The following is a 57,671-nucleotide window of genomic DNA, read 5'->3' on the forward strand; positions in this document are numbered from 1 at the left end:
CTCCTGTGGGGTCTCGTCTTTCTCGCTTTTCCCGCAGGAGTCTACGTGTATTCAGGCTGCTCAGTACTTCAACCATGTTTATTATTTTATTCAAAACAACAAACTTTTAGAAAACAGCCAAAATAAATGAAGCAAATTTTTATAAGATGGGTATACATATAGAGAATATTATAGAAAAAGGTGAAGTGTATGGCAGAAGAAGAAAAAGTGGACCTTACTGAACAAACAGCACGTAGATGGCTAAAAGAAAGAGGGGTCCAAATAATTGAAATTGCAAAGCTTGTCCATCTTTTGCAAGAAAAGTATCACCCAAATTTAAATTTAAATCATTGTATAGAAAATGTAGAGCGTGTTATTTCTAAAAGAGAAGTCCAAAATGCAATTCTTACTGGGATACAGCTTGATTTAATGGCTGAAAAAGGAATGCTTGAACAGCCGCTTCAATCCATAATAGAAAAAGATGAGGGCTTATATGGAGTGGATGAAGTATTAGCCTTTTCCATTGTTAATGTATATGGTTCAATCGGATTTACAAACTACGGCTATATTGATAAGTTGAAGCCAGGAATATTAAAGGCTTTAAATGATAAGAACTCTGGAAAGTGTCATACCTTTCTTGATGATATTGTCGGAGCGATAGCGGCAGCGGCATCTAGTCGTTTAGCTCATCGAGCCAATCACGCTGAATAAGGTGAAACTACAATCAGTGGGGTTATTTTCATCCCCCATTGATTGTTAGTCACGCAGAGCCTGATTGACTTTTCTAAGGGCTGAAGCCCAAAGAAAAGTCTTATTTCACCAATCACGCTCATACATGCCACATCCTGTGGCATTCGCCTGACTAGGACTCCTTCCTTCGTCGGGCTTTTACAGGCAATTATCCCCTACCTAGGATTTTTGTTTGCACTTATAACCTTGAGGTGGTGGTCTTACTGCCTGTTAATGCCGGATAAATGAATCATACGTGCCTGGAAATCGATCAGTACTAGATCAATTTCCAGGCACTGTATTTTGCCTATATTTTTCGTGTTAGCATTCTGGATTGCTTTTCAATTTACAAAGCAACCTTATCTGATTTATCTGATGTATGTTTTTTCTCTTTCGGAATAAATAATAGCATCACAAACGCAAACATGAGCATGATACTAAGGAATATTAGACCAGAAAGTGTACTGCCAGTGGCATCTTTTAACCTTCCTACAACATATGGACCAACAAACCCTCCTAAATTTCCAATTGAGTTAATCACAGCTAGCCCCACTGCAACCATTGAAGGAGTCAAAATCATAGATGGTAAAGCCCAAAATGGACCTTTAAAGCAATACATAGAAGATAATGATATCGTGATAAAAATAATAGATAAAATTAAATTACTTGATATTCCCGCCAAGATTAATGATATCGCTGCTAAAAAAAGCGGTGCTGCGGCATGAATCATTCTTTCACCAGTACGATCAGAACGTCGTGACCAATAATTCATCGCAAGAGAAGCGGCAATATAAGGGATAATACTGATGAATCCAATTTGGGTATTAGTCAAATAACCAGAGAGTCCTTTAATAATTTGCGGCATCCAGTACCCAATCCCAAGTGTCCCAGAAATATAAACAAAATAGATTAACGAAAGATACCAAACTTTTGCATTTGCCATAGCTTTTTTATGTCCTAGGTTTGCTGAAGCACCATCTTCCTTCGCTTCTTTTTTTAATTCTTGTATTAACCAATCCTTTTCTTCATTTGTCAACCATTTCGCATCCTCTGGTCGATCTGTTAAATAGTAATAAGTAACAAATCCAAATATAACAGCAGGTAATCCTTCAATGATAAACATCCATCTCCAACCAGGAAATCCCATCCATTGAATATGATCCATTATCAAAGTAGAAAGTGGACCACCGATAATATAAGAGGCAGCAATGGCTGTCATAAACATGGCAATCGTACTCGCCAATTCCTTTACACGGAACCAAGACGTTAGATACAAAATAATTCCAGGGAAAAACCCAGCCTCCGCTACTCCAAGTAAAAATCTAATGACATAAAGATGCATAGCATTTTGCGCAAAAGCTGTTGCAATTGAAATAACTCCCCATGTTATGAGAATCCTAGTGATCCAAACCCTTGCTCCAAACCTTTGCATCAATATATTACTTGGTACCTCAAAAAGAAAATAACCAATAAAGAAAATGCCTGATACAACCCCAAATACCTCACTCGTTAAACCTAATGCTTTGTTCATATCCAATGCGGCATACCCAATATTTGCTCTATCAAGATAAGAAATGATGTACAAAAGAAAGACAAAAGGGACAATTCTTCTTGTTACTTTTCGAATCGTTCTATTTTCAACTGATCCTGTTTCGTCGAACGTTTTTTGCATGTTAATCTCCCCTTAATAGAAATAGTTTCCCTTTGACTACATTCTTTTTAAGCGCTTTCATTTTTTGGTGGATAGAATAGAAATAACCTCTTGTCGGTCTAATGGATCATTATTTAAAATAAAAGGACAAGTACACTGGCGACAACTGTTTTATAACAAAATAAATCCCCATACTAGATATAAACTCTAGTATTATTTCAAGGGTTTAAAAAAATACTTATTTCATTACAAAAGAACTAAAACAGTCATATTTTACATAGATATTTACTATGATAATAATAGAAATATAATCCAATAGAACTATTTTAAAAATTTATCCGTTCATTTTTCTATTATTTTGATAATATTAAGTTACCCCATGCATTTAACAAAAACTATTATATAACAAGCTTGAATATATTTCTATTTTCACCTATTTTTTACATTGATTATTTTCATACTGGTCCATTTTACCGATGCTAATTACTTTTTTTCCTACTTATAACGCTTTCTATTAAATAAGTCTTCTATGATAACGTGTACTTGACATAAAAATAAGTAAGTTGCCTAATATATGTAATCGAATCATTTAAAAAGGAAAAAAACAATGTAAGCGATTTCATACACTTTTGTTAATAGCTTAATTTAGAATGTGTATCACTATGAAACTCAATAATTTGAGAAGGTGAGAATAAAGTGAAGGTATTAACTCCAAGACATGTTGAAAAAATGAAACAAATTGTCAAACACGGAAAAGTACTTACTGATATAAGTGACCGATTTAGTTATTCCTTCGATGCTTCCTTTGGGACCTTTTTGCCCGATGCCGTTATTCAAACAAAAAAGATTGAAGAGCTTGCTGAGCTAGTAAAGCTTGCCAATGAGGAAAAAATCCCTGTCTATCCTCGCGGCCAATCAACGAGCTTAAGTGGAGGACCGTTGCCAGTTAACGGAGGAATGGTATTTGATTTGTCGGTTTTAGACGATGTACTAGAAATTCATGAAGAAGACCTGGTTGCTGTTGTTTCCCCTGGTGTCCTTACTGGAGATATACATAAAGCAGCGGAACAAAAAGGCCTCATGTATCCACCTGATCCAAGCAGCTCTCACGTATCAACCATTGGTGGGAATTTGGCAGAAAACTCTGGTGGACCTAGGGGATTAAAATATGGCGTAACGAAGGATTATGTTATCGGCTTAGAAGTTATCACACCAGAGGGGGAAATTATTCAAACTGGCGGAAGAACGGTTAAAAATGTAACGGGTTATGACCTAACCAAGCTGATTGTTGGATCAGAAGGCACACTTGGAATTATTACAAAAGCAATTCTACGACTCATCCCAAAACCACCAGCCTCTGAAACCATTATGGCTGTTTTTGACAGTCTAGTTGATGCTGGAAGTGCCATTTCCAATATTTTATCCTCTGGTATTTTACCAGCAAAAATGGAATTAATGGACCGAGCTTCAATTGTCGCCGTTGAGAATTACGAGCCATTAGGCTTACCAACCCACGCAGAAGCCATTATACTGATTGAACTTGATGGCCATCCTTTAGCTTTAAAGGATGAATTAAAGCTAGTAGAAAAATTATGTCAATCTGTTGGTGCAACAGAAGTCCGCATCCCTCAAAATGCATTCGAAAAAGCTGAGATTTGGAAAGCTAGAAAATTAGTTTCTCCAGCTATTGTAAGGATTAAACCTACAAAAATATCAGAAGACGCCACTGTACCGAGAAGTAAGATTCCGCAAATGTGTGCAAGGCTGCAGAATATTCGCGATAAATATCACATTCATCTTGTCGTATTTGGACATGCTGGGGATGGTAATCTTCATCCAAACATAATTTGTGACAAAAATGATAGCGAAGAAATGCAACGAGTCGAACAAGCTGTTGCTGAAATTTTCACTACAGCTATAGAGCTAGGAGGAACTCTTTCAGGAGAGCACGGTATTGGGACAATGAAATCGTCCTTTATGGAAATGGAACTAGGAACAGTTGGATTGGAAATGATGAAGCGAATTAAGGAAGCATGGGATCCAAATAACATCATGAATCCTGGGAAGATCTTTCCTGAGCCAGGATATAAATTGGAGTTGAATTAAGATGAAACCCTCTCTAAATGATCTTAAGACGGAATTCCAATACGATAAAACAATGAAATGTGTACAATGCGGCTATTGTTTACCAGTCTGCCCTACGTACGTGACCATGCGTAGAGAGACACATTCTCCTAGAGGTCGAATTAATCTTATCAAAATGGTTGGAGAAGGTAAAATAACCGACTTATCCATACTTGAAGAACCATTAGATTTATGTTTAGGATGCCGAGCTTGTGAAACAGCTTGTCCTACAGGAGTTGAATATGGCTCAATTTTAGAATCAGCCAGAGCTGCCCTTGTAAAACGAAAAAAATTTTCTAAGCCCATTCGCTTATTACGTAATACAATGTTTAAATCAGTCTTCCCAAATAGAAGAATAATGAAGTTTACGGGTAATATGTTTTGGTTCTATGAAAAAAGTGGATTGCAAAATGCCGTTCATTCTACAGGCATCATGAAAAAATTGCCTTATCATCTAGGAGATTTTGAATCCATAGTCCCTCCTGCAGTCTCACCTAAGGTACGTAACCAATCGAATATGAAAGTACAAGCAGAAGGAGAATTAAAGTATTCGATTGTTTTTTTTACTGGCTGTATTATGGATGCTATGTTTCAACGGATTAATCAATTATCGATTCAACTTCTTGCAAAAGCAGGCTGTCAAGTCATAGTCATTCCAAATCAAACATGCTGTGGTGCCCTACATGCACACTCTGGAGAGTTAGATGAAGCAAAACAACTTGCGAAGAGAAATATTGCTGCATTCGAACAAGTAAAAGCGGATTTCATAGTTAATAATGCTGGAGGATGCGGTGCCATGCTAAATGAGTATCATCATCTACTGAAAGATGATAAAGAGTGGGCTGACAGAGCTAAACAATTTACTTCAAAGTCAAAGGACATAAGTCAAGTACTTGTCTTATGTGGAGGCATACCTAATCTTCTTTCTCCTACAGAAGAAAAAGTGACTTATCAGCCATCATGCCATATGACAAATGTGCAAAAAGTGACAAATGAGCCGCTTATGTTATTAAAAAGTGTTATTGGAATTAACTTAGTCGAGATGAAGCAAGCAAATATGTGCTGTGGCTCAGCAGGTATCTATAACGTGGTTCACTATGATGAATCTATGGAGATTCTAGATGAGAAAATGAAGCATACAAAAGAAACAGGAGCTACTGTGATTATTACAACCAACCCTGGATGCCTTTTACAAATGAAATTAGGAATTCAACGTGAGGATCTTCCAAAACCAACGCGTGCTTTACACTTAATAGAATACTTAGCTGAAGCTGCAGAAATTTTATAATGAATCTTTAGAGGGTGTTTTTTGCACCCTCTGCCATAGGTTAAGCATACAATCAAGATATGTAGGGCAGCTCTTAGATTAATAAAATCCCCATTCATTCAAGCTATCAACAACATAGGTTGGTTTTTCTTCGTAACCGGCTAAAAGCTGCTTTGTTGTTACACCAGTATGAACGAGCAGCGTATCCAATCCAGCATTCATGCCGGCTAAAATATCCGTATCATAATTGTCACCAACCATAAGGGTTTCTCCTTTTTTCGTCCCAAGTACCTTTAAAGCTTGTTCCATAATAATCGATTCAGGTTTGCCAATAAAAATCGGATTTGTTTTTGTTGATACAGAGATTACAGATGTTAAAGCGCCATTACCAGGAAGTAGACCACGTTCGGTCGGAATCGCAATATCTCCATTGGTGGAAATAAAGGTTGCTCCATTTCGTACTGCTAGACAGGCAGTGGCTAATTTTTCATAGGTAATTTCTCGATCAATACCAACAACCACAAAATCTACATTCTCCTCTTGGATCCTAAACCCTTTTTCTTCTATGGCCGTTTTAATTCCTTCTTCCCCGATAACATAAACGGAAGCATTATTTTTTTGATCATATATGTAGTTTGCAGTTGCTTGACTTGTCGTAAAAACCTGGGCTTCTTCTGCTGGAATGCGAAAATTTCGAAGTTTCTCCGCTACTTGTGCTGGAGTTCTTGATGAATTATTGGTCACAAATAAATAAGGAATATCCTCGTTCTGCAGCGTTCTAACAAAATCCACCGCTTCTTCAATGAGTTCAGTACCTCTATACATTGTTCCATCCAAATCAATTAAATATCCTTTATATTTTCTCATCAGCCATCTCTCCTATTACTAATTGTTTGTGTAAAATTTCACATAAAAAGCACAAACGCCTTGATTAACCGTGACTTGTATAAAACGAATACGCAGGAAATTCGGATTGTTTTGCGTAATTGCTTTATACAATCGGCTAGGCGCTGCAGCAGCTTTTGTACTCCACCACAAAAATTCACTTACTTAAAAACATAATGACAACTGACATCACCTGAAGCCATACATGCTTTTCGTTTAATAACAGGGACATTAAGCAATGTATGAAAAAAATTCTTTTCAGCTTCACAAAATTGGGGATGCTCCTTCGCTAATTCAATAAGAGGACAATTAAATTCTTGAAAGTGATATTCACCATTCACTTTCGTTATCTCTGGCATAAAGCCTTCTTTATCTTGAATGTTTTTAAGATGCACTAGTCTTTCAATTAAAGACATTACTTCTGGCATTTCATAAAGATCAAGCTTTTTTTTATTTCTTTTATCTAATATATCTTCAATAATATTTGTTTGCCCAATTTCTTTTAATTCTTTAAAAATAGAAAGGCTAAGCTCTTTATACTTTTTCGGGAAAATATCTTCACCACGCTCTGATAGCTGATAGACCTTCGAAGGTCGGCCCATTGTTTGGCGTTGGATAGCTGATTGTATAAGCTTTTCATGTTCAAGCGAATGAATATGTCTTCGTATAGCCATTTTTGTAATACTTAATTGATCTGACAATTCGTTAACAGAAAGTCTTCCATATCGTTTCAATAACTTTAATATTTGATCTTTCGTAGATTTATCCTCAATTTGCATCGCCTCACCATCCTGCTTTCATTCTACTTAAATTCCCCTATTTTTTAAAAGCCGAAACTGGACCTAGTTCGTCCTGTAAATAATGGTTTATTTTTAAGGAGAATTGTTTCAGAAACGGCAATTGCCTTGTAAATTCCTTAATCAAATGATCATGTGGTATATTTAAATAGGATTGAACAAGCACTTTACGGAACTGAATGATCTGTTTTAAAGCTTCACTCATGCTATGTTCAATTACTTTTTCATCCTCTAAAATAACCACAATATCTTCGTAGCTTCCAGGGTCTCGCATAATAAACCCATCAATCATTGAATTGCCAACATCAATAATAGCCTCAATAATCGTTTGCGTAATTCGTTGAAGTGCTGCTTGCTTAATCGGCGTCTCCCATTCCTCCGTTTTTTCAAAAAGAGCAATTTGATTTTCCAAAAACAAAAGGATTTCATTTATTTTATCACGATCAACAAAATACATTACACTCTTCCCCCATTTCCTATTTACCGTTTACTTTTTTTACGACAAAATAGGCACAGCCAAAATTGCAATATTCATATAAGTATTCTGTTAACGTACTAATTTTTGTATCAAAGGTAGATTTTTGATTTTGATCATCAAAAAAACCTCTTAAACGAAGTTGACCGTAACCCCAGTCTCCTACTATATAATCATACTTGGTTAATATATCTGTAAATCTGCCCCGAAAAGCTTCTTCATTAAAGCCGTCTCTTCTTTCTTCTACAAGCTCATAACATATGTTATTGATGTAAACCAACCATTTTCACCTCGAATTCACATTGAATTGAACAACCAAAAAAGCTAACCCAAAACAAAGTGAGGAGCACCCTTTAGGTCAGCTTTAACATATTATGCTTGTTGTACGTGCTGATCACTCATTAATTGTTTATTTTTTGCAGCTGCATTTACTTGCTCGTCTGCATGATAAGAAGAACGGACAAGCGGTCCTGATTCACAATGACTAAAGCCTTTTTGTAAAGCAATTTCCTTTAATTCCTGAAATTCATCAGGATGATAATATTTTATAACCTTCAAATGCGATTTTGTAGGTTGCAGATACTGACCAATTGTCATAATATCCACATGATTTGCCCTTAAGTCATCCATTGTTTGTAAAATTTCTTCTTTTGTTTCACCTAGTCCAACCATTAAGCTCGATTTAGTTGGAATGGTTGGCTGCATTTCCTTTGCTCTTCGTAAAAATTCCAGTGAACGATGGTATTTTGCTCGAGCACGAACTCTTGGTGAAAGTCTTTCAACTGTTTCAATGTTGTGATTTAAAATATCCGGACGAACTTCCATTAATGTCTGTAGATTTTCATAAATTCCGCCCATATCAGAAGGCAGTACTTCGATGCTCGTAAACGGACTCTTTCTTCGAATGGCTCTTACCGTTTCAGCAAAAACAGCTGCCCCTCCATCTTTTAGGTCGTCTCTTGCAACTGCTGTAACAACAACATGCTTTAAGTTCATTGCCACAACTGAATCGGCTACTCTTTCTGGTTCTTTCCAATCAAGCTCATTTGGCAAACCAGTCTTTACAGCACAGAACCGACACGCTCTCGTGCAAACGTCCCCTAAAATCATAAAGGTAGCTGTTCGTCTAACAGCCCAACATTCATGAATGTTCGGGCACCTTGCCTCTTCACAAACGGTGTGCAGGTTTTTTTCCCTCATCATTTTTTTTAATCCAGTATAATTTTCATTCGTATTCAATTTTATCTTTAACCATTCAGGTTTACGCAAATAATCATTTTTATTTTCCATCATTAACGTCCCTTCTCGTTAAACATGATAGAACTACAGGTTATAAGAAAAGCACAAGCGCCTTGATCAGCCCTGAAGAAAAATGTTCTCATGACTCAAAAAGTGTTTTTTACTTTTAGAGGCATGAGGTTATTTTTCACAAGGGCTAGGCGCTGGAGCTAGACAATAAGAAAAGCGCTAACGCCTTGTTCAACCTTAAAGAAAATGTTCATTTAGCTCTTAAATACTTTTTGCTTTTAGAGCTAAATGATTATTTTTCACAAGGGGTAGGCGCTGTATCTAGACACCCGTCTACCTTCAATAACAAAAATATTCATATGTAGTCACTTTATCACAATGAATAAATCACTACAAGCTGTACATTTTGAGTTTACCATTAATTGCACATAATGAATATTTTCTTATCTCACAAACTAAAGATAAAGTGAAACTTCAATCAGTGGGGGGTTCCGACGTACATGAAGTACTAGTACAGACAATGAGACAGGACGTCGTGCTTTTGCCTGCTTTATTCCCCACTGATTGTTAGTTGAATCAATCACGCTCATAGCTACCACATCCTGTAGCATTCGCCTGACTAGGACCTCCTGTCCGTCGTCGGGCTTTTACGGTCAGTTATCCCCTACCTAGGATTTCTCTTATACACTCATAACCTTAAGGTGGAGGTTTTACTGACCGTTAATGCGGGATAAACATTTTACAATGGAGGATTCACATGCGCTTTCTAATTATTTTTCCAATTCTTTTATTACTAGGTACAAATCCTAACTTTCATGTTAAGGCTGCTACTTTAAATAGTGACATTTATACACAACGAATGGCGCTGTACAAAAAAGTTGAAACAGTTACAAGGATCCCATGGTACTATTTAGCTGCTGTCGATCAATATGAACGCAATGTCCGTCAGGCACGAACTGATCTACCAGATGCAGAAGGATTAATTGGAATTTATTTTCGTCCTGAAGAATGGACAGGAATTACAAACCCTAACCTTACAGATGAAAATCCAACCTCCATTCAATTTTTTGATGGAATTGGGTTTGACGGGAACGGAGATCACAAATCCAGTCTAAAAAATGATGAAGACGTCTTGCATGCTTTCGCTAATATTCTTCTTCAATACGGAACTGATCATGAAAATCTTAAAATTGGGTTGTGGAATTATTATCATAGAGACAAAACCGTTGGCATTATTATAGGGAAAGCTATGATTTACAAACATTTTGGAAGAATAAATTTAGAAAATCATGCTTTTCCTTTGCCAATAAGGAGTGAATACAGCTATCGAAATACATGGGGAGATGCTAGAGGATGGGGCGGAAGAAGAATGCATGAAGGGACAGATATTTTTGCTGATTATGGTGTGCCAGTTCGTGCAACTTCGTACGGAATTATTGAAATGAAAGGGTGGAATAAATATGGAGGCTGGAGAATCGGAATTCGTGATATCAACAACAATTATCATTATTTTGCCCATCTCAGTGGTTTTGCCAAGGATTTAAAAATCAATCAAATCGTTGAGCCAGGCAAGATCATTGGAGGTGTGGGAAGCTCAGGATATGGTCCTCCAGGAACATCAGGAAAATTCCCACCTCATTTACATTATGGAATGTATAAGGATAATGGTTATACAGAATGGTCCTATGATCCATATCCACACTTAAAATTATGGGAAAGGCTAGATAGGCAACAAAAACGCTAGATATTTTTTCAGCCGCGACAGATACGAATATATATATAATATGCTCATCCTCACGTTTTGAGGATTGTAATAAATCTGCGCGGCTTAGCTTTATCCGATGGGGTTTAGTTTAACCTTTATTATAAGTTGCATCACAATTTGTTATGACAACAGAAAGCTCTGACATAAGGTCAAGTTCATAGGCATCTATAGGAACACCATCATGTTCTAATATTTTTACAACAGGACGATCGCTTAAACCTTTATTTTGTTTAGAAACGACCCCTTTTTTCTTATTACTCAATTCAACTGTTAGTCCTACTGGATAGATCGTTACTGACCTTCTGAAGGCTTCAATAATCTCTCTTTCAAATAACGTACCTGCCCCTGAATATAAAAAGTCGAGCCCTTCATGCGGCAGCATAGCTTTACGATATACTCTATGAGAAGTAATGGCATCAAATACATCTGACACAGCGATAATTTTTGCAAATAAATGTATTTCATCCCCTTTTATTCCTCGTGGGTAGCCTGATCCATTCAGTCTTTCATGATGTTGATACGCACAATGAGCAACTAGTAAAGAAAGGGTTGATACATTTTTCAACAATTGAAATCCAACCTCTGGATGCCTTTTCACTTCTTCAAATTCTTTTTTAGTTAATTGACCTGGTTTTAGTAAAATTTCTTTTGGAGTTGTCATTTTTCCTACATCGTGCAGGATTGCTCCAATACCAAGTATTTCAAGATCCTTTGGAGGAAGTTTCAACTCCATTCCAATCGCTAACGAATAAAGGGCTACATTAAGAGAATGAGAAAAAACATATTGATCTCGTATATACACATCTGATAATAATCCAATTAAACCCTTATGATTTTTGACTTCAGTTATTAGCTGACGGGTTAGTTTAGAAAATGATTGTGATGTTTTTTCAAAAATAAAAGAGTTCGTAGCTTTCATATCTTTTTGAACTTCATTAAACGTATTCTCAATAGAATGAATTGCTTCTCTTTTTACCTTAGATGATATTGTATCAACATAATGAATATCTTTTGTTCGTTCATCGTGAACATAAAGATACATAATTCCTAGATCATAAATGCGCTTTAACACTTTTTTGTTGAGTACAACACCTTCATTAACTAAAATTTTGCCCTTTTCATTGTATATGGCTTTTGCTAGCTTAACACCAGCTTCTATTGATCTAGTGGCTACTAATCTCATGTGGTACTCCTATCAATCTGATCTCATACGTTTATTCCTAATGAAAGGCATTAGGATGAATGAACTATTTCATCATCACTCACATAATTACTTTTATCCTACTTCTATTAAAGTACTTCTTTATCTGTCCTTTTTCAATATACTTTAGTCCTTTTTTTAAAAAATTCTGTAAAAGGAATTCTATTTTATTTTTGTAAACAACAAAATAGGATGTAAGATTCTTTTCTTACATCCCTTAGACCATCTTCAATAGGGCTTCCTTTCCTATCATCCCTTTATATATTCCATATTTTTCAGCTTCATACGTAACCGATTCTAGTGGGGCATTCAGAAGCTGTTCAATGGTTTTTACTCCAACAGCTCTACCTGCAATAATTTTGCGTTCCTTGAGCTTTTCATTTAATAAACTAACATCTAAAGCACCACACATAATATATCCTTTATCATTTGACACAATTAGTAAATGAGTTTTTGGTAATTGAACTGATATACTTAAAAAGGTAATCCCATTAATGTCGATTGGAGACAAATTCATCATACATACACACCTTCCTTCCCACTAACAAACTATGTTAACGGTTGAAAAAAAGTGTATAAATCTAGCTTTTCACGATCTTTTTTAACGTTATTTCAAGCAAATAGCGCATAAACTCAGGTAAAAAATATTCTTTGTGCTCTGCACGATAAATAGCAGGGAAGTATCTTCCAAAGGAAAACATGTCTGGTATCGCTACTCTATAAATTTGTTTCGATAATAGTTCATTACCGCGGATCGAAAATACTGGTCGTACCTCATCCATATTGACTTCTATTCCTTCATAAACCATTTTTCCCATAATCGTTCCTCTAAATCCTAGTCCTTTAACTTGTAAATGAGCCCATTTTTCATCACATGTATCGTTTAATACTTCTTTTAGCTCAGCACCAGATAACGCTACTACACATGGATTAATTGGATGGGGACAAATCTTTAATAAATCATAATGGCTCACTGATCCCGCTTCCAAAGAATTTAAGATGAGCCCTTCATTTAGAAAACCACAATCGGCTTTGCACCAATCAACCATCGCTGTACATAGTAGTTGTGCTAGACTTTCAATTGAATACCTTTCAGTTAAACGAACAACTTCATTTGATAAAAGCTCTTTCCCTTTATGATATAAGTTTTCTATGGTTTGATTTTCATCGTTTGCGATCGGTAAATGATTTGTATCATATAGCAGTGCTCTTTGGGAGGTAATCTTTTTTTGCGTTGAATCTACTTCAAGCGTAACATGACCTGTGTAATATCCATACTTCCCTGCAGCTGCTAAAAGAGTATGATTAACTAGCTTCCCTTCATGTAGAATATGATGGGTATGCGCACCTAAAATAACATCAATATCTGGAAATTTTTCTGCAATCATTTCATCATCATGGATACCTAAATGAGATAGCAAAACAATGATATCCGCTTCATTTTTCAACAACTTTAATTGAGCATTTAATTCTTCAAAAGGATCTGTAAGCTTCCATCCTAATAAATCATAGAGCTGTGAATAAAATACTGTAAGTCCAATAACAGCTATTTTTAATCCGCTATTTGTCTGATAGATTTGGTATGGTTTAGCCCATTCAGGACGACTATTATCTTTTCTATACAAATTTGCTACAATCACATCAAATTTTGCTTGTTTATATAAAACATCTAAACTTGTATACGAAAGGGTAATCCCTTCATTATTCCCAATCGTCGCAGCTGTATAATGCGCCTCATTTAATAATTCGGTATTATTTTTTCCCTGAGTTGCTTCTGTGTATGGATGCCATAAATCCATATGATCGCCTATATCAAAAATAAAAACTGAATCCCCTGCTTCTTCATGCCATTTTTTTCGTTTTGTTAATAATTCATTAATTCTTGGCCAATTTTCAAAATGGCTATGTAAATCATTTGTATGATAAATATGGATGGTTTCCATTCCTTCGCCTTCCTTTAATCCAATCGCACTTGTTATGTCATCAATAAAATTCATTAAAATAAGTCAAGTTGTCTTGGTGCTAAATCTTTATATGTTAATTGAAGGATCTTAATCATGTCTTTCGCATTATCTGCCGCATCTCCGCCTGAATTATTGTTGAAAAGAACATACACATTTTCACAATTTTGATGCAGCTCTTTTAATGATTTAGCCCATTCTTTTAGTTCAGCTTGATTGTAATGATATAAATAGCGAACTTCTCGCCAGTCTTTGTTGTTTCGCCTCTGCCAGCCGTGAACATTTCTTCCATGGAAACGGACGAGGACTTTATCTTTATTCGTGGTTCTTAACACAATGGGAATAGATCCTTCGCCAGCTTGGGGTTCATCACAAATGCTATGTATCCAATTCTCATCCTTCATAAATTGAATCGTTTTTTCTATCATATTCGGCTTAAACCATGATTGATGTCTAAATTCAAGCGCACATGGAAGATCACCCATTTGTTCTTTACACCATCTTAAATAATTCACATTGTCTTTTTGACAATCAAACCAAGGTGGAAATTGAAATAAAACCATGGCTAATTTATTTTTATTAATATAAGGGATTAAAGATTCTTTAAAAGCAATAAACATTTCTCTTTTATCCTTAAAAGGGATTTCTCCTCTTTCATGCCCCGTCATGCCTTGATAGGCTTTCACAATAAATTGAAAGGTGTCTGGTGTCTCCTCTACCCATCTTAAAGAATGGCGAATAGGTTGAATCGCATAAAAAGAAGCATCCACTTCAACAGTTGGAAAAAATCCTGCATACGCGTTTAATTTTCCTCTAGGTGTCACATCCGATCCATACAACCGATCATGATCCCCCCACCCAGTAAGACCAATCAAAATCATAAAAAACACCTCTTAAAACATCATAGCACATCTAAATCAAGGATTCCCTCATATAAAAACGATTTTTGGCTCATTTAGCCATAATTTCATAAAAGGCTTGAGGAAAGCTAGCTTGCCCCAGCCTTTTATGAAATTATGGCTGCCTTGAAGCGCGCTTCAAGGTATGTGAAACATAGTTTCACACAAATGAGCCAAAAATCAACTTAGTTTATAAACTTAATCTACAAAAAAACCGCTACCTAATCGGTAACGGTTTTTGATTACTATTATCCAATAGAACCTTCCATCTCAAATTTGATAAGACGATTCATTTCAACAGCGTATTCCATCGGAAGCTCTTTCGTAAATGGTTCAATAAAGCCCATAACAATCATTTCTGTAGCTTCTTGCTCTGAAACTCCACGGCTCATCAAGTAGAATAATTGCTCTTCTGAAACCTTTGAAACCTTTGCTTCATGCTCTAATGAAATGTTATCATTATAAATTTCATTATACGGAATCGTATCAGAAGTAGATTGATTATCCATAATTAATGTATCACACTCAATATTTGCACGTGCGCCTTCAGCTTTACGTCCAAATTGCACAATTCCACGATAGGTTACTTTTCCGCCATGCTTCGCAATCGATTTTGAAACAATGGTAGAGGATGTGTTAGGAGCTAAATGAATCATTTTTGCACCTGCATCCTGATGCTGACCTTTTCCGGCAATCGCAATAGATAAAGTCATCCCGCGTGCACCTTCACCTTTTAAAATAACCGCTGGATATTTCATTGTTAATTTGGATCCAATGTTGCCATCAATCCATTCCATTGTCGCATTCTCTTCACAGACAGCACGCTTCGTAACAAGATTATATACATTATTCGCCCAGTTTTGAATGGTCGTATAACGGCAATAAGCACCTTTTTTAATAATAATTTCTACAACCGCACTATGAAGGGAATTCGTTGTATAAACAGGCGCTGTACATCCTTCTACATAATGAACACTTGCGTCTTCATCAACAATGATAAGAGTACGCTCAAACTGTCCCATATTTTCTGAATTGATTCGGAAATATGCCTGTAACGGTGTATCTACTTTAACACCTTTCGGAACGTATATAAAAGAACCACCTGACCATACAGCAGAGTTAAGTGCTGAAAATTTATTATCTGTTGGCGGAATTACTTTCGCCCAATGCTCTCGGAAAATGTCTTCATTTTCTTTAAGAGCTGAATCTGTATCTTTAAATACGATTCCCAGCGCTTCAAGGTCTTCCTTCATATTATGATAAACAACCTCAGATTCATATTGAGCAGATACCCCTGCTAAATATTTTTGCTCGGCTTCCGGTATGCCAAGTTTATCAAAGGTTTGTTTAATTTCTTCAGGCACTTCATCCCAAGATTTCTCTGATTTTTCGGATGGTTTTACATAATACGTAATTTCATCAAAGTTAAGTGATGCTAAGTCTCCACCCCATTGTGGCATGGGAATATTGTAGAAATGCTCTAAGGATTTTAAGCGAAAGTCGAGCATCCATTGAGGCTCGTCTTTCATTTTAGAAATTTCTTCAACGATTTCTTTTGTTAACCCACGCTTTGAGCGGAAAATAGAAACGTCTTTATCGGCAAAACCATACTTATAATCCCCTATTTCAGGCATTTTTTTTGCCATCGTCATCTTCCTCCAATCATTTATTTTGTTCGTTTAAGCCTTTCTCCATGGCTTTCCATGCTAATGTTGCACACTTAATTCTAGCAGGAAATTTACATACCCCTTGTAACGCCTCAATATCTCCTAAATCGATATCCTCATCATACTCCTTGCCTTGCATCATATTGGAAAAAATCTGTGAAAGCTTTAGTGCATCACTTAAATTTTTCCCTTTAATAGCTTGGGTCATCATAGAAGCCGAAGACATAGAAATGGAACATCCTTCTCCTTCAAATTTAGCGTCTATAACAACTCCATCGTGAACTTTAAGAGTTAAATGAATGCGATCCCCACACGTTGGGTTGTTCATATCAATTGTAATGCTATCATTTTCAAGGATCCCCTTATTCCTCGGGTTTTTATAATGATCCATGATAACCTGTCTATAAAGAGTATCTAAATTATTGAAAGACATCGCTAAAATACTCCTTTGTTTTAACAATTCCATCGGCAAATCGATCAATATCAGATTCTGTATTATATAGATAAAAGCTTGCTCTTGCAGTTGCAGAAACTTTAAGCCATTTCATTAACGGTTGAGCACAATGATGACCAGCTCTTACTGCAATCCCTTCCGCATCCAATACAGTAGCAACATCATGAGGATGTACATCATTAATATTAAATGTAATAACACCCGCACGCTTCATAGGATCCTCTGGACCATAGATGGTGATTCCTTCAATTGTAGAAAGCTTTTCCATTGCATAAGCTGCAAGCTTATGTTCATGTGCAAGGATTTCGTCAAGTCCTACTTCCTCTAAAAAGTCGATTGCTGCACCAAGTCCAATGGCTCCTGCTATAATTGGTGTACCTGCTTCAAACTTCCAAGGAAGCTCCTTCCATGTTGAGTCAAAAAGATCCACAAAATCAATCATTTCTCCGCCAAATTCGATTGGCTCCATGTTTTCCAAATGATGTTTTTTTCCGTATAAAACGCCAATCCCTGTTGGTCCACACATTTTATGTCCAGAAAAAGCAAGGAAATCGCAGTCAAGCTCTTGTACATCAATTTTCATATGAGGAGTACCTTGAGCTCCATCGACTACAAGGATCGCTCCATTTTCGTGCGCTATTTTGGCAATCTCTTTAATAGGATTAATCACACCTAGCACATTCGATACATGGGTAATAGAGACAATCTTAGTATGTTTCGTTATAGTTGCCGATACATCTGCAATAGATATCGTTCCATCTTCTTGTAAAGGTAAATATTTTAACGTTGCACCTGTCTGCTTAGCAACTTGCTGCCAAGGAATTAAATTACTATGGTGCTCCATATAAGTTATGACAATTTCATCACCTTGCCCGAGATTTGCTTTTCCATAGCTTGCCGCAACGGTATTTAAAGATGTCGATGTTCCTCTAGTGAAAATGATTTCTTCCATTGATTTTGCATTGATAAACTTTCTGATCTTCTCACGAGCACCTTCATATGCATCTGTAGCTTTTGTTCCAAGGGTATGCACGCCGCGATGGACATTCGAATTATATTCTTTATAATATTTTTCTAATGTCTCTATTACTTTATACGGCTTTTGAGAAGTTGCAGCACTATCAAGATACACTAAAGGATGACCATTGACTTCCTGGTTTAGAATAGGGAATTGTTGACGAATATCCTGGACATTCATTATCTAACTTTCCTTTCTATAATATCTACCAGCTGTTTTTTAACATTTTCGATTGGTAGAACATTAACAACTGGTGCTAAGAAACCATGAATGACTAATCGTTCAGCCTCAGACTTAGAAATTCCACGACTCATTAGATAATATAGCTGAATTGGGTCTACACGACCAACAGATGCGGCATGTCCAGCCGTTACATCATCCTCATCGATTAAAAGAATTGGGTTTGCATCTCCACGAGCTTTTTCACTAAGCATTAAGACTCTTGATTCTTGTTCAGCATTTGCCTTAGTTGCTCCGTGTTCAATTTTTCCAATTCCGTTAAAAATGGAAGACGCACGATCCTTCATCACACCATGCTTTAGGATATACCCTTCTGAATTTTTCCCAAAGTGGACTACTTTTGTAGTGAAGTTTTGGATTTGTTCACCACGACCCACTACGACGGTTTTTGTATCACCGTAGGAACCATCTCCAACTAAATTTGTTGTATTTTCGGAAATCGTATTTCCATCATTCATTAATCCAAGTGCCCATTCGATTCGAGCATCACGTTTTGCGACACCACGGCGATTTACATACGTTGTAACACCATTGGAAAGCGTATCAACAGCCCCATATTGTACTTTTGCGTTTGCTCCTGCAACCACTTCAGATACAATATTAAATACTGCATTTGCTGGTTCAACTGTAGATAGATAATTTTCAACATACAAAACCGAGCTATTGTCCTCAGCAACCACTAAAACGTGATTAAACAATGTCGTTTCTGGATCATCATGTAAGAAAACAGCTTGAATAGGTTCTGTTACTTCAACATTCTTTGGAACGTATAAAAAGACTCCACCATTTAAGAATGCGGCATGTAAAGCTGTTAGCTTATGCTCATCAACCTTAACTCCATCTGTCATGAAGTAGCGCTTTAATAAATCGCCATGTTCCTTCGCAGCAGTAAAAATATCTACAAAGACCACACCTTGATCCTGAAGCTCTTTTGAAACTGTTAGAAAAGATGGACGATTATTACGTTGAACATATAAATTTCGATTGCTTTGTTCCAACGGAATAAATGGTTTTACTTCGTCAGGCAGTTCCTCGATTGTTGAAAATCCCTCACTTTGAACTACATGCTTCTCAAAATGAGTTAAATTCCATTTATTAATATTCGTTTTATCTGGTTTTGGCATCGGTAGTTGCTCTGCCTTTTCAAATGCGTTAAGGCGTAATTTTGTCAACCACTCTGGTTCGCCCAGCTCTTTTGAAAAAGAGCTGATATATTCTTGATCAAATGGTAGTTTAATTTCAGTTGTCATTTTGATCCCCCTAACCTTACGCTTCCTGCCCGACTTCGTCCTCAATGCCAAGCTCTTTTTTAATCCAATCATAGCCTTCTGCTTCTAACCTATGTGCTAATTCAGGACCACCTGATTTTACAATACGTCCTTGCATCATAACGTGAACAAAATCTGGTGTGATGTAATTTAATAATCTTTGATAGTGCGTAATCATAATACAGCCAAAATCAGAGCCGCGCATTTCGTTGATCCCTTTAGAAACAACCTTTAATGCGTCAATATCAAGACCTGAATCGATTTCGTCTAAGATAGCGATTTTCGGTTGAAGCATCATAAGCTGTAAAATTTCATTACGTTTTTTCTCACCGCCGGAAAAGCCTTCGTTTAAATATCGTTGAGCCATATCTGGATCCATTTCCAGGAATTCCATTTTGCTATCCATTTGACGGATAAATTTCATTAATGAAATTTCATTTCCTTCTCCTAGTCTGCTGTTAATAGCTGAACGTAAAAAATCGGCATTTGTTACACCGCTGATTTCACTTGGATATTGCATCGCTAAAAATAGACCCTCGCGTGCACGCTCATCTACTTCCATTTCAAGAACATCTTTCCCATCAAGTGAAATGCTGCCTTGAGTTACTTCATATTTAGGATGACCCATGATCGCAGAGGACAAGGTTGATTTACCTGTACCATTTGGTCCCATGATTGCATGAATTTCTCCGCCTTTTACTTCAAGGTCAAGACCCTTAAGGATTTCTTTTCCTTCTATTTCTACGTGTAAATCTTTTACAATAAGTGTTGCTCCTGCCATTGTAATACCTCCATTAAATAAGAAGTTTTTGTATAAATAAAAAATTTGAAATTTTTCATTATCAATTTATTCTCATTCTAATTTTATAACAAATAAAATCTGATATCAACTGCTTAAGACAATTAACAACTTAAGATACTATTATATATCTTAAGTGCATCTGAATTCTATATTAACACTCTCAACTATTTTTACCATAATATAGATTCTCATGTATGAAGATTGTCTTTATTTATTGAAAAGGAAAGAAGCAGACACTTTTTTGTGCCTGCTTCAGTAGATTTATTCAGATACAGGTAGAACTGCACCTTTATATTTTTTATTAATAAAGTCTTGAATATCTTTTGAGCGTAATACTTCAACTAATGTTTTAATTTCTTTTTTATTCTCATCCTCTTTACGTACAGTGATAATGTTGGCGTATGGATTATTTTCTCCTGACTCAACAGAAATTGGATCTTTTACTGGATCTAAGCCAGTATCTAATGCGTAATTCGCATTAATCACCACTGCATCGCCTTCATTATTTTTATAGATTTGAGGAAGAAGTGCTGCCTCGTATTTTGCTTCAAATTTGATATTCTTCGGATTTTCAGCAATATCATCAATAGTCGCATTCACTTTATTGACGCCTTCTTTTAACTTAATAACGCCTTCTTTTTCAAATAATGATAGAATTCTTCCATGTTCTGAAACAGAATCCCTCATGATTACCACAGCGTTTTTTGGAAGCTTATTTAAGCTCTTATATTTTTTCGAATACACACCAATTGGTTCAATATGAATTCCGCCAGCATTCACAAAATCATAGCCTTTTTCAGCAATTTCTTTTTCTAAATAAGGAACATGCTGGAAATAATTAGCGTCAATTTCTTTAGAAGCTAATGCTTGGTTTGGCAATATATAATCTTGAAACTTTACAATTTCTAAGTCAATGCCCTTTTTCTCTAATAATGGCTTTGCTTCTTCTAAAATTTCAGCATGAGGAACGTTAGAAGCTCCTACAGTCAGCTTTGTTGTTTCTTTTTCCCCTGATTTCTCAGTCGTTCCACAAGCAGCTGTTACCACGGCTACTGCAAGAATAAGTAAAAATGATAACCATTTTTTCATGATAATTTCTCCTATCTTTTGTCTATTTTTGAAGTAATATAATCACCAATAAATTGGATAATAAATACAATTACAAGAATAATAATGGTCGCAATTAAAGTGACATCAAATCGACTTCTTTGAAATCCTTCGAGAAAAGCGAGATTACCTAAACCACCAGCCCCAATGACTCCTGCCATTGCAGTGAATCCAACAAGGGAAATCGTTGTTACTGTTAACCCAGAAACGAGCGCTGGCATGGATTCAGGGATAAGAACCTTCCAAATAATTTCTGTCGTCTTCGCTCCCATAGATTTAGCCGCTTCAATAACCCCTTTATCCACTTCTCTGAGCCCGATTTCAACCATGCGGGCATAGAATGGGGCAGCCCCTATTATTAAGGCTGGGAGAGCCGCATTCTCACCAATCATCGTTCCAATCAGAAGCTTCGTAAACGGGATTAAGAGAACAATTAAAATAATGAATGGAATCGATCTAAAAACGTTAACGATGGATCCAATGATTTTATGCAAGAAACGATTTTCCCAAATATTATCTTTTGAAGTTAAGAATAAAAGGACTCCTAAAGCAATCCCGATAATAAAGGTAGCAATAACCGATACTCCTGTCATATAAAGAGTCTCGATCGTAGCATCCCACATTTCTACCCAATTAATATTTGCAAAAAATTCTTCAATCATTTTTTATCACCTCCACCGTTAATGGCTGTGTATTCAAGTAGTCAATCGCTCGATTAATATCATTTGATTCTCCATCTAAATGAATGAATAATGTCCCGTATGGCCCCTTCTGTGTTTGAGCAATGCTGCCTTGTAAGATGCTGACGGTTAGTGAATAATCTCGTACCAAGGTCGTAATAATCGGCTTTTTAGCCTGTTCTCCAGCAATTTTCAAACGAATAGCTTTCCCCTTTGGATAAGACTCCAGTAGCTGATCAATTGTTTTAACGGGTTCGTTTACTTGCTGAACAAACCTCTTTGTGATAATCTCTTTCGGATTTTTAAATACATCCAATACGGAACCAAGCTCAACTACTTTTCCGCTTTCCATCACAGCTACACGATGACATATTTTCCGAATTACATGCATTTCATGAGTAATCAGTACGATTGTTAATCCTAGTCGCTTGTTGATATTTACTAATAAATCTAAAATAGAATCAGTCGTTTGCGGGTCCAATGCTGATGTCGCTTCATCACACAAGAGTACTTTCGGGTTGTTCGCTAAAGCTCTTGCAATCCCCACTCTTTGTTTTTGCCCCCCGCTTAGTTCAGAAGGGTATGCATTTCCCTTTCCATCCAATCCAACAAGCTCAATTAATTCTTCTACTTTTTTATTTCTTGCCGCTTTCCCTACTCCCGCTATTTCTAATGGCAGAGATATATTCTCACGTACTGTTCTAGACCAGAGTAAATTAAAATGTTGAAAAATCATGCTAATATCGTGACGAGCTTTTCTAAGTTTCTGACCTTTAATTTTTGAGACATCATTATTAGCTACAAGAACTTTACCAGTGGTTGGTATTTCAAGCCCATTCAACATACGGATCAATGTACTTTTCCCTGCTCCGCTGTAGCCAATTACACCAAATATTTCCCCTTCACTAATATCTAAACTTACATGATCAACCGCACGAACCTCACCATTAATCGAAGGGTATATCTTACTCACGTTTTTTATTGAAATCAATGACTCCACCCTCTTTATGCTTTCAAATTAGAAATGCGTCAGCGCCTTGATCAGCCCTGAAGAAAAATGTTCGTTTGACTCAAAAGGCGTTTTTTGTCTTTAGAGGCAAAGGGTTATTTTTCACAAGGGCTAGGCGCTAGAGCTAGACATCCGTCTATTTTCAAGCATTTCTTACATATTAAAAAACCGCTACCATTGTAACTATCATTTAACAGCATTATTCATTTGATACGAAAAAATGCATTTTGAAAAAGATTCAAAAAATATGCCTTTCTGCATTCGAGCAGAAAGGCATATTGATCTATGGTCCTTTCTCTCATCTCCCAAAGCTTAATAGCTTTGTGTGATTTGGCACCAATTCAATGTAAATTGATGGTTGCCGGGTATCATAGGGCACATCCCTCCACCACTCTTGATAAGAGTAAAACGATGATATTAAATTCTTTGTAAAAATTACTGAACTGTCTGTAATGATGAGAGTATCGTATCATGGTCAAAAATGAGTGTCAACGAAAAATCGCAACGAAAATATTATTCAGAATATAATAAAATATAGAAATTTTTAAACAGAAATACAAAATGATAAAAGTTGTATTTCTGTGTATTTCTATGTATTTATCTGTAATTTTTTTGATAAATTTCTTTTAGAGAATATTATTTAATTAAAACTTTCATTTTCATTTATAAATGGCTAATTGACATTCCAAGTATCCTATTTTAAGCATTAATTCCCCGTGCGAAAAAGAGAACGGTAACGAGGATGTTCAACAAGCATGGATGAAATCATTGTTTTTACAGCAGGGTGTGCAGAAGCAAAAAGCTGTTTTTTTCTTTCAAACTGTTCGACAATGACACCATTGTCCATGACTGCTAAAGTATCAGCGATCGAGTAGGCGGCTTTAATGTCATGTGTAATAAAAAGATATGAAAGACCATATGCTGACTTTAATTCACTTAACAACTCTAATATATTCGTTTTATTAACCATGTCTAAACTGCTAACAGCTTCGTCCAATACAATTAGCTTTGGCTTTAAAACGATTGCTCTAGCAATATTGACTCTTTGAAGCTGTCCCCCGCTAAATTGATGAGGATACTTCTGTACGTCCCCAGTACTTAGTCCGACTCTTTCCAGTAGCTCTCCAATAGTTCTTTTTTGTTCAGCCAGAGACATTCTTTCATAGTTTTGCAACGGTTCACCGATAATTTGTTCGACATTCATGCGTGGATTAACAGAAGAATAAGAATCCTGAAACACTACTTGAAGATCGCGGCGAAGCCGCTTTCGAGTCTTCTTATCTATTGAATAAAAATCATGCCCTTGAAAAAGAACCTGCCCTTTTTGCGGCTTTTCCAGTCCAAGGATCACTTTCCCCAGCGTGCTTTTCCCTGCTCCGCTCGCTCCAAGCAGACCCAGGCACATTTCTTGTTCTATGGAAATAGAAACATCAGAAAGAACCTTTTTTCGTTGATCCTTCATCCTAAACAGATTGTAGGAACCATAGGTGTGGGTTACATCCTTTACCTGCAATAAACTCACATGCTCACCTCCAATTTTATAAATGCTATTTAACTTGATATCCACTCACTGATCTGATCATGTAAATTTACCATGGGTCTTGCATTAAGTATTTTTTTGGTATAATCATGCTTCGGATCATCGAATAGCTGAAAAACATCGCCTTGTTCAACAATTCGACCTTGATGCATAACTGCAACCTCGTCAGCAAGCTCTGATATAACTCCTAAGTCATGAGAAATCAATAGAATCGATGTACCGTATTGCGAACGGAGATAATCCAATTGCCTTAAAATTTGCATTTGATTCGTCACATCCAAAGCTGTTGTTGGCTCATCAGCAATGATAATAGATGGTTTTAAGCAAATGGAAATGGCAATCATCACTCTTTGCAGCATCCCTCCGCTTAATTGAAAAGGATACTTACGCATAAGATCTGAAGGATTGGGCAAATTCACATCATTTAAAGAAGCAACAGCCAGCTCGAACGCTTGCTTTTTTGTTAGATTGGTATGAGTACGGATTGTTTCAATAAATTGATTCCCAATAGTATACACAGGAGTAAAAGCATTCATGGGATTTTGCATAATAAAAGCAAGCTCTTTTCCGCGAATTCGCTGCATCCCTGCTCCTAACCCATTTAATTCTTTACCATGTAATCGTATACTGCCTTCCACACTTGTTGCTTTTGGGTCCAAAAGCTGCATAATTGACATGCAAGTAATCGTTTTACCACTGCCGCTTTCTCCTACAAGACCTAAGACATGCCCTGATTTCAATTCAAAATTGATATCTTGCACCAATGGAAATGATCCGTCTCTCGTTTTTACCATTACTTTCAGATCGCTTACTTGTAAAACATTATGATCTATCAATCTTCTCATTCCTTTTTTAAAAACGTCGTTTTACACCAAATCTTTCGGATAAAGCTTCTCCCAGCACATTGAACGAGATAACGACAAGTATAATCATGATACCTGGATATAGCATTAACTCAGGATTACTTCTTATATAGGATTTTCCTTCATGAATCATTGCACCCCACTCAGGCATAGGCGGCTGAACACCTAGCCCTAAAAACGATAGAGCAGAGATATCCATGATTGCCCATCCCATTTCCAGCGTTCCTATTACAACAACTGGAGGAAGTATGTTGGGGATTAAATGTTGTCTAATGATCTTCCATTGTGATGATCCATTAATAATGGCAGCGGTAATAAAATTCTTTTCTTTCAGAATAAGCACCATCCCGCGAAACATTCTTGCATAATATACCCAATGCACAAGAATCATTGCTAAAAGGACTTGTTTCAGCCCCGGACCAAATATTCCTACTAACCCTAGTGTAAGAATGAGGCTAGGGAATGCCATCACTCCTTCACAGAACCTCATAAGCACAAGATCGATCCAGCCTCCTTTGTAACCTGAAAACGTACCTATAAGCAAACCAATCCCTAATGATGAAAAAAAGACCGTAGACGCAAACCCCAACGATATTCGAGCGCCATGTAATAGGCGAGACAAATTGCATCTTCCTAAATAATCCGTACCTAGTGGATATTCTAGAGAAGGAGACTGCAATTTAAGCATCAAGTTTACTTGTGTTGGATTATGAGGGGAAATCCATGGAGCAAATAGTGTAACACTAAAAAGAATGATTAAGATAACCGAACACACTGCAATTGCCTTTTGACCGATAAGGCTACTCCTTATACTCTCTATCATCGATCCATTCCTCCTTTCCAAGAGATTCGAGGATCCATATACATTTGTACAATATCTACAATTAAGTTGCATAAAATAAACAAAAAAGCTGCTATGAATACATAGCACTGGATAACTGGAATATCTCGATTAAAAATAGACTCAACAAAATATCGTCCAAATCCCGGCCATGAAAAAACGACCTCAACAATCATTGCTCCTGTAAGTAGTTTCCCTAAATTCATCCCAAGTCCTGTAATCATTGGTGAAATGGCGATTTTCAATACATGCTTTATCAGAATAGTCTTCTCATTAATCCCTCTCGTTCTTGCATACAATACAAAAGGTTCTTTTAAATTTTCCAAAACACTAGTACGCAGTAAACGGGTGTAGATCGCAATAAGTGGCATAGCTAAGGTTAAAGATGGAAGTACGAGATGCATCCATGTCCCAGTTCCTTCTACCGGAAACAAGTCAAGTTTGACCGAAAATAATAAAATCAATAAGTATCCGAGCCAAAATTGTGGAATAGACGCGCCGAAAAATGCAAGCAGTCGACTGAACTGATCTATCAAACCGTTTTTCTTCATTGCAGCTAAAAATCCAAGTGGAATACTAACGAATATAGCTAGAAAAATACTGCTTAATGCTAGTTGAAGCGTTGCGGGCATCCTGTAAGTGACTTCCTGCCAAACTGGCTTATTCGAAAGATAAGATATGCCAAAATCAAGTTGGCATATCTTTTTAAGTGATTGATAATACTGAACGAGCAGCGGCTGATCTAGGCCAAACTCACGTCTTTTCTGTTCCAAAAGCTCATCGGTCGGCTCAATATGCGCGGCAGCCAAATAGGCTTCAGCAGGGTCGACTGGTGAAAGACGAATTAGGATAAACGTAAGAAATGTAGCAAAGAGAAAAATCGGAATAATTGCAAATAATCGTTTCATAATATAGCTCATGATTTTCTCTCCTGCTCTTTATTTATCAATGCTAATATGTGAAAAGGGATGTTCATCACGATTAGCTGGGAATGTAAAGCCCTTCACATCTTTCTGATACACAGCTGTTTGTTTTATATAAGAGATTGGCAGAATTGCTCCTTGCTCCTGTAATGTCGTTAGTATCGAGTTGTAAAGTTCTTTTCGTTTTTTCTCGTCCGTTGATCGAAGCACGTCATAAATTTGCTGATTTAGCTCTTGTTTCATCGGCAGGTTTGCTATCGCTTCAGAGAAGCCAAATCCTTCCTTCGAAACAACATTTACGAAAGTATGCGGATCATATGGAGCTCCATAATTACTAAAGAAATTCAAATCAAAGTCGTTTTCTTTAAACCTTTTTATTTGAACTGTTAATTCTACACCAGTAATATTCAGCTTAACACCAATTGCTGCCCATTCAGCTTGAAGAGTTTCTGCCATTGCTTTTTGAATTGGATCCGTCTTCACATACATTAATTCTAGCTCAAGCACTTTACCATCTTTCTCTCGGACAATTTTTCCGGATGGCAGCTTCCAGCCTGCTTCTTCTAAGTAAGCTTTAGCTTTTTTTACGTCGTAACGAATAGGGGTCGAATCAATATCAGAATATAAGAAGTTTTCAGGTAAAATATTGTCTGCTTTTTCCTCAACACCAGAAGTAACTCCATCCACCATTGCTTTTTTGTTAAAACCATGTTGGAGGGCTAATCGGACTTTCAAGTCTGAAAGCTGATCTTTTGTTGTATTCATTACTAACTGTCTAGTTGCAACAGGTTCAGAAGTACTCGTTTTATACTTTTTTGAATCTTTCAGTTGTTTAAATGCATCTAGGCTAATAGCCCCTTCTCCATAAATTAAATCTAGTTCACCTTTTTCAAAAGCAAGAACTCTTGTCTCTGCATCAGGAATAATTTTAATTACAATTTTTTTAAACTTCGGACTTTCTCCCCAATAGTTTGAATTTCGAGTAAATACTGCGTACTCGTCCTTCTTGTAGTCATCAAGCATCCACGGACCCGTTCCGATTGGTTTCTTCACTCCTTTAGATGTATCACCATCATCTGGAAATCCAGCTTCACCAAGAAAACGAACCGGACGGACTACTGCTAACTCTTGTAATGTTGGATAATATGGCTCTTTTAATGTTATTTTAAATGTGAATTCATCCACAGCCTCCGTTTTATCGAGAACTGTGATTAACCCTAACCAGCTATGCATCTGAGCGTTTTTCATAATAGCATCGAAATTCTTTTTAACAACATTGGCATTAAAAACAGAACCATCTGTAAATTTTACATTTTTACGAAGGTTAAAGGTATACTCCTTCCCATCCTTAGATATATTCCAGGATTCAGCCAAAGCAGGTTTAAGCTCTCCACCTTCTTTGTAGCTGATCAAAGGCTCGTAAATCATCGATTGGGCAATTAATTGGGAAGGATTATAAACATGCGGATTCATGTCTCCAATATCCCTTGGCCAAGATAATGTTAAAGTCTCTTTCTTATTACTAGATTCTTCTTTAGAAGTCTTCTCCGGTTTCTGTGCTGTACAACCTAGGAGAGCAAAAATCAGGAGAAAAATCATTGTTGTTTTTAATACATGAACCTTCTTTTTTCCTTTAAACATTCGTAAAAACATCCCCTTTAAACTAAATAAAATAATCATTATCAATGATATAAATAAGAATTGATAATGATTATCATTATTGATAATATCTACAAATGCTTCTAATGTCAATGGCAAAAAATTGCTAGGAAACACTTGGAATTACAGTGCTTTGCCTACTTTACTATTAAAAAAGAGAACAACCAAAATTGATTGTTCTCTAGTTATTGCTTCATATAGTTATTAATTTTATCAATTAGATAAGGAACTGAACGAAAAGCATATATTTTGTCAGCTAAGCTGCCTTCCTTGAAGATCAATAAACAAGGTACACTTTCAATTCGCCAACTCTCTGCCCATTTAGACATATAATTAATATTGATTTTTCCCTTCGTTACATCTGGTAAAATCTCATTCGTTACAACAAGCATCTTTTCAGCTAATTTACATGTACCACATAAAGGAGTATATAAATAAATAAAGCCATCTTTCTTTTCGTTGACGAACCATTCAAGCTGTTCCTCTGACCATTCTTCCATTCTCTCAACCTCTGTCTAAATACGCTAAATTTATATCGATATTTGCCCCTAGCAAAATAGTAGCTAAATGATACTCTGGTGCTGTAGCGACCTCACGATACATTTTATCAATGTATAGATGCTCTGCCTCAGGAAATTCTCGCCTAAATTGTTTTCGTAGCTTTTCGCCAGCTTCATCTGCATCCACTAATATATAAACTTCCTTATCATAAAGGATTTCAATTAACTCATCTAGCTTTGTGATACTTATCGTTCCATTTGTACAAATGATATCAATTGGCTCATTAATAATATTTTTAACTTTATTTTTATCAGAACGGCCTTCGACAATAATTACTTTATCGCTCATGACTTCATTCATATGCATCACCTATTCGCTAAGAATTAAAAAGAAAACGCCTATAATAGGCGTCTTCAGAAGACAAATTAATCCTCTTTTGTCATTTCTTCATACTGTTCAGCTGTCATAAGATTGTCAAGCTCAGATATATCAGAAGGCTCAATCACAATCATCCAAGCCTTATCATAAGGGGATTCATTCACAAATTCAGGATTATCATTTAACTCTTCGTTTACCTCAACTACTTTTCCACTAACTGGAGCATATAACTCAGAAACCGTTTTTACAGATTCCACACTTCCAAATGGCTCATCAGCTTTCACTTCATCTCCAACTTCTGGAAGCTCAACAAAAACAATATCCCCTAGTTCAGATTGAGCAAAATAAGTAATACCCACTCGGACATTTTCTCCCTCTGTCTTTACCCATTCATGTTCTTCAGAATATTTTAATTCATTTGGTATACTCATTTTATTGTCCTCCATCATTTTTATTCATATAAAAAGAGCCTTCATCCAATGCATTTTCATTAAATGAATGGTTCATTTTTAAAGCCAAGCTTCTTTAAAATCCTCTTCCTTAAAGCCTACGGTGACTTTTTGACCATTTGTAACAATGGGACGCTTAATTAGCATTCCATCAGTAGACAAAATATCAAGCAGCTCTTCATCAGTCGCTGTTTTCACTTTATCCTTTATGCCTAACTCACGATATTTTTGTCCACTTGTATTAAATAGCTTCTTCACTTCAAATCCACTTTTTGTATACAAATGTGCAAGATCATCACGAGAAGGAGGGTTCTCTACAATATGTATTTCATTATATGATAAATGATTTTCATCAAGCCATTTTTTCGCTTTACGGCATGTACCACATTTTGGGTACCAATAAAAAGTTAAAGACATTCTATCACCACCCTATACACTATGTTCATTTTTCCAACCTTGATAACATCATAATCACACTCAAAAAAATAATTCGACTTTTTTCTCTTAATTCCTGCTTACAAATAAATTTAAACGAGGCAAGCGTAAAAGTAAAGTAGGAAACGTATCAGGAGCCCTAGCTAAGCAGATTAAAAATATAATTATAACAGCTCAAAAACACCCGCAGCTCCCATCCCTCCTCCAACACACATAGAAACGACGCCAAATTGTTCATCCCTTCTTTTCATTTCATGAAGAATCGTTAATGTAAGCTTCGTGCCGGTGCAGCCTAAAGGATGCCCAAGTGCGATCGCACCGCCATTTACGTTTACTTTTTCTTCATCTATCTTCAATTCACGGATGACTTGTAAGGCTTGGGATGCGAAGGCCTCATTAATTTCAAATAGTCCAATATTTGCAATCTTTAAACCAGCAAGTTTAATTGCTTTAGGAATAGCTGCAATAGGACCAATCCCCATTAATTGCGGAGGAACTCCACTGACAGCGAAGGAACGAAATTTCGCTAATGGCTTTAATCCTAAAGTTTTTGCTTTTTCATGCTCCATGATCATCACTGCTGCCGCGCCGTCACTCATTTGTGAGGAATTCCCTGCCGTTACCGTTCCATTTTCTGAAAAAGCAGGTTTAAGTGTGCTAAGAATATCCAAATTTGTAGTTGGACGAACACCTTCATCTTGAGAAAAGTTGATATTGTTCACAATATCGAGTCCATTTTTGCTGTCAGAGTGTAATGAAGTATCTACTGGGACGATTTCAGTATTAAATTTCCCTTTTTCTAACGCTTTTGCTGCTTTTTGATGGCTATGGACTGCAAACATATCTTGTTCTTCTCTTGATATATTATACATTTCTGCCACCTTCTCAGCTGTTTGTCCCATCGACATATAATATTCAGGTGCTGTTTTTAAAAGAGTTGGATTTAATTTTGTTACATGACCTAACATAGGAACTAAGCTCATCGATTCAGCTCCCCCTGCAATTACTGTATCAGCAAGTCCAAGCATAATTCTTTCAGCAGCATAAGCGATTGCTTGCAGACCTGAAGAACAGTATCGATTAATTGTAATAGCTGGAACCGAATAAGATAATCCTGCGAGTGCTCCAATGTTACGAGCCATATTCAATCCTTGTTCGGCTTCGGGAGTTGAGCAGCCAATAATCAAATCATCAATCTCTCCTGAATAGTTCCCCGCTCTGCGAAGGGTTTCTTTCACAACGATTGCACCTAAATCATCTGGTCGAACACGAGCAAGTGTCCCTTTTTTTGCTTTCCCAACTGGTGTTCGTGCCCCCGATACAATGACAGCTTCTTTCATTTTATGGAACTCCCTTCTATACTTTAAGACTAATCTCATCCACATCTTTTTTCTATACTATATGCTGAAATTTTCTTGAATAGGAGAACAAATATTAAGGAAAGATATGTCCGAAGAGCATTTAAAATGTAAAATTATTGCTCATAAATTCATTCTAGGAGGAAAAAAGATGCAACAGCAAGGTATGATGAATCAAGGGCAAATGGGGATGATTTCTGAACCGCCGAACATCATTTCTACAAAGGATCAGTTATACTTACATGATATGCTTTCTTGGAATTTGCTTGCGATGAAAAAAGCGCATTTTTATGCAGCACAATGCCAAGATCAAGAATTAAAACAAGAATTTGATAAGTGTGGACAGATGCATCAAAGACACTATCAACAACTACTTACACACGTAAATTCACAAACCAATGTAAGAAACAATCTTCAGCAATAGCATTTAGACATACATCTTACTAAAAAGGAGTTTAATTTGATGAATCAAAATCAGCAAACCATTCAAAATCCTAAGATACAAACCCCAAATACACCGCAAATGAATGAACGGGATTTTACAAATGATTTATTATCAACAGAAAAATACCTATCTGATTCCTATAGCATTTTTTTAAATGAGGCAAGCCATCAATCCTTATACCAAGATGCTCTTTCCATATATACAGAAACGCAAAATTCACAACGAGACTTATTTAATTTAATGTTTAAAAAAGGATGGTATAAGCTCGAAGCAGCCGATCAACAAAAATTACAGCAAATGTATCAACAATTCCAAAAATACACTACTCAATTTCCATATGGAAATCAACCAATGCAATAAGAAAAGCGTAAGTGCCTTTATCAGCCCTGAAGAAAAATGTTCTCATGACTCAAAAAGTGTTTTTTACTTTTAGAGGCATAAGGTTATTTTTCACAAGGGCTAGGCACTGAAGCTAGACAATAAGAAAAGCGGCCGACTAAGAGCGCCACGTCCTGTGGCAACGTCGGCACTAGTACATCCTGTACGTCGTAAGTGCCTTGATCAGCCCTGACAAGCAAAAAAAGAACTGGTGGTGAAGGTGTTTCATACCTTCACCACCAGTTCTTTTATGTATATTTCGGATCTAAATTAAGAGTTAACAGCCTCCGTTAAAATACATCTTCCTTTTCCATATGGGATACAAAGCGGCGTTCCAAATAATGGATCCATTGTTACTTGACATTCCATTCCAAAAACGTTTTTCACTAAGTTGCAATTCACAACGATTTCAGGTCTTCCTTGTGCATAAATCTGTTTATCTTTAATTGCCACAATATTATGTGCATAACGGCATGCTAAATTTAAATCATGAAGCACCATTACAATTGTTCTGTTCTCTTTTTCATTAAGCTCAAAAAGTAAATCGAGAATTTCAATTTGATGTGTCATATCTAAATAAGTAGTAGGTTCGTCAAGAAGAATAATATCCGTGTCCTGTGCGAGTGTCATCGCAATCCATGCTCTTTGACGCTGTCCACCCGATAAAGAATCTACTGCACGATCCTTTAAATGTTCTAATCCTGTCGCTGCTAATGCAGCCTGAACCTTCTCTTCATCCTGTTTTGTCCATTGTTTCAGCCAAGTTTGATAAGGGTATCTCCCCTGCTTCACAAGCTGAAGAACCGTTAATCCTTCTGGTGCTGTTGGGGATTGTGGAAGGATAGCCATTTTTCTTGCTACATCTTTTGTTGAAAGCTTAGCGATCGCTTCTCCCTCAAGTAAAACAGAACCAGATTTAGGTTTTAACAACCTGGCAATCGAACGCAGCAATGTTGATTTTCCACATCCATTGCCCCCTATAAAGACTGTCACCTCTCCTTTTGGAATCTTTAAGTCAAGCTCATCAATAATAATCGTATCCCCATAGGAAAGTGTTAATTTTTCCGTTGCTATCGTAGGCTTAGTCATCTTGATCTCTCCTTTTCAATATTGTGATTCCTTAAGAATTTCGAGTCTTATACAATAAGTAAATAAAATACGGCGCTCCAATACCAGCTGTAAAAACACCAGCAGGTATTTCCAAAGGTGAAAAAAACGTTCTGCCAATTAAATCTGCCAGCATCACTAATATTCCTCCGATTAATGCTGCAATAGCGCACAAAGAACCAAAAGAAGAACCTACAAGCTTCCGAGCGATATGAGGTGCCATTAATCCAACAAAACCAATTCCTCCACCAAATGCAACTGCTCCACCAACAAGACCAGTACTGATTAATAAAAGAAGCAATCTCTGCCTTTGAACAGAAACGCCTACACCTGTAGCCATTTCATCGCCTAATCCTTGAATATTCACATTTCTCGATAAAAATAAAGATAACAAAATGAAAAGAAGTGTCCAAGGAACGATGATATACACGCTGCTCCATTTTGATCCATATACTGTTCCTGTAATCCACATATTCGCCTGGCTTGCTTGTGTGATTGGTCCTAATATTATCAACAAAGTCGTCAATGCCTGCATTAAATACGAAATTCCTATCCCAATCAGAACAAGTCGAAAAGGAGAAGCCCCTTTTTTCCATGATAAAAAATAAATAAGGATGGTTACACCCACCGCACCAATAAAAGCAGCTAATGGCAGCCAATTAATACTTACCGTTAAAGCATTGTTTTTATCACTAAATAACGCTAAAAAACCAACTACTGCAACGGAGGCACCAGTTGTAATTCCTAAAACATCTGGGGAAGCAAGGGGATTTCTAATCATTCCTTGGAGAATTGCTCCAGCAACCGCCAAAGCCATCCCGACAATTAATGCTACGATAATTCGAGGCAGACGAAAGGATTGGACGACAAGACGATTCATTTCTGAGCCTCCACCAAAAAAAACCTTTAATACTGCAAGAGGACTCATTTTCAATTCACCTGTTCCAGTGCTAATAACAAAAAGAAAAACGGTTAAAAAAAGGAAAATCCCAAAAATAATCAATGTTTTCAAATCTATTAAAAATGATATTTTTCCGTTAAACATTCGAAAATTCTTATTCATACTCATGATCCTTTGAACTCCCTCCTTGCAATAAATACAAAAAATGGAGTTCCGATAATAGCCGTCATAACCCCTACAGGTACTTCCTGCGGCATTATAATATAGCGTGCTCCAATATCAGCACATAAAAGTAAAATTGCTCCAAGTACACCTGAATAAGGAATTACCCAACGATGATTAATGCCTATAATAGCTCTTGAAATATGAGGAATCATTATTCCAATAAAGCCTATAGGTCCAGATAAAGCAACTGATCCTCCAGCTAATAGAATAACGATCAACCCCATCATCAGCTTAACAACGCCGATCTTTATCCCCAATCCCTTTGCTACATCTTCTCCCATCGCTAATACATTCATTTTCCCTGCGATAAGACATGCAGAAAGCCAGCCAATCACAAGATAAGGGAGCACTTCCATCATTGTGTTTAACTTTCTTCCTTGAACAGAACCAGCCAACCAAAATAACACTTGATCTAATACAGCTTCATTAAGTACAAGGAGGCCTTGGGAAAAAGATGCAAACATGGCACTCAATGCTGCACCTGCCAACGTTAGCTTTAAAGGGGTCAATCCTTCTCTTCCTAAGGATCCAATCAAGTAAACAGTAATGGCCGCGATGGCAGCACCTAGAAATGATACTAAAGTAAAAACTTTCATACTGTTTATTGAAAATAAGGTTACGATAAGAACGACCGCAAAGCTGGCACCACCATTTATTCCCAATACACTAGGGGAAGCAAGCGGGTTTTTCGTTAAGGTTTGCATAATGGCACCGGCAATAGCCAAGCTCGCCCCAACAATAGCTGCTATTAACGCTCTCGGCAAGCGGACTGTTTTGATAATGATATGTTCATTTGAGCCATCAAAATTGTTAAACGCTTGAAGTGCCATTTTCCATGTTGTGTTCGTATATCCATAAATGATGCTTGCGCAAATAAGAAAAATAAGTATAAATACCAAAAAAATAAAGAAAATCCATTTTGTTTTTAAACTTGATATCATAGAGAACCTCTGTTTTTAGACACATAAAGATTTATCCCGCATTAACGGGCAGTAAGACCCCACTGTTTGAAGCTTCACTTTATCTTTAAGTCTATTGTAATCACTATTATCTGTCAATGAGTTTGAGAATCATTTTCAAATACTTTTTTTGCTTTTTATTTTCTGCAAATCTATTCTTTCTTTTTCTCATAATAGAAAGAATAGAAGCCTTTATTATTTTAAAGTAATGAAAACATTATCATTTTATATATTGACATCTCACATAACTACAACTATGATGTTATTGTTGATAATGATTATCAATAACAACTACAATGGAGGATTACATAAAATGAAGATTACAAAACTTTTATTTTCAATTTTTGCTATTTTCGCTCTGCTTCTTGTTGCAGCTTGTGGAAATACTAATCAAGCAACCAATGATAAAAAAGAAAACAAGCATAAAGAAGAAACTAGCTACTCGGTAACACACGCAATGGGTACTGCTACTCTAGAAAAAACACCTAAACGAATTGTTGTTCTTACAAACGAGGGAACAGAAGCTTTATTATCGATGGGTGTAAAACCAGTTGGTGCAGTTCAATCATGGCTTGGCGATCCTTGGTATGATCATATTAAAAATGATATGAAGGGTGTTGAAGTAGTAGGGGTTGAGCATGAGGTAAATTTAGAAAAAATCGCTAGTTTAAAACCAGATTTAATTATCGGAAGTAAGATTCGTCAAGAAGCAGTTTACGATAAATTATCAGCAATAGCACCTACCGTGTTATCGGAAACATTAAGAGGAGATTGGAAAGAGAACTTTAAATTATATGCTAAGGCTATAAACCGTGAAGAAGAAGGAAATAAGGTCCTTAGCAAATTTGATCAACATGTGGAAGAAGTCAAACAAAAGCTTGGAGACCAAGTCAATAAAGAAGTATCTGTCGTTCGTTTCATGGCTGGAACTACACGCATCTATTATACAGATTCCTTTTCTGGCGTTATTTTTGATCAATTAGGCTTTAAACGTGCTGCACAACAAGAAGCACTCTTTACGGATAGCAACAAGCTTGGAAAGCTGGCAATCGAGGTAGGAAAAGAAGTTATCCCAAAAATGGATGGTGACTTGTTGTTTTACTTCACCTACGCTCCAGAAGAAGACCAAAAAGCATTATCTACTGAAAAAGAGTGGACAAGCGATCCATTATGGAAAAATTTAAACGCTGTAAAGAATGGACATGCATACAGTGTCAATGATGCAACGTGGAATACAGCAGGCGGAGTTCTTTCTGCTAATATTATGCTAGATGATATTGAAAAATTATTAGTGAAATAAGGCATCTTGAACCTAAATATACAGAACTCTGCTTACTTTAGCTGAGTTTTTTTAACAGAAAAAACCTGACTTGCTGAAATGGCACAAGTCAGGTTTTGTTTTAAAAAGGCTGTTTTCGTATAGATTGTTGCTTTTAAACGCGCAGCCTGCATACACTTCGCTTTCCGTGGGCGAGCGTCAAGCCTCCTCGTCGCATACGCTCCTGCGGGGTCTCGCCTTTCTCGCATTCCCACAGGAGTCTACGTGTATGCAGGCTGCTCTGAAACGTTTCTCCCAATGTTTTTTTATGTTAAAAGCAACAAACTTTGAGAAAACAGCCTTTAAAAAAGAATAATTTTTTATTGATAGACCGGTGCCTTGCGCTTTTCTATTCTTCATTTGAAAACATATATTTTTTAGAATGATAGCGAATGGAGAATATTAAGCTGATCGCAAGCATATTTCCCATTAATGAACTACCACCATAACTAATAAATGGAAGCGGGATTCCTGTGATCGGTAACAAACCAATTGTCATTCCGATATTTTGAAAGACATGGAAGGTTATCATACTGATGACCCCTACACATAAATAAGAATAATAGTCATTTTTCGTTTCCATGCCAACCTTTGTAATATGGTAAATTAGTAAGAAAAATAGACTAATTAAAACACTTGCACCAAGAAAACCGAACTCTTCACCCACAATACTGAAGATAAAATCAGTATGACTTTCTGGCAAATAAACCTCTCTTGTTCCCATTCCTTTCCCGGTTGTCTCTCCTGAACCTATCGCTAAAAGCGATTTTGTTAATTGATAACCAGTTGTGCTTTGATAATTATATGGATCAATCCAGGAATAAATCCTTCCGAACTGGTACTCTTTTACACCTAAATACTTCTCTAAAATATCAGGATGCCAAAGAACAAAGTAAAGCACTGTAGAAATGATAAAAATTCCTGATCCTAGTGCAGGAACAATAATTTTCCATGATACACCAGAAATAAAAATCATTCCGAGCATAATTGCTAGAAAAACTAAGGATGTCCCTAAATCTGGCTGCTGCATGACAAGCAAGAGTGGGATTAAAGTGACCAATCCAATTTTACCAAGAAGCCATAAGTCCGTTTTGATTGTTTTTATTAAGTTCTTTTGATGATGATCTGTAATGATTCTTGATAAAGCTAATATGATAAATACTTTCACAAATTCAGAAGGCTGCAAAGAACCCATCCCTGGAAAGATAAACCAGCTTTTGGCTCCATTTCGAACTGGGGCTATGCTGTCAGGTGCAATAATTAAAAATAATAGCAGCAGAATTCCAAATCCATAAGCATACCATGATAACTTTTTTAATTGATCGGAATCAAAAGAAATCACCCCAACGATAAAGCCTGATCCAACGATATACCAAACAATTTGCTTCACAAGAAAATTCTCACTATATTGACCCGTTGTCTGTGCACTGTAGATCGCTACACAGCTAGCAATAAACAAAAGCATTAATATTAAAACTAAACCCCAATCGAGCTTAGATGTCTTATTATTTGTAGTCATTTTCCAATCTCCTTTAAAGGAAAAAACAAAGTAGTAGTACTGTACAATACTCTATTATATTTTTAATGCACTTAAATCACAACAATAGAAACAAGAATGGGTTTATTTTTCAATTAGAAAAGCACAAGCGCCCTTGCTCATCGACGTAAAGTGCTGGACTGAAATTTAATGTAGTTTATGATCCGAGCGCCTAGGCGCTGCAGCTAGACATCAGTCTACCTTAATAGTAAAAATGGGAGATGACGCTATTTACAAGCGAAATCTCCCATTGCAAGCTTACTCAACTATAATTTCTTTCGGATAATGATCGTGGATTCCTTCATCATTTTCAACATGAATTTTTATCGTATACTTCCCTTTATCTAGAAAGGTATATTTCCCAGCATAAGTACCAGCATTTTCTTCATTCGTTTCAACCCATTTGATCGTCTTGTCACCGTTTAACAAGATTTCATAGCGCACTTTTGCATTGGTTAATGGCGCTCCATCTTTTTTTAAATCGACGATCAAATTTAACTCTTGGTTTACGTGATAATGGTTTAAATCGTGAAATTCAAAAGCAACATCTTCATGGTGATGATGCTCCTCTCCTTGATGATTCGCCTCATCACTTTCCCCATGTTCATGCTCTTCTATGACGTTTTGGCCAATTTGAATGGTCGTTTTAGGCATTGCATGCATACTTCTTGCTGTCACATGAACTTGAACAAAATAGTTTCCTTCTTCTTGAAGACTAGTCTCTGTTTGATAGATTCCTTTTCCTTTATGATTTGCATCAAGTGTTAGGCTATCTCCCTTTTTTCCATCCTTCCAAATTTCAAACTCCACTTCTTTTGCGTCATCAACCTTTTTTTGATCTTGTGTAATCTCTGCTGATATGGTGATATTTTGATCTACTCCTGCTTGCTTTGGCACATTCAGTTTGACTTCAATTGGTTTAGGACTGCTTCCCTGTCCTGATTCATTCTGACCACAAGCAACTAGAAGAAATGTGCTTAATAGGATAGAAATCACTATTTTTTTCAAATCTATTCCCTCACTTGATTATTGTATTATTGCTACTCGAGATAAAATTATCTATCATTTTATAGTCTAAATCAAGTAAACAGTTTTCTGATCAGAGAACTATTGGCTGCATAAAAAATAGCAGTATTAGTACAATCCATAACTTGTACTAATACTGCTCAAATAAAAATAAGGAGGTAATGGGGTTACGGTAAAAAACAGTTGTAGTGACCGTATTAACTAAACATGTCAAACAAGCTGTCTTCTAATAATGTAATATGTATTATTTTAAAAAAAGTGTAGGCTTAGTCAACTTTTTTTATAAAAAAAGGCTATTTGTCTATTTGTATTTTATGTATAAAAAACAAAAAAGAGGACAACACTATAGCTAGAAAGTGTAATCCCCCTTTTTCGACCTCTTAATGAGGTCTTTTTTTTTATTAAATAATAATACGGATTTATAAAGATAGTCTTGGTCAGCTCTGTCAGCAATTTATCCCGAATTAACGGGCAGTAAGACCCCATCTCAAGATTATGAGTGTAAACGAGAAATCCAAGGTGAGGGATAAAAGAACCCCCCATTGACTGTTAGTTGAACCTTATTTTTTCAGTGAAGCCAATAAATCTCCGTTAACTACATTGGTTAATGGCTGATGTTTTAAAAAGCTGCGTATATTATTAACTGTAATTTCTCCAATCTTATAAGCACATTCATAAGTTGAACCACCTATATGCGGAGTCCCAATCACATTTGGCAGCTGTGCAAATTCAAGATTTGGCGGTTCTGTTTTAAAAACATCTAGTGCTGCCCCACCGATTTGATTCTTTTTCAAAACTTCCATCAATGCATCTTCATCAATAATGTTCCCGCGTGAAATATTTATTAAAAATGCGGTTTTCTTCATCAAATTAAGATTATCTTTATTTATTAAATGAAAGGTAGAAGGTTTTAAAGAGGTACTGATGATAATGAAGTCGGAAGACGCTAAAAGCTCCTCTAATTCCACAAAATTTACATTCCATTTCTTTGCTTCTTCATCATTTTTGTATTGACCATAGGCTAATATATCCATTTCAAAGCCATAGGCTCTTTTTGCTAATTTCTGTCCTATTGTTCCAAAACCAATGATCCCTAGTGTCTTTCCTTCTAAATCATGCCCAAGCATGATTTCCCAAAGACCATTCTTCACACTCTCATTGGATTGAGGGATGTTTCTACTTGCAGAAAGCATTAATCCAAATGCGAGCTCTGCAACAGCTGAAGCATTTTGACCAGGAGCATTTGTAACGAGAATTCCCTTTTGAGAAGCATAATCAAGATCAATATTGTCTAACCCGGTACCAAATTTAACGATATATTTTAATTTAGGAGCAGCATCTATAACCTTTTTATCAATTTTATCGACACCAGTAATATAGATATCTATATCTTTTATAATGTCAGTTATATCCGATTTCCCCGAGATTCTATAAGTTAAATCAATACCAAGATCTTGTATATCTTTTATAAATGGCAAATCAGCATGATAAAAAGCAGTCCCTAATGTTAATAAGGCCTTGACCATATGCATTCCCTCCTAGTTGCCATATTTTTTTACTACTCAAATGGTCTTGTGTAAATACTTTTATACATAAGAAGAATTCAGATCATCAACTAACCAGCCCCTATATCCATAGTAGATATAGATTTCCATAATACTTTACCTTTTTACACAAAAGTATTTATTATATTATCCTATATGTCTGATTATTTATCATTAATTTTGTTAGAAATTCTTACAAAGTTAATTTCACAAATTTACAATAAGGTAAATAAAGGAATAGTTATAGTATAATAGTTGTTTAAAAAATGATATTAGTTCTTTTTACCTATATATTACATTAATATCAAACGAGTAAAATTGATCATATAGTCGCATTAAAACTTCATAAGTGCTTAAAAAGGGGGATAAATGGTGTTATTAAAGATGCAGAAACGAAGGAAAAAAAGCAAACCAGTTGAAGCAATAAATTCTAAAACAACCAAGCATGAAAACATTAATGGTAATGTACAAGTGGCTGTGGATCAGTTAAGGGGAGTTGTAGAGCAAATGAAGCTTGCTGCTCTTTTGCTTAATCAAACATCTGAATCTAGTAAGGAAAAAACACAGGACTTAATGGACCATAGCGAAAAGACTGTGGAATATACTGTACAGGTTTCAGAAAAAATGCGAGGGATTGAAACATCTGCTCTAAAAATTTCTTCAATATCGGAAGATATACACTCAAACAGCCAAGCATCTTATGAAGAGCTCATTCACTCTTGGCAAGTATTAAGCGACCTCCAAAATAGATTTAATCAAATACATGAAAGTCATTTTACCCTATTGAAACAAATGGATCGTCTTGTTCAACATTCACAGCAAATCAATCATATCATCCAAATCATTGGTTCTATTTCACAACGCACAAAAATATTAGCTTTAAATGCATCTATAGAGGCTGCACGAGCTGGTGAACATGGACGAGGATTTTCAGTTGTTGCTAAGGAAGTAGGGGATTTAGCCCAACAAACCTCTCAAGCCGTACAAAATACAAATGAAAATATAAGCATCATTCAAAAAGAGATTACTCAAACAACAAAAATGGTCAATCTTGAAACAGAACAAGTTAAAAACGGGGCAAAAGAACTTTTAAATACGCTTGAGCTCTTAGAAAAATTTAAAGAAAACTTAAGCGGAATTACATCAATGGTATCGGACTCCACACAAGCAGTAAGCGAACAGACAGGGAACGTACAAGAAATTGCTTCACTGCTAGATCAAATATCAAAAATGGCGATCAACAATAAAGACAATGTTTTCCAAACCATTATTGATTTGGATAAGCAGCACGGAAGCATTGAAGATATATTGTCCATCAGTCATTCCTTGAATTCTACTTCTGATGAACTGCAAGGCATTATTCAAATGGAACAGACGACTGAAACCATTCAAATAGATCAAGCCATTATTGACCACATGAAAAATAAATTGGCTCAATTATCTCATTCATCTCAATTGGGACAAATGACCTCTGAACAACACAAAGTATCGTTAAATATTTTCCTAGAGCAACATTCAGGCTTAGAAGCAATTTGGTCTAATCGACTTGATGGAACTTTTATTTATTCTAATCCTAAAGCCGGTTTGGTAAATGCAAAAGCAAGAAGGTGGTTTAAAGAGGCAAGCAAAGGACAGTACTATGTTTCTAAAGTTTACACTTCCGCTTTAACAAAAAACTCATGTATAACTATTTCAGCTCCGATTATTCAAGATCAAGTTGTGATTGGTGTAGTTGGTGTCGATTTATCAATTTAACAAAGGGACTTCCCTTTTCAATGAATATTCATTTTGCCCACTTTTTCCACTTCTTTTTTTGAAAAAAATAGACTTAAAGAGAATCTCCATCTCTTTAAGTCTATTCATGAAAATGAGTAGGTTGAAGCGGAACTTCCATCGTTTCTTTTATTGTATCCATCACGATCGTTGTTTTTGTCCTTACAATTCCAGGAAGATTTTTGATTTCAAAGCTAATCACACGATCTAAGTCCTTTGTATTTTTACAGCGGATTTTTAATAGATAATCACCATCACCAGCGGTATGATGGCACTCCTGTATTTCACTGAGATTTTTTACTATTTCTAAGAAGGCTTCTCTATGCTGAGGTCGATCTAAAGTAACAGACACGAAAGCTGTGCATTCACATCCAACACTTTCTGTATCAATAAATGCTGTATACCCTTTTATCACTCCTCGTTCGACTAAACGATTAACTCGCTCTGCAGTAGCTGGTGCTGACAACCCAATTTCAACAGCTAAATCAGCCCATCTCACTCTTGCGTTTTTCATTAAAGCTTGTAAAATTTTGTGATCAAAAGTATCCAACACTCGTTCACCTTCAATTTTTTGACTTGTTCTTATTGTAATTTACTAAGAAAATGAATTCAAATAGGAACCTATTTCATTCCATCATACTTTTCTTTCATTGATCATGGTTAAAAACAACAACATTTGTATCGATAACAGGGTCATACCCAATTTCCATATAAATTTTATTCGACGTAGGATAATCAAGATCTGTAAAGAGACTCACAGTTTGATAGCCTTGCAGTAACATAAGCTGGCTTAAGGAAGATACACAGTTCGTGGCATAACCATTTTTCCGTTCTGCCATTGGAGTAAATACATAATTAATCGTTATATTTGTTTTTGTCGGTCTCGTAGCATTCGCCATTGACACAATACGTCCATCTTTTTCCCAAGCATAAAGCCTTCCCTTTTCAAACGTGACTTTCGCAAGCAGCTTTGCTTCATTGATCGTTATCGGGAGATTTACTTCCTCGCAGAATTGATAGAGCCAATCCCGAATAATGGACAGCTCTTCTTTGTTAATTTTCCGCAAATATCCTTGTGAATCCGCCGGCTTCTTCACATGCTTAAGCTTATAAATCCTTTGTCTCATTTCAATCTTATAATGAACTTGCTTGATGTGCGAAAGCTGTTCTGCTAATTTCATAACCAGGCTTTTCTCGCCAATAAAACCGGGTAGCTCACATAAGACTTTACTCATTTTAACAGCGACCATCTCAATCTCACTATCAGAAAGAGGATCCATTTGAGCGAAAAGAATTTTTTTCATTGGATCCGTTTGCAGAAAAACAAGCTTGATCTGATGATCAAACCTACTGACAGCCATTACAACTGGCAAAGGGCTTTCTTCGTCAATATTTTGCAGCAAACCTAGCAATAAACTATTCTTGATTTCATCCTTTTCCAATATAGGAATTACATCATTCTTAAATGGTTGTAGATGATCATATTGAATAAAGCTTAGCATTCTTTAAGTCCTCCTGCTTGAATTAAACATAGAAACAGAAACTAATCTTATTTAAGATAAGGAAATTTTTCCACTTTAACCATAGTATACATTAAAACAACTGTTCATTTTATCATTATATTTTTTTACGACATCTCTTTGAAACTCTTTAATTTAACCGATAAAGATAAATCCTCCAATAAGAGGTCTTTGATTGAAAGACTTTTTCTAAAACTAAATGATTCTCTTGCGCATTTTCGATCGGTACAGCTGAAAAGATATAAGTACCTCCCATACTTTTTAGTTGATTCGTGTTAAGCTGTAAGTGGTTTATTTTTTTTGTTGAATGCTTGGAATACATATAATTTTTTCCTAATTCATTTACAAAAACATAGCACCTTCCACCCCATTCATCAAAATATTTCTCTAATTTTTCATTTTTGTCCAGCTCTGGGGCAATGATTTTACGAAATTGATGCTTATAAGCAAGCGGATAAAAATTACTATATGTATCCAACGTATAAAAACCATTGTACTGCGCAATATTTGGATGAATGCCAATACTAATAACTCGATATTGATCGACAGGCATGTCAATATAACTTTTTATTTCCTCAAATTCCTTTTTAGCGAAATATTCTCGATAAGAAGGCTGGTTATGATAAGCAACCTGCTCATTAAAGGGGATAAGAACGCATATTTGTGCAATAAGAAAAAAGATAACAACTCTCTTTCCTCTTTTTCCGCTACTCCATAACAATTTTAATGATAGGGCAAATAAAACATAAATAACAACAGGTCTTAAATAATGAAAGCGTGCAAAATTAAACGAGGTTAATAGAGTAGATTTTTCCTTTAATGGCTGCCATCCTTTATAGAACCAGAATGCGTACCATAATGATAAAAGCACATTCAATAGATGCAGCCCTATAAATAACTTTTCCTTTTTCCAGCTTCTATTTTTTAAAACAATCCATAAACCGTACAAAGACAAAGGAAGAATGATCACAAATGATACTGTCATATCTTGATTATGACTTAATACATAGTTTTTAAGAGCTAGTTTAAGTGTTTGTAAAAGATCCAGCTTTGATTCATAAAATTCGGATCGATTTGTTTGTACACCTGGAATAAGCATGGAAGCTACCAACCGATAGTCAATGGCTAAATATAAAATCGTCATATACCCAAGTGCAATAAGCATCCTAATATTCCATTTTTTTGTTCGAATCAAATCCACTAGCCACCAGACACCAAGCGCTGCTAAAAAAAAGAAAAAACCTAGGACAAAGGTGGATAGAAAGGGAAGGCAAGTTAAAACCATTACGTTTTTCCAAGTCTTTTCACCCTGTCTAATATTTAAAAATGCCCATAAGGCAATGGGCATACCGAGTATACTAAGCATTCCTGATGGCCAATACGGAGTAAGTGAAAACGTTAACGAGACTCCAATTGTAAGGATGGAAACGTCATCCTTCTTTATCACATGCTTTTTCAAAAGCAAGTACATGCCTACAAATGCTACCACTCTTGTTATAAGCTGACATAGTCCGTAGGCAAACATCGGTGGAAAAATACTAAACAACACAACCATTCCGTAAAACTGCGAATAAAAGGAGTCCCTTGATAGCCCTCCATTCATGACTTGCTTAATCGGCGCTTGAAGCGGCCCAAATAGCTGGCCGCTTTCCTTTAATACCTTATACCATCCCAAATTTGAGTCAAGGTTATCTTGGACCCTAACATGAGCATTTTCCCCAAGGATAAAATAAGGGGCTACCCATCCAATAATGATGAACAACGCCCCTCCAATCAACATACTTCTTTTATTCTGTTTTTTTATCTTCGCAATCCTTCTTATCATAAAATCTATCATTATTAGCTTACCTTAGCTTTCTTTATTTTCTTTCTATTGCCATGTCCCAATTCAAAACTGAACGCTTATACATGCACCTTAGAAATTGCTCTTGCCCTTTCTTCTACTTTTAGATTCATCGTTTCTTCAATGATATAACGAGGTCTCCGCTTTACCTCTTCATAGATTTTTCCTATATATTCTCCAATGAGACCAATACTTAAGAGGAGCAATCCTCCAATAAACCAAAGAGAAATCATCATGGACGCCCACCCTGACTCAGTATGCCCAAGCATTTTTTCAAGGAGGACATACCCTCCAGCTATTACACTGATAAAGGAAGCAATAAAACCAAACATCGTAATAAGGCGAATTGGTTTTACACTAAAAGATGTAATGCCATCAAGGGCAAAAGCCAACATTTTTGCTAATGGATATTTTGATTCACCCGCTGCTCTTTCTTTACGGTCATAATAAACCTTAGTAGTTTTAAATCCAACTAATGGAACAATACCACGGAGAAAAAGATTCGTTTCCTTGAATCTCATCATTTCATTAATCGAACGCTTACTCATAAGTCGATAATCAGCATGATTATAAATAATGGGGATACCTAATTTTTTCATCATTTGATAGAATCCTAATGCTGTTGTTCTTTTTAAAAAAGTATCCGTCTCTCTTTTTTTCCTCACTCCGTAAACAACTTCATATCCTTCAAGATATTTAGCAATAAAATCATGGATAATCGTTACATCATCCTGTAAATCGGCATCTACGGAAATGATACAATCTGCAAATTTTGAAGCTTCTTCTAATCCAGATAACAATGCTTTTTGATGGCCAAAATTACGAGATAGCTTTAAGCCACTCACTGCCACATCATAACGGCAAGCCTCGACAATTTTATCCCACGTATGATCATGACTACCATCGTCCACAAAAAGCAATTGACTTCGTGGATCAATCAATCTTTCACTAATTAACGATTGAAGTACTTTTTTCAATTGTAAATAGGTAAGCGAAAAAACCTCTTCCTCGTTATAACAAGGAATAACAATAGAGACGATCGGCTGTTTCATAATGCTCCTCTTTTCTATAAAGGCTTATATCTTATATTGACTCTCTATGATTAAAAAAGGTTCATATTTTTGTAAAGAAAATATTAAAAAATTCCTTAATTTAGAAAAAGCCAAAAGCACTGAGCCCTCCTAGAATCGATATCTAAAAACGCTCAGTGCCTTATTCTTTTTTGTTTTTATTCATCTAAATCGTGTCAATCCAGGTGGTCACCTCATCTAATGGCTTCCTCTTTCCCTTAAGCTGTTTCATATTCGGATATCCAAGATAAATAAAGCCAACTACCTCTCCATCCTCTGGCAAGTTAAATAAAGAGCTTACTTCAGGAGCATAGCAAACATCGCCAGTTCTCCAAACTGCTCCTAATCCTAGGGCATGAGCAGCTAGAAGGATGTTTTGACAAGCTGCATGAACCGCAGCATACTCTTCTTGTACAAAGACTTTATTATTTTTGGTTGGTTGAACAGCAGCAACAATGACAACAGGCGCCCTTAACGGTTTGTTTTTTTCTTTATCTATCACTTTTTGACTTTCTTCACTGTCTGGATCGTGCAGGCTCTTAATTTTAATAGAAGCAAGTGTTTCACCAAGCTTTTTTCGTCCATCTCCAGTTAAAACAAAAAATCTCCAAGGCTCCGTTCGATGATGATTTGGCGCCCATGTACCTGCTTCAAGGATCTTTTCAATTAGCTCTTTTGGGACAGGATTTTGTTGTACGACTCCAATACTTCTTCTTGTTTTTATTGCATCAAACAGATCCAATTTTTCACCTTCTTCTATTAAATAAATAAGAAACTTAACCTTATTTTATACCTTTGAGAAAACAATGGTCATCTTAAACGATTCTTTTCTAAAAGGTATCAATTTTTATCCCGCATTAACGGTCAGTAAGCCCCCCCCACCTCAAGGTTATGGGTGTAAACGAGAAATCCTAGGTGAGGGATGAAGCAGACAAAAGCGTAACGTCCTGTCGCATTATCTGCTTCCTTTACGTTTGCCCCCCTCACTAATTGAAGTTTTACTTTATAGTAGTGTATGATGCTAACTTTACTTTTCTTCCTTATATTTATTAAGAATCTAGATTTGATATTTGTGTGATACTCGTTCTATTCCTCGTAAATCATTTTTTTCGTCATTCCTCCATCAATCACAAGGTTGATTCCATTTATAAATTCATTTTCTTCAGTTGTTAAATAAAGGCATGCTCTTGCAATATCGCTCGGTTTTCCAACTCGTTTTGACAAGTGCTGCTCATGATCAATAGCTCTTAATTCTGAATAATTTCCTGTTTCAATCCATCCTGGAGAAATGGAATTAACTGTGATTTTGTTATTGCTAAATGAGGCTGCTAAAGCATGAGTTAATGCTACTATGCCGCCTTTTGAAGCAGCATACGATTCTGTCTGTTGTTCAGACATAAGGGCACGAGTGGATGCAATATTAACAATGGCACCGCCTTTTTCGTTTTTCCGAATGTATTTTGCGGCTTCACGGGAACAAAGGAAGATACTTCTTAAATTAGTGTTTATAACATCATCCCACTCTTCTAGCGTTAATTCATAAGGTGATTTTCTTATCATTTTCCCGACATTATTAATTAAAATATCGATTGTGCCATAATACTGTTTCGTTTTCTCCATTAAACGAATGATGTCATCTTCGTTTCTAATATCTGTTTTTATAAACACGACTTCGTTACTTTGTTCTTTGAGTTGTGTGGCTATAGCATTTCCTGCTTTTTCATCAATATCGGCCAGTACAACCTTTGCTCCTTTTTCAGCATAAGCAATTGCGATAGCTTGGCCAATTCCGTTGGCAGCACCTGTAACAATGACCGTCTTTTTTATAAAAGACATAGGAGTGCTCCTTTCTTTGTCTTTTTGACCTAGAAAAGTAAATTAAATTTGGTTGTTATCCCAAGTTTAATAAAAATCCTTTTTAGTAAAAACAAAAAACGAAGTAAATAACCCAGCAAGCCCCCATATGGCTAATACCGTCATTGAAAAACTAAGTGTCATTCCGTTGATTGGGGGTGCTGCTCCACTAATAAAATTCGTTAATTTCAAATTCACCATAAATAAATATTTAGCCGATTCCCAGGATGACACCATATTTGCTAAGATTGCCCCGGAAATAAGACTAGCAAGCATAATGCCCATTACGGCCGCTGTACTTCTCAATAAAACGGATAGCATAAAGGTCAAGGTACCTATAATAAGAGAGACAAACCAGGCAAGTCCAAAATCCATTAAAATGTATTGCCATAGCGGGATTAAATGAACAGCTGCAGTATTCAAATCCTCCCCTTGAACTGAAAATCCAGTTAATAATGGCATTGTCCAGCCGCCATACCCAAACACCAAACCAGACATCGCATAAGATAACAGTCCAATCGAAAACAAAATGAAGGAGATGGAAAGAATCAAAGTGATGTATTTACTTAATAAAATCCTCCAACGATTAACTGGTCTAGTAAGTAAAAGCTTGATCGTCCCTGCACTTGATTCAGATGAAACAAGATCTGAAGCCATAACCATCACCATTAATGGCAGCAGTAAATCGATCGAGCTTTCAACAAAAATCCTCATAAAGGTTGGCGCTCCTGGTGATGTAGGATTTATATTATGATCAAGATAGTATTGCTGCTGTTGAATTTCGATTTGTAAATACTTCCTCCAGTCATCGGAAATTCTGCTAGATGTTAATCGATTTTGCATATCGATAATTCCTTGCTGAACTTGAGTACGCCAATCTGCTGTGCCTACTTTTTCTTCTATCGATTTTGCTTGTTTATATTGAGCATATGTAAATAGGGGTACAAGCACTGCAATGATCAAGATAATGACATATAATCTCTTTTTTTGGACAAGCTTAATCATTTCATTATGAACCAAATTAATCAATGACCTCGCCTCCCGTTAATTCGATAAATAAATCCTCGAGTGTTGGAAGCTTGATTTCCATTCCTTTCACCTTAATGCCAGCCTTTACTAGCTTTTCATTCCATTCAGAAATTTTTTCATCTTTATATGGAGTTAATAAGATGCCATCCTCTTTTTCAAACACAGCGGTTTCTTCTGCTAAAATTTCTTTCCCTTCCTGTAAAGGCTCCACCTTCCAAGCAACACGCTCTTTTTCACCAAGAAGATGCTCAACAGAATCGATACGAATAATTTCTCCTTTTAAAATAAACGCGACACGATCACACATGAGTTGAATTTCACTTAGTAAATGAGAAGAAACGAGAACGCTCATCCCTTCTTCCTTTGCCAAAAATCGAATAAACTCTCTCATTTCTCTTATCCCAGCTGGATCAAGTCCATTAGTAGGCTCATCCAAAATTAATAGCTTTGGTTTACCGATAAGAGCTTGTGCAATTCCAAGACGCTGCCGCATACCAAGGGAATACGTACTGACACGATCATGAATACGATTTTGGAGTCCGATTAGCTCAACTACTTCAATAATGCGATTTTCAGTTATTCCAGATACCATACGAGCAAACTGCTGAAGATTCTCCCAGCCTGTCAAATACGAATAAAGCTCGGGATTTTCAACAATACAACCAAGATTTTTGATTGCCTCTTTAAATTGCGTCTTTAACCTCTTGCCGCAAATAAAAATATCGCCCGATGTTGGTTTGATAAGACCTGTCAGCATCCGAATCGTTGTTGTCTTCCCAGCTCCATTCGGCCCTAAAAATCCAAAAACCTCTCCTTCTTTAATTTGCATTGAAATATCCTTAATGATAACTTTTTTTCCTATCTTTTTCGTTAAATGCTGCACTCGAAGCGGAAACTCATTTATTGTCATTTGTTTGTCCCTCCTTTTGAAACGTTAATAGAGAGGCTGCTCGTTCCGCAATCAGCTTATAGCCTTCTTGATTTGGGTGAAAATGATCATTATAAAGGTAATCATTGACATTTAATTGAAATAAATCAAAGGTAGGTACATATACGATCTTCTTGAAGGATGCTGCTACTTCAGCAGAATCATTATTCCAGGAACGAACGATTTGAGAAGTTTGTTCAGGGTTGTCTAACTCAATAAAAGGATTGTATAAGCCGATATGAAAAACAGTCGCATCTGGATTCAATTGACGAATGGTTGTAAAAACCTCATTTATATTTTGTAAATAGGTCGATTCTGATTTCTTTGTTTCACTTTCGGACAAGTTTACAATCGCTTCTCCGCCTCGAAATAAATCATTCCCGCCAATCGTAAGAAGGATGACATTAGCCTGCTTTACTTGTCTTTGAATTTCTGGCTGCTTCATTTGCTCTACAAGCTGTGTAGATGTTTGTCCTTTAATAGCCGTGTTCGTCACATGGATAGTTTGCTTTGTTTTCGCTTTTAGCTCATCTACCAAAACACCTACATACCCTTTACCAGATTCATCACCCGTCCCTCTCGTTAATGAATCTCCTAAGGCTAAAATTTGATAGGCTTCTTGATTATCCTCCTCATCATTTGTTGATTTAACCGTAACAACTTCCTTTGTGTTACCTTGAGTAAACTGATCTTTCATTGTCCAAAACAATCCACAAACCCATAATATTGTAAAAACAACAGAGAAAATTGTGATGATTTTAACAGAAATAGCTTTCACATAACCATCCTTTCATAGAAAAGCGTAGGCGTCTTGTTCAGCCCCGACAAGCATAAGACGCTTCTGAATAGAAGGTGTTCTTTGCCTTCAATTCAGAAATGGCTTATGACCTCGAGGGGCTAGACAAATTAGAAAAGCGTAAGCGCCCTGTTCATGTATTCTATTAACCTTCATTGTAAATATATTTCGAAAAATATGGAAATGAAAAAGCCTGTTTTGAATATTTTAATCTAATGAGAAAGCCACTCCATTTAGTAGATTAGTTAAACCTCCTTTTCTTTGTAGTGTAAATGAACATTTTTTAAGTTTTTCTTTTCAATTCTTGCTCTTTCATTTTTTATCCAGTTCATCCTTCATTCATATGGTAAGATTGTCTTAGTTGAGAGAATGCTATATTGCAACTTACGAATCAAACATCAGTGGGAAGTTTTTTTGAGATGTTACAAGATTATTTGAATCTTTTTCAAAGGAGTAAAACTTATGAGGCTATACAGTGCTTTATTTGGATTAAGCTTAATTTGGGGACTATCATTTGTTTTCATTATGTATTTAACAAGCTCCGTTGGCGTATGGGGCACGGTTTTTTTTAGATGTATTGCAGGTGTGATCATACTTCTCCCGTTTCTATGGTTAAAAAGAAATCAAGTTGTTCGACCAATCCCCTGGAAATCATTAGTCGTTATTGGGGTGTTCAATGCAGGTCTTCCATGGGGACTCATTTCTTTAAGTGAAACACAAATAAACAGCAATGCAGCTGCTGTTTTAAATGCCCTTACACCCATTTTTACCGGACTTATTGGCTTTATCCTTTTTTCAAAAAAATTATCAAAGCAGCAATGGCTTGGGATAGTGACTGGTTTTATTGGGATATTAGTATTAACAGAGTTTAATATTCATTGGCTATCTGGACAAAGCTTTATTGGGATAGGAACGATGATGTTGGCAACACTCTGTTACGGATTTGCCTCTCAATATACAAAAAAATATTTATCCAATACAAGTGTTCTGCTTCTGTCAACAAGCTCATTGATAGTAGGAGCAATCATCGGATTACTTGGAATGATTTTCACAAACACAGTACCAACGAATATGCACTTTAATTTCGTTATTTACCTTTCAATTATTGGACTTGGATGCTTAGGCTCAGGTATCGCTTATCTTCTTTTCTACTATTTACTGACAAAGGGAAGTCCAGAATTTGCTGCGACTGTAACCTATATCATTCCATTAACCGCCATGATATGGGGCTATGTACTATTAGATGAGCCCATTACAAAAAATCTGTTGCTTGGACTTTTGATTATATTTTTAGGAATCTATTTTTCAAATAGAAATTCCACTAAAAAATTAACTCCTATTAAGCTGCTAAAAAGAAAAGCATGAACGATCTCACCAGACTTTTTTACTAGTCTGGTTTTTTTATTTGAGAGATTGCTGAATATAGGGAAGATTTTTCGAAAACTGGATTGCATTTATCACCAATTCCAAATAAAATGATTAGGTTAGTCATCAGACTCATTTAGGAGTGTAAAAAATGAAAAATAAATATATGAAAACAGCCTCGGGGCTGTATATTAATTATTTTATGCTTGGTATGGTAAATATCATGCTAGCATCGAATATGCCCTACTTAACAAAACAATTAAATACAGATAGTGCTGGTGTCAGCTATATTATTTCAGCAATAGGGATAGGAAAATTACTTTCATATTCTATATCAGGGATCCTGTCAGATAAATTTGGGAGAAAACCGCTGATTTTACTATCAGCGTTGACAATGGGGATATTTCTGGTTGGAATTCCATTGGCTCCAACTTATCAAATTGCTTTTCTTTTTGCCATTCTAGCAGGAATTGCCAATTCTGCTATGGACGCAGGAACATATCCAGCACTCATTGAAATTTTCCCAAAATCAACGGGATCTGCTAGTGTGTTAGTAAAAGCATTTATGTCTGCGGGAGCAGCTCTACTCCCAATAATGATTGCATTTTTCGCTGACCATGAGATGTTTTATGGCTATTCATTTTTCATTCCGGCGGCGATTTATTTTATAAATATGATGTTCTTATTTATGATGTCGTTTCCTAATCATAAAATTGAAAAGGTTCATTTCATGAAAGGTGATTCTGATAATAGTAAATTCCGCTCAAAGCCTCAATTTTTGAAAGAAGGACTAGCTCTTATTGTCATGGGGTTTACATCCACATCATTATTTACCGTTGCACAAATTTGGCTTCCTACCTATGGGCAAAAAGTACTTAGAATGACCAGTACAAGTTCAATTAAATTATTAAGTTTTTATAGTATTGGTGCCTTAATTTCCGTATTAGCATTGTCCATTTTGTTAAAAAAAGCAATACGACCAATCAATGTCGTAGTCATATATCCGGTCATTACCTTTTTTTCCGTATTAGTTTTATTAACAATGAAATCAACTAACTTAGCCATCTTTGCATCATTCTTTTTAGGCTTTTCTACAGCAGGAGTTTTTCAGCTAACAATAGCCATAATGACCGAATTATTCTGGAAGAAAAAAGGGACGGTTACGGGATTGGTCGCTACTGCAGCTGGATTGGCTTCTGTACTCTTGCCAATTGCTACTGGTTTAATGTCTAAAACCGGACATATATCTAATATCTTCATTTTTGATGCTGCTATTTCTTTAGTAGGAATAACCGCAGCAGCCTTTGTAAACATCAGATATAGAAAAATTGTAAAAAAGAATTTTAACAAAAAATTGCGTTATTCCGCATCGTAGTTAGAAAAGCGGAAGTGCCTTGGTCAGTCCTGAAGAAAAATGTTCCTTTTGCTCATATAGTGCTTTTTGCTTTATGAGATAAAGGGTTATTTTTCACTAGGGCTGGGCGCTGGAGCTAGACATCTTTAAAAAGGCAAGGAAGTTTCAATCTTCCTTGCCTTTTCCTTTGTTATATGGTTTCTCAAGGATTAAAATCGTTAAAATCTAGATTGTATTTCTTCCCTTTTGTAGATCCAGTACTTGTTAAATTCATTGAATGAAACAGCCTCGTTACAAGGGACGGAGATGAAATTCCTAAAAATTCTTTCATCTGACTACTAGTTATTGTTGATCCAAAAAGAAGAGAATAGTCCTTTAATGCTGAAATGTGAGCGTCCTTGCATTTATTGTGACAGATCGGGCACAACCAAGCACTATGAATTCTTTCCATTGGAATATGACTGCACTTATTACAAATGACTCCATTTAATATTTCCTCTTTTGTTATTTGAAATTGTTCCAGTATGGATGAATTCAGCGGGGTATGCTTTCTTAAAAAAAGCCGGATGACTATTTTTATTTCTTTTTCCGTTAGAACTTTTTCTCGAGTGGAGTTTTCAATTTGATTGATTTTTGTTGGGAGAAAATCACGGTGAATAACTTTTTAATTTAGATGGAAGTTTTCAGGGGAAGTACGTATAACAGATTGAGGATTACTGAAGACTATCAAGGATTGAATTGGAATTTCTGGCAATCGATTTTGCGAGAACCAATTCTTTAACTGTGATTCTTGCCGATTCACTTGAAGAATAGGATCCGGAAAAGCCCTCTCCTTCCCTTCTTTTGTTCGAATAAGCTGATTAAAAACAGGATCAAAATATAACGTACCTGTTATATTTTTCACTTCTATAATAAGGACAAATTTCTGGGATAACAATAATGTATCTATCTGAAAATAGTGTTTATTGTCATAAAGTCGTAGATCATGAAAAATGAAGAAGTTTTTCTCTGCAAGGAAGCTTAAAGGGTAATCAATAGAGTTCTCACCTTTATAACCGGCTAACATTTTGTTGAGATTTTCATTAATAAAGGGGATTTTCGGATGATTAGGGGGTATACGTCGAAGTAGTGCTTGCAATTTTTGAATAGAAAGAGGAATTTCTCTCTTTTTTATGATCATTTCATCACTCCCAGCTTGGATTTCCCTTTTAATATTCTAGATTTGAAGAAAAATTCCTGCAAGACATCTATTTTTTTGAATTAGATGATTTTTTATCGATTTTTTGATTTTTTTATCGATTTTATATACTTTTTTATCGATTTCTCGATTTTTTTCAACATATTGCCGCCACCTAAATTTATTAAGTGACGGCGATATGATATTATTTTCTTTTGTTTGTCATCGTCATTAATGCTGGCAAAAACATTGGCAAGAAAATAAATGCTAACAATAACAAAGCAATAATAACAGCTGTTGCCAATTGGGTTAATGTTAGTACGCCTGAAGGATACATCGCCGCAAAGGTTCCTGAAAGGATAATAACAGCGGAAATAATAACGCCTCCTGTATGCTTCATTGCCTCTAGAATGGCTTCTTTCACAGGCATGTCTTTATATTCACGAAATCTCATCATTAAGAAAATGCTATAGTCAACTCCTAATGCAACAACCATAATAAAAGCAAAGAAAGGAATGGTCCAAGTAAGCTCGTTAAAGCTTGTAAAGTTTTTAAATAACATTTCTGTTGCTGATAATGCCGTAAAATAAGCCAATATAAGAGATGCAATAATGTAAACAGGTGTCCAGAACGAGCGGGTTATTACAAATAAAACAATTAATATACCAACAAGCATGATACTCGCTGTTTTTGTAAAATCACCTGTACTTACTGTATTTAAATCGTTATTTTGAGAAGAAATGCCTGCAATTCCATAAGAATCATGCTCAAAGTCTGTATCTTTCACCAGCTGCTCATATTTTTGATTGATTTCCTTAATAACGTCCATTGCTTCGTTTGAGTATGGATCAACAGACAACACGATGGTCCATTTCACTAATTTACGATCATCCGACATAAAGGCATCGATTGATTTTTGAAAATCTTCTCCAGTTCGGACATCTTCCGGGATAAAGAAGCTTTCAGTCGATTTCGTTTTTGTTACTTCGTCCAGATAACCATTGACGTCTGTCAAACCGTTGTTCACTTCTCCAAGTCCTGCTACACTATCATTTAGCCCTTTTTCTAAAGTGCTCATATTTTCTTCCAGTTCATTTAAACCACTATCCAGTTGAGCTTGACCTTCATTTATTTCAGTCAAACCATCCGATAATTTTGGAAGACCAGCAATAACCTGCTTTTGACCATCACTGCTCTGTCTAAGTCCATCCTTTAAGCTTCCAACGCTTGCTTCCAACTGTTTTGATCCAGATAAAATTTTCCCTTGACCATCGTTTATCTGCTTTAAACCCGTATTAATTTGTCCTAATTTTTCATTGGCTGAAGCAAATTGTTTATTCAGCTCAGAT

56 protein-coding genes and 1 riboswitch (1 of these 57 running past the window's edge) are annotated in these 57,671 nt (G+C 36.1%); of the genes, 10 read left to right on the forward strand and 46 right to left on the reverse strand.

Going from position 1 to position 57,671, the window contains the following annotated elements:
* The first annotated feature begins 189 nt into the window (after positions 1-189).
* Positions 190-690 carry a phosphatidylglycerophosphatase A family protein gene (locus FDO66_RS09865; RefSeq protein WP_141432490.1) on the forward strand — a complete coding sequence of 167 codons (501 nt, stop codon included), beginning with the start codon at positions 190-192 and terminating at the stop codon, positions 688-690.
* Between the two features lie 364 nt (positions 691-1,054).
* On the opposite strand, the gene FDO66_RS09870 is transcribed toward FDO66_RS09865, so the two are convergent.
* Positions 1,055-2,380, reverse strand: coding sequence for an MFS transporter (locus tag FDO66_RS09870; RefSeq protein ID WP_141432491.1), 1,326 nt, complete (start codon positions 2,378-2,380; stop codon positions 1,055-1,057).
* A 708-nt stretch (positions 2,381-3,088) separates the two neighbouring features.
* On the opposite strand from FDO66_RS09870, the gene FDO66_RS09875 reads away from it, so the two are divergent.
* Together FDO66_RS09875 and FDO66_RS09880 are read left to right on the forward strand one after the other, a co-directional pair.
* The gene (locus FDO66_RS09875) at positions 3,089-4,465 is read left to right on the forward strand and encodes an FAD-binding oxidoreductase (RefSeq protein WP_141432657.1); all 1,377 of its coding nucleotides are present in this window, start codon (positions 3,089-3,091) and stop codon (positions 4,463-4,465) included.
* 1 nt (position 4,466) lies between these two features.
* Entirely contained in the window at positions 4,467-5,771 is a 1,305-nt protein-coding gene (locus FDO66_RS09880; protein ID WP_141432492.1) for a (Fe-S)-binding protein, read from the forward strand.
* A gap of 78 nt (positions 5,772-5,849) precedes the next feature.
* Here the strand turns inward: FDO66_RS09880 and FDO66_RS09885 are convergent, their stop codons facing one another.
* From FDO66_RS09885 to FDO66_RS21250, 6 genes are all read right to left on the reverse strand, one after another.
* A complete protein-coding gene (locus FDO66_RS09885) occupies positions 5,850-6,617 on the reverse strand; it encodes a TIGR01457 family HAD-type hydrolase (RefSeq protein ID WP_141432493.1) in 768 nt (255 codons plus the stop codon).
* 179 nt (positions 6,618-6,796) lie between these two features.
* Positions 6,797-7,414 (reverse strand): helix-turn-helix transcriptional regulator, encoded by a 618-nt coding sequence (locus tag FDO66_RS09890; RefSeq protein WP_141432494.1) that lies wholly within the window; start codon positions 7,412-7,414, stop codon positions 6,797-6,799.
* Positions 7,415-7,451: 37 nt separating this feature from the next.
* The gene (gene hepT / locus FDO66_RS09895; protein WP_141432495.1) at positions 7,452-7,889 is read right to left on the reverse strand and encodes a type VII toxin-antitoxin system HepT family RNase toxin; all 438 of its coding nucleotides are present in this window, start codon (positions 7,887-7,889) and stop codon (positions 7,452-7,454) included.
* Between the two features lie 19 nt (positions 7,890-7,908).
* Positions 7,909-8,187: a YutD family protein gene (locus tag FDO66_RS09900; RefSeq protein WP_141432496.1), complete on the reverse strand. Its 279-nt coding sequence runs from the start codon at positions 8,185-8,187 to the stop codon at positions 7,909-7,911.
* 92 nt (positions 8,188-8,279) lie between these two features.
* Positions 8,280-9,197 carry a lipoyl synthase gene (lipA, locus tag FDO66_RS09905; protein WP_141432658.1) on the reverse strand — a complete coding sequence of 306 codons (918 nt, stop codon included), beginning with the start codon at positions 9,195-9,197 and terminating at the stop codon, positions 8,280-8,282.
* A 413-nt stretch (positions 9,198-9,610) separates the two neighbouring features.
* Complete coding sequence (locus tag FDO66_RS21250) at positions 9,611-9,745, reverse strand: hypothetical protein (RefSeq protein WP_258535688.1); 135 nt, start codon at positions 9,743-9,745, stop codon at positions 9,611-9,613.
* A 167-nt stretch (positions 9,746-9,912) separates the two neighbouring features.
* On the opposite strand from FDO66_RS21250, the gene FDO66_RS09910 reads away from it, so the two are divergent.
* Entirely contained in the window at positions 9,913-10,899 is a 987-nt protein-coding gene (locus tag FDO66_RS09910) for a M23 family metallopeptidase (protein WP_141432497.1), read from the forward strand.
* 109 nt (positions 10,900-11,008) lie between these two features.
* On the opposite strand, the gene FDO66_RS09915 is transcribed toward FDO66_RS09910, so the two are convergent.
* The 22 genes from FDO66_RS09915 to FDO66_RS10020 form a co-directional block, all read right to left on the reverse strand.
* Positions 11,009-12,103 carry an HD-GYP domain-containing protein gene (locus FDO66_RS09915; RefSeq protein ID WP_141432498.1) on the reverse strand — a complete coding sequence of 365 codons (1,095 nt, stop codon included), beginning with the start codon at positions 12,101-12,103 and terminating at the stop codon, positions 11,009-11,011.
* A 235-nt stretch (positions 12,104-12,338) separates the two neighbouring features.
* Positions 12,339-12,641, reverse strand: coding sequence for a YunC family protein (locus tag FDO66_RS09920; RefSeq protein ID WP_141432499.1), 303 nt, complete (start codon positions 12,639-12,641; stop codon positions 12,339-12,341).
* 61 nt (positions 12,642-12,702) lie between these two features.
* Positions 12,703-14,118, reverse strand: a complete 1,416-nt coding sequence (locus FDO66_RS09925; RefSeq protein ID WP_258535689.1) for a bifunctional metallophosphatase/5'-nucleotidase — start codon at positions 14,116-14,118, stop codon at positions 12,703-12,705.
* Positions 14,118-14,963 (reverse strand): DUF72 domain-containing protein, encoded by an 846-nt coding sequence (locus FDO66_RS09930; RefSeq protein ID WP_141432500.1) that lies wholly within the window; start codon positions 14,961-14,963, stop codon positions 14,118-14,120. The genes FDO66_RS09925 and FDO66_RS09930 overlap by 1 nt, the downstream gene beginning before the upstream one ends.
* A 266-nt stretch (positions 14,964-15,229) precedes the next feature.
* The gene (gene sufB, locus FDO66_RS09935; RefSeq protein WP_141432501.1) at positions 15,230-16,627 is read right to left on the reverse strand and encodes a Fe-S cluster assembly protein SufB; all 1,398 of its coding nucleotides are present in this window, start codon (positions 16,625-16,627) and stop codon (positions 15,230-15,232) included.
* Between the two features lie 16 nt (positions 16,628-16,643).
* Positions 16,644-17,081 carry a Fe-S cluster assembly sulfur transfer protein SufU gene (gene sufU / locus FDO66_RS09940; RefSeq protein ID WP_141432502.1) on the reverse strand — a complete coding sequence of 146 codons (438 nt, stop codon included), beginning with the start codon at positions 17,079-17,081 and terminating at the stop codon, positions 16,644-16,646.
* Entirely contained in the window at positions 17,068-18,300 is a 1,233-nt protein-coding gene (locus FDO66_RS09945) for a cysteine desulfurase (RefSeq protein ID WP_141432503.1), read from the reverse strand. Before FDO66_RS09945 ends, sufU begins: the two co-directional genes overlap by 14 nt.
* Positions 18,300-19,610 carry a Fe-S cluster assembly protein SufD gene (gene sufD, locus FDO66_RS09950; RefSeq protein ID WP_141432504.1) on the reverse strand — a complete coding sequence of 437 codons (1,311 nt, stop codon included), beginning with the start codon at positions 19,608-19,610 and terminating at the stop codon, positions 18,300-18,302. The genes FDO66_RS09945 and sufD overlap by 1 nt, the downstream gene beginning before the upstream one ends.
* 16 nt (positions 19,611-19,626) lie before the next feature.
* Positions 19,627-20,409 (reverse strand): Fe-S cluster assembly ATPase SufC, encoded by a 783-nt coding sequence (sufC, locus tag FDO66_RS09955; protein WP_141432505.1) that lies wholly within the window; start codon positions 20,407-20,409, stop codon positions 19,627-19,629.
* 282 nt (positions 20,410-20,691) lie between these two features.
* Positions 20,692-21,519, reverse strand: a complete 828-nt coding sequence (locus FDO66_RS09960; protein ID WP_141432506.1) for a MetQ/NlpA family ABC transporter substrate-binding protein — start codon at positions 21,517-21,519, stop codon at positions 20,692-20,694.
* 11 nt (positions 21,520-21,530) lie between these two features.
* A complete protein-coding gene (locus FDO66_RS09965) occupies positions 21,531-22,199 on the reverse strand; it encodes a methionine ABC transporter permease (protein WP_141432507.1) in 669 nt (222 codons plus the stop codon).
* On the reverse strand, positions 22,192-23,208 hold the full coding sequence (locus FDO66_RS09970) for a methionine ABC transporter ATP-binding protein (protein WP_141432508.1): 1,017 nt from the start codon (positions 23,206-23,208) through the stop codon (positions 22,192-22,194). Before FDO66_RS09970 ends, FDO66_RS09965 begins: the two co-directional genes overlap by 8 nt.
* A gap of 313 nt (positions 23,209-23,521) precedes the next feature.
* A riboswitch (SAM riboswitch) is annotated at positions 23,522-23,630 on the reverse strand.
* 302 nt (positions 23,631-23,932) lie between these two features.
* On the reverse strand, positions 23,933-24,748 hold the full coding sequence (gene nikE / locus FDO66_RS09975; protein WP_141432509.1) for a nickel import ATP-binding protein NikE: 816 nt from the start codon (positions 24,746-24,748) through the stop codon (positions 23,933-23,935).
* Positions 24,749-24,777: 29 nt separating this feature from the next.
* Positions 24,778-25,611: a nickel import ATP-binding protein NikD gene (nikD, locus tag FDO66_RS09980; RefSeq protein ID WP_141432510.1), complete on the reverse strand. Its 834-nt coding sequence runs from the start codon at positions 25,609-25,611 to the stop codon at positions 24,778-24,780.
* Between the two features lie 7 nt (positions 25,612-25,618).
* Entirely contained in the window at positions 25,619-26,452 is an 834-nt protein-coding gene (gene nikC / locus FDO66_RS09985) for a nickel ABC transporter permease subunit NikC (RefSeq protein WP_141432511.1), read from the reverse strand.
* Positions 26,449-27,393: a nickel ABC transporter permease subunit NikB gene (nikB, locus tag FDO66_RS09990; RefSeq protein WP_141432512.1), complete on the reverse strand. Its 945-nt coding sequence runs from the start codon at positions 27,391-27,393 to the stop codon at positions 26,449-26,451. Before nikB ends, nikC begins: the two co-directional genes overlap by 4 nt.
* Positions 27,394-27,408: 15 nt before the next feature.
* On the reverse strand, positions 27,409-29,034 hold the full coding sequence (gene nikA / locus FDO66_RS09995; protein WP_141432513.1) for a nickel ABC transporter substrate-binding protein: 1,626 nt from the start codon (positions 29,032-29,034) through the stop codon (positions 27,409-27,411).
* A gap of 203 nt (positions 29,035-29,237) precedes the next feature.
* Positions 29,238-29,552, reverse strand: a complete 315-nt coding sequence (locus tag FDO66_RS10000) for a thioredoxin family protein (RefSeq protein WP_141432514.1) — start codon at positions 29,550-29,552, stop codon at positions 29,238-29,240.
* A 4-nt stretch (positions 29,553-29,556) separates the two neighbouring features.
* Positions 29,557-29,913: a toprim domain-containing protein gene (locus FDO66_RS10005; protein WP_141432515.1), complete on the reverse strand. Its 357-nt coding sequence runs from the start codon at positions 29,911-29,913 to the stop codon at positions 29,557-29,559.
* Between the two features lie 65 nt (positions 29,914-29,978).
* Positions 29,979-30,362 carry a glycine cleavage system protein GcvH gene (gene gcvH / locus FDO66_RS10010; RefSeq protein WP_141432516.1) on the reverse strand — a complete coding sequence of 128 codons (384 nt, stop codon included), beginning with the start codon at positions 30,360-30,362 and terminating at the stop codon, positions 29,979-29,981.
* 78 nt (positions 30,363-30,440) lie between these two features.
* A complete protein-coding gene (locus tag FDO66_RS10015; protein WP_141432517.1) occupies positions 30,441-30,797 on the reverse strand; it encodes an arsenate reductase family protein in 357 nt (118 codons plus the stop codon).
* A 182-nt stretch (positions 30,798-30,979) separates the two neighbouring features.
* Positions 30,980-32,155 carry an acetyl-CoA C-acetyltransferase gene (locus FDO66_RS10020; protein ID WP_141432518.1) on the reverse strand — a complete coding sequence of 392 codons (1,176 nt, stop codon included), beginning with the start codon at positions 32,153-32,155 and terminating at the stop codon, positions 30,980-30,982.
* 169 nt (positions 32,156-32,324) lie between these two features.
* Between FDO66_RS10020 and FDO66_RS10025 the strand changes: the two genes are divergently transcribed.
* Positions 32,325-32,597 (forward strand): hypothetical protein, encoded by a 273-nt coding sequence (locus FDO66_RS10025; RefSeq protein WP_141432519.1) that lies wholly within the window; start codon positions 32,325-32,327, stop codon positions 32,595-32,597.
* A gap of 39 nt (positions 32,598-32,636) precedes the next feature.
* Positions 32,637-32,978, forward strand: a complete 342-nt coding sequence (locus tag FDO66_RS10030; RefSeq protein WP_141432520.1) for a spore coat protein — start codon at positions 32,637-32,639, stop codon at positions 32,976-32,978.
* Positions 32,979-33,266: 288 nt separating this feature from the next.
* Here FDO66_RS10030 and FDO66_RS10035 read toward each other — a convergent pair whose 3' ends face one another.
* From FDO66_RS10035 to FDO66_RS10045, 3 genes are read right to left on the reverse strand one after another with little or no spacing between them, the layout of a single operon-like run.
* Positions 33,267-34,085: an ABC transporter ATP-binding protein gene (locus tag FDO66_RS10035; RefSeq protein ID WP_141432521.1), complete on the reverse strand. Its 819-nt coding sequence runs from the start codon at positions 34,083-34,085 to the stop codon at positions 33,267-33,269.
* Positions 34,086-34,116: 31 nt separating this feature from the next.
* The gene (locus tag FDO66_RS10040; protein WP_141432522.1) at positions 34,117-35,172 is read right to left on the reverse strand and encodes a FecCD family ABC transporter permease; all 1,056 of its coding nucleotides are present in this window, start codon (positions 35,170-35,172) and stop codon (positions 34,117-34,119) included.
* Positions 35,169-36,170 (reverse strand): FecCD family ABC transporter permease, encoded by a 1,002-nt coding sequence (locus FDO66_RS10045; protein WP_141432523.1) that lies wholly within the window; start codon positions 36,168-36,170, stop codon positions 35,169-35,171. Before FDO66_RS10045 ends, FDO66_RS10040 begins: the two co-directional genes overlap by 4 nt.
* Before the next feature lie 331 nt (positions 36,171-36,501).
* On the opposite strand from FDO66_RS10045, the gene FDO66_RS10050 reads away from it, so the two are divergent.
* A complete protein-coding gene (locus FDO66_RS10050) occupies positions 36,502-37,488 on the forward strand; it encodes an ABC transporter substrate-binding protein (protein WP_141432524.1) in 987 nt (328 codons plus the stop codon).
* Positions 37,489-37,855: 367 nt separating this feature from the next.
* Here FDO66_RS10050 and rodA read toward each other — a convergent pair whose 3' ends face one another.
* The 3 genes from rodA to FDO66_RS10065 form a co-directional block, all read right to left on the reverse strand.
* Entirely contained in the window at positions 37,856-39,025 is a 1,170-nt protein-coding gene (rodA, locus tag FDO66_RS10055) for a rod shape-determining protein RodA (protein ID WP_141432525.1), read from the reverse strand.
* Positions 39,026-39,301: 276 nt separating this feature from the next.
* On the reverse strand, positions 39,302-40,051 hold the full coding sequence (locus FDO66_RS10060) for a FixH family protein (RefSeq protein ID WP_141432526.1): 750 nt from the start codon (positions 40,049-40,051) through the stop codon (positions 39,302-39,304).
* A 578-nt stretch (positions 40,052-40,629) separates the two neighbouring features.
* Positions 40,630-41,595 carry a phosphoglycerate dehydrogenase gene (locus FDO66_RS10065; RefSeq protein WP_141432527.1) on the reverse strand — a complete coding sequence of 322 codons (966 nt, stop codon included), beginning with the start codon at positions 41,593-41,595 and terminating at the stop codon, positions 40,630-40,632.
* 387 nt (positions 41,596-41,982) lie between these two features.
* Between FDO66_RS10065 and FDO66_RS10070 the strand changes: the two genes are divergently transcribed.
* Positions 41,983-43,368, forward strand: a complete 1,386-nt coding sequence (locus FDO66_RS10070; RefSeq protein ID WP_141432528.1) for a methyl-accepting chemotaxis protein — start codon at positions 41,983-41,985, stop codon at positions 43,366-43,368.
* 100 nt (positions 43,369-43,468) lie between these two features.
* Here the strand turns inward: FDO66_RS10070 and FDO66_RS10075 are convergent, their stop codons facing one another.
* The 9 genes from FDO66_RS10075 to FDO66_RS10115 all read right to left on the reverse strand — a co-directional run bounded on the left by FDO66_RS10075 (position 43,469) and on the right by FDO66_RS10115 (position 52,408).
* Positions 43,469-43,936 (reverse strand): Lrp/AsnC family transcriptional regulator, encoded by a 468-nt coding sequence (locus FDO66_RS10075; protein WP_181444525.1) that lies wholly within the window; start codon positions 43,934-43,936, stop codon positions 43,469-43,471.
* Positions 43,937-44,033: 97 nt separating this feature from the next.
* Positions 44,034-44,888 carry a GNAT family N-acetyltransferase gene (locus FDO66_RS10080; protein WP_141432530.1) on the reverse strand — a complete coding sequence of 285 codons (855 nt, stop codon included), beginning with the start codon at positions 44,886-44,888 and terminating at the stop codon, positions 44,034-44,036.
* Between the two features lie 148 nt (positions 44,889-45,036).
* Positions 45,037-46,731, reverse strand: coding sequence for a DUF6044 family protein (locus FDO66_RS10085; protein WP_220095167.1), 1,695 nt, complete (start codon positions 46,729-46,731; stop codon positions 45,037-45,039).
* A 77-nt stretch (positions 46,732-46,808) separates the two neighbouring features.
* Positions 46,809-47,801: a glycosyltransferase family 2 protein gene (locus FDO66_RS10090; protein WP_141432531.1), complete on the reverse strand. Its 993-nt coding sequence runs from the start codon at positions 47,799-47,801 to the stop codon at positions 46,809-46,811.
* A 184-nt stretch (positions 47,802-47,985) separates the two neighbouring features.
* Positions 47,986-48,561, reverse strand: coding sequence for a nitroreductase family protein (locus FDO66_RS10095; protein WP_141432532.1), 576 nt, complete (start codon positions 48,559-48,561; stop codon positions 47,986-47,988).
* A 344-nt stretch (positions 48,562-48,905) separates the two neighbouring features.
* Complete coding sequence (locus FDO66_RS10100; protein WP_141432533.1) at positions 48,906-49,655, reverse strand: glucose 1-dehydrogenase; 750 nt, start codon at positions 49,653-49,655, stop codon at positions 48,906-48,908.
* 66 nt (positions 49,656-49,721) lie between these two features.
* Positions 49,722-50,702 carry an ABC transporter permease subunit gene (locus FDO66_RS10105; protein WP_141432534.1) on the reverse strand — a complete coding sequence of 327 codons (981 nt, stop codon included), beginning with the start codon at positions 50,700-50,702 and terminating at the stop codon, positions 49,722-49,724.
* The gene (locus tag FDO66_RS10110) at positions 50,695-51,612 is read right to left on the reverse strand and encodes an ABC transporter ATP-binding protein (protein ID WP_141432535.1); all 918 of its coding nucleotides are present in this window, start codon (positions 51,610-51,612) and stop codon (positions 50,695-50,697) included. Before FDO66_RS10110 ends, FDO66_RS10105 begins: the two co-directional genes overlap by 8 nt.
* On the reverse strand, positions 51,599-52,408 hold the full coding sequence (locus FDO66_RS10115; RefSeq protein ID WP_141432536.1) for an SGNH/GDSL hydrolase family protein: 810 nt from the start codon (positions 52,406-52,408) through the stop codon (positions 51,599-51,601). Before FDO66_RS10115 ends, FDO66_RS10110 begins: the two co-directional genes overlap by 14 nt.
* Before the next feature lie 480 nt (positions 52,409-52,888).
* Between FDO66_RS10115 and FDO66_RS10120 the strand changes: the two genes are divergently transcribed.
* Complete coding sequence (locus FDO66_RS10120; protein WP_141432537.1) at positions 52,889-53,791, forward strand: DMT family transporter; 903 nt, start codon at positions 52,889-52,891, stop codon at positions 53,789-53,791.
* Positions 53,792-53,942: 151 nt separating this feature from the next.
* Positions 53,943-55,166 carry an MFS transporter gene (locus FDO66_RS10125; RefSeq protein WP_141432538.1) on the forward strand — a complete coding sequence of 408 codons (1,224 nt, stop codon included), beginning with the start codon at positions 53,943-53,945 and terminating at the stop codon, positions 55,164-55,166.
* 643 nt (positions 55,167-55,809) lie between these two features.
* Here FDO66_RS10125 and FDO66_RS21255 read toward each other — a convergent pair.
* The gene (locus FDO66_RS21255; protein ID WP_258535691.1) at positions 55,810-56,325 is read right to left on the reverse strand and encodes a nuclease-related domain-containing protein; all 516 of its coding nucleotides are present in this window, start codon (positions 56,323-56,325) and stop codon (positions 55,810-55,812) included.
* Between the two features lie 202 nt (positions 56,326-56,527).
* Positions 56,528-57,671, reverse strand: the 3' end of a protein-coding gene (locus tag FDO66_RS10135; protein ID WP_181444526.1) for an MMPL family transporter. 1,943 nt of this gene lie beyond the right edge of the window; the window shows 1,144 of its 3,087 coding nt (coding positions 1,944-3,087); its start codon lies beyond the right edge, outside the window; it ends in the stop codon at positions 56,528-56,530.

Origin of the sequence: Bacillus sp. 03113 (assembly GCF_006546985.1) — a bacterium.
GTDB lineage: Bacteria > Bacillota > Bacilli > Bacillales > Cytobacillaceae > VATK01.

What these genes read in the sequence shown, in the direction of transcription:
- FDO66_RS09865 (WP_141432490.1), top strand. Translation starts at nt 190, where the DNA reads ATGGCAGAAGAAGAAAAAGTGGACCTTACTGAACAAACAGCACGTAGA.
- FDO66_RS09870 (WP_141432491.1), bottom strand. Translation starts at nt 2,380, where the DNA reads ATGCAAAAAACGTTCGACGAAACAGGATCAGTTGAAAATAGAACGATT.
- FDO66_RS09875 (WP_141432657.1), top strand. Translation starts at nt 3,089, where the DNA reads ATGAAACAAATTGTCAAACACGGAAAAGTACTTACTGATATAAGTGAC.
- FDO66_RS09880 (WP_141432492.1), top strand. Translation starts at nt 4,467, where the DNA reads ATGAAACCCTCTCTAAATGATCTTAAGACGGAATTCCAATACGATAAA.
- FDO66_RS09885 (WP_141432493.1), bottom strand. Translation starts at nt 6,617, where the DNA reads ATGAGAAAATATAAAGGATATTTAATTGATTTGGATGGAACAATGTAT.
- FDO66_RS09890 (WP_141432494.1), bottom strand. Translation starts at nt 7,414, where the DNA reads ATGCAAATTGAGGATAAATCTACGAAAGATCAAATATTAAAGTTATTG.
- hepT (WP_141432495.1), bottom strand. Translation starts at nt 7,889, where the DNA reads ATGTATTTTGTTGATCGTGATAAAATAAATGAAATCCTTTTGTTTTTG.
- lipA (WP_141432658.1), bottom strand. Translation starts at nt 9,197, where the DNA reads ATGGAAAATAAAAATGATTATTTGCGTAAACCTGAATGGTTAAAGATA.
- FDO66_RS21250 (WP_258535688.1), bottom strand. Translation starts at nt 9,745, where the DNA reads ATGAGCGTGATTGATTCAACTAACAATCAGTGGGGAATAAAGCAGGCA.
- FDO66_RS09910 (WP_141432497.1), top strand. Translation starts at nt 9,913, where the DNA reads ATGCGCTTTCTAATTATTTTTCCAATTCTTTTATTACTAGGTACAAAT.
- FDO66_RS09915 (WP_141432498.1), bottom strand. Translation starts at nt 12,103, where the DNA reads ATGAGATTAGTAGCCACTAGATCAATAGAAGCTGGTGTTAAGCTAGCA.
- FDO66_RS09920 (WP_141432499.1), bottom strand. Translation starts at nt 12,641, where the DNA reads ATGATGAATTTGTCTCCAATCGACATTAATGGGATTACCTTTTTAAGT.
- FDO66_RS09925 (WP_258535689.1), bottom strand. Translation starts at nt 14,118, where the DNA reads ATGAATTTTATTGATGACATAACAAGTGCGATTGGATTAAAGGAAGGC.
- FDO66_RS09930 (WP_141432500.1), bottom strand. Translation starts at nt 14,963, where the DNA reads ATGATTTTGATTGGTCTTACTGGGTGGGGGGATCATGATCGGTTGTAT.
- sufB (WP_141432501.1), bottom strand. Translation starts at nt 16,627, where the DNA reads ATGGCAAAAAAAATGCCTGAAATAGGGGATTATAAGTATGGTTTTGCC.
- sufU (WP_141432502.1), bottom strand. Translation starts at nt 17,081, where the DNA reads ATGTCTTTCAATAATTTAGATACTCTTTATAGACAGGTTATCATGGAT.
- FDO66_RS09945 (WP_141432503.1), bottom strand. Translation starts at nt 18,300, where the DNA reads ATGAATGTCCAGGATATTCGTCAACAATTCCCTATTCTAAACCAGGAA.
- sufD (WP_141432504.1), bottom strand. Translation starts at nt 19,610, where the DNA reads ATGACAACTGAAATTAAACTACCATTTGATCAAGAATATATCAGCTCT.
- sufC (WP_141432505.1), bottom strand. Translation starts at nt 20,409, where the DNA reads ATGGCAGGAGCAACACTTATTGTAAAAGATTTACACGTAGAAATAGAA.
- FDO66_RS09960 (WP_141432506.1), bottom strand. Translation starts at nt 21,519, where the DNA reads ATGAAAAAATGGTTATCATTTTTACTTATTCTTGCAGTAGCCGTGGTA.
- FDO66_RS09965 (WP_141432507.1), bottom strand. Translation starts at nt 22,199, where the DNA reads ATGATTGAAGAATTTTTTGCAAATATTAATTGGGTAGAAATGTGGGAT.
- nikD (WP_141432510.1), bottom strand. Translation starts at nt 25,611, where the DNA reads ATGAGAAGATTGATAGATCATAATGTTTTACAAGTAAGCGATCTGAAA.
- nikC (WP_141432511.1), bottom strand. Translation starts at nt 26,452, where the DNA reads ATGATAGAGAGTATAAGGAGTAGCCTTATCGGTCAAAAGGCAATTGCA.
- nikA (WP_141432513.1), bottom strand. Translation starts at nt 29,034, where the DNA reads ATGTTTAAAGGAAAAAAGAAGGTTCATGTATTAAAAACAACAATGATT.
- FDO66_RS10000 (WP_141432514.1), bottom strand. Translation starts at nt 29,552, where the DNA reads ATGGAAGAATGGTCAGAGGAACAGCTTGAATGGTTCGTCAACGAAAAG.
- FDO66_RS10005 (WP_141432515.1), bottom strand. Translation starts at nt 29,913, where the DNA reads ATGAATGAAGTCATGAGCGATAAAGTAATTATTGTCGAAGGCCGTTCT.
- gcvH (WP_141432516.1), bottom strand. Translation starts at nt 30,362, where the DNA reads ATGAGTATACCAAATGAATTAAAATATTCTGAAGAACATGAATGGGTA.
- FDO66_RS10015 (WP_141432517.1), bottom strand. Translation starts at nt 30,797, where the DNA reads ATGTCTTTAACTTTTTATTGGTACCCAAAATGTGGTACATGCCGTAAA.
- FDO66_RS10020 (WP_141432518.1), bottom strand. Translation starts at nt 32,155, where the DNA reads ATGAAAGAAGCTGTCATTGTATCGGGGGCACGAACACCAGTTGGGAAA.
- FDO66_RS10025 (WP_141432519.1), top strand. Translation starts at nt 32,325, where the DNA reads ATGCAACAGCAAGGTATGATGAATCAAGGGCAAATGGGGATGATTTCT.
- FDO66_RS10030 (WP_141432520.1), top strand. Translation starts at nt 32,637, where the DNA reads ATGAATCAAAATCAGCAAACCATTCAAAATCCTAAGATACAAACCCCA.
- FDO66_RS10035 (WP_141432521.1), bottom strand. Translation starts at nt 34,085, where the DNA reads ATGACTAAGCCTACGATAGCAACGGAAAAATTAACACTTTCCTATGGG.
- FDO66_RS10040 (WP_141432522.1), bottom strand. Translation starts at nt 35,172, where the DNA reads ATGAGTATGAATAAGAATTTTCGAATGTTTAACGGAAAAATATCATTT.
- FDO66_RS10045 (WP_141432523.1), bottom strand. Translation starts at nt 36,170, where the DNA reads ATGATATCAAGTTTAAAAACAAAATGGATTTTCTTTATTTTTTTGGTA.
- FDO66_RS10050 (WP_141432524.1), top strand. Translation starts at nt 36,502, where the DNA reads ATGAAGATTACAAAACTTTTATTTTCAATTTTTGCTATTTTCGCTCTG.
- rodA (WP_141432525.1), bottom strand. Translation starts at nt 39,025, where the DNA reads ATGACTACAAATAATAAGACATCTAAGCTCGATTGGGGTTTAGTTTTA.
- FDO66_RS10065 (WP_141432527.1), bottom strand. Translation starts at nt 41,595, where the DNA reads ATGGTCAAGGCCTTATTAACATTAGGGACTGCTTTTTATCATGCTGAT.
- FDO66_RS10070 (WP_141432528.1), top strand. Translation starts at nt 41,983, where the DNA reads ATGGTGTTATTAAAGATGCAGAAACGAAGGAAAAAAAGCAAACCAGTT.
- FDO66_RS10080 (WP_141432530.1), bottom strand. Translation starts at nt 44,888, where the DNA reads ATGCTAAGCTTTATTCAATATGATCATCTACAACCATTTAAGAATGAT.
- FDO66_RS10085 (WP_220095167.1), bottom strand. Translation starts at nt 46,731, where the DNA reads ATGATAAGAAGGATTGCGAAGATAAAAAAACAGAATAAAAGAAGTATG.
- FDO66_RS10090 (WP_141432531.1), bottom strand. Translation starts at nt 47,801, where the DNA reads ATGAAACAGCCGATCGTCTCTATTGTTATTCCTTGTTATAACGAGGAA.
- FDO66_RS10100 (WP_141432533.1), bottom strand. Translation starts at nt 49,655, where the DNA reads ATGTCTTTTATAAAAAAGACGGTCATTGTTACAGGTGCTGCCAACGGA.
- FDO66_RS10110 (WP_141432535.1), bottom strand. Translation starts at nt 51,612, where the DNA reads ATGACAATAAATGAGTTTCCGCTTCGAGTGCAGCATTTAACGAAAAAG.
- FDO66_RS10120 (WP_141432537.1), top strand. Translation starts at nt 52,889, where the DNA reads ATGAGGCTATACAGTGCTTTATTTGGATTAAGCTTAATTTGGGGACTA.
- FDO66_RS10125 (WP_141432538.1), top strand. Translation starts at nt 53,943, where the DNA reads ATGAAAAATAAATATATGAAAACAGCCTCGGGGCTGTATATTAATTAT.
- FDO66_RS21255 (WP_258535691.1), bottom strand. Translation starts at nt 56,325, where the DNA reads ATGATCATAAAAAAGAGAGAAATTCCTCTTTCTATTCAAAAATTGCAA.